The following is a 45,819-nucleotide window of genomic DNA, read 5'->3' on the forward strand; positions in this document are numbered from 1 at the left end:
CGTGTGAAAAATGCGGAGGAGAAATGTATCCCGAGTATTACAAAGGAGTACACGGTATAGAGTATAAAATTTCGGATATTCGCTAGACAAAAAGGGACCGGGCGGTTTTTGCCCGGTTTTTCTTATGAAAAATTTGCAAGCTAGCTATACGGAAAATGACGAAATTCAACTGTTTTTCACATTTAATGAGGAATTTTTAATCGAGAGTGACAAAGCAACTGTCATTGCTTTAATTGTTAATGAATTAGTACAAAATTGTTATGACCATGCTTTTAAAGGATTGGAGAAAGGTGAAATCATCGTTGATGTTCAAAAACAAAATGAGATTGTAACGATCAATGTTCAAGATAATGGAGTAGGCTTTATATATACAGAAGAAATAGAAAAAAGCCTTGGTTTTTCAATTGTTCAAAGCTATGTAAGAGATAAGCTGCGAGGCAAATTAGGGATAACAAAAAGAGAAAAAGGTACTGATGTCTTCTTTAGATTTACTGTATAAAGAACATTCCAAAAGTTAATATGTAGATATATGACGCAATGTTGCGGCAGAAGTCCGAAAGCAAAGAGGCTTAAGGTTATAAGTTCTATTTCCGATTTGGAAATAGCTATAACTTTAAGCCTTTTTTCTTTCTAAACGATAATGTTGCTCAAACAGCTTTTGCCTCATTTTTTGTGAAATTTTTCTTTAGTGAAAGGTACTCTTGTTCTCGCATGCCAACACAACTGTTTCTTATCTTCCAAGTCGTGCTGGATGCGCAAAAATGTAATTGGAAAATGGTGTTCTTAGCTGGAAATAAGGGAGGTGAGCAAATTGAGTGAGAACATGTTAAGTGTGGGGATTGATATTGGCACATCTACTACACAATTAGTCTTATCCATGCTCACAATTGAAAACATGGCATCCAATTTTACTGTACCAAGGATCGTTATTGTTGATAAGCGAGTCATTTACAAAAGTGCGATTATTTTCACTCCGATTTTAGAAGATAACAGAATAGACATGGAAAAAATAGAAAGCTTTGTAGAACAGCAATATGCGGCTGCAGGAATACAAAAGGAGGAAATTCAAACAGGGGCAGTGATTATTACTGGGGAAACTGCCAGAAGAGAGAATGCCAATGAGGTGTTACGAGCATTAAGTGGTTTTGCCGGAGATTTTGTCGTGGCTACGGCAGGACCAGATTTAGAAAGCATTATTGCAGCAAAGGGGGCGGGAGTTCATAACTATTCACAGGAACACTCAACCTCGGTGATCAACATTGATATTGGAGGTGGGACCAGTAATCTAGCTTTCGTTCATAACGGAGAAGTAGTAGATACAGGGTGTTTAGACCTTGGCGGGAGACTAGTGAAAGTTGAGCGACAGACAAAAGAAATTACATACATCTCTCCAAAAATTCAAGAGCTCATTGACATAAAAAAACTGTCTATCCGATTAGGAGATACTGCAACCGAGGATAAATTAGCTCCCTTAATTGAGGAAATGGTCCAATTAGTCAAGGAGAGTGTAGGGATGGAGGTTCATTCTCCTTTTTACGAAAGATGTATTACCCATAAAGGGTTAAAAAGAAATCAAAACGCAAAATGCATATCCTTTACTGGAGGTGTTGCGGACTCTATTTATAACGATTATGAAGGAGACCCGTTTCTGTATGGAGATATAGGGATTATGTTTGGTGCGGCTATTCGTCAATCAAGCATTTTGAAAAATTTCACATTAGTTAGACCGGATGAAACGATTAGAGCAACAGTTGTGGGAGCAGGCTCGCATACAACCGAGATCAGTGGAAGCACGATTACGTATACGGGAGATTTTTTCCCAATCAAAAATATTCCTGTTCTGAAATTGACAAGCGATGACGAAAGACTGGCACCTGAAGAGTTTGGTGAAAGAATGAGAGAGAAATTGGAATGGTTTAAGGTTGATGGAAGGCTAGAGCATGTTGCCATTGCTTTACGTGGAAAACAAAGCCCTACTTTTAAGGAAATTGAAAAATTGGGGACAGGCTTAGCTTTAGGCATGGCAGAGTTAATGTCGAAAGAATCTCCGATTATTATCATTACGGAAGAAGATATTGGGAAAGTTCTAGGGCAAACACTCTTTTCCCAAACAGGTAATGAAGAAAAAGTGATATGCCTAGACGGAATAAAAGTAGAGAATGGGGACTACATCGATATTGGGAAACCGATAGCAAACGGAAAAGTGCTGCCGGTCGTGATTAAAACATTAGTATTTCATTAAACGAGGACTTGAGAGGAGGATTTCTGTGATTTTAAAAACGAAGCTTTTCAATAGAACATACCAATTCAAAACAATTAATGAAGTAATGGCGAAAGCAAATGAGGAAAAATCAGGTGATAAACTAGCCCAGATTGCCGCTGAGTCAGCAGAGGAAAGAGTCGCTGCTAAAGTAGTCGTCTCAAACTTAACATTAGCTGATTTACGTAATAATCCAGCGGTTCCTTATGAACAGGATGAAGTAACGAGAATTATACAAGACTCGGTTAATGAAAAAATTTATAGCGAAATTAAAAACTGGACGGTTCAAGATCTTCGCGAATGGATTTTAGATGAAAACACAACAGAGTCCATGATAAAACGTGTTTCTAGAGGACTTACATCGGAGATGGTGGCAGCAGTAACCAAATTGATGTCTAATTTGGATTTAATTTACGGCGCAAAAAAAATAAGAGTTACTGCCACAGCTAACACTACGATAGGGCTTGATGGAACATTGTCAGCCCGTTTGCAGCCAAACCATCCGACAGATGATCCAGATGGGATTATCGCCTCTATTATGGAAGGGCTAACGTACGGAGTAGGGGATGCGGTGATAGGCCTGAATCCAGTAGATGATTCAGTCGAAAGTGTATCAAGAGTTTTGAAGAGATTCGATGAATTTAAGTTTAAATGGGAGATTCCTACGCAAATTTGCGTCCTCTCTCATGTTACGACTCAAATGGAGGCCGTACGAAAAGGAGCTCCAACTGATTTAATTTTCCAATCCATTGCTGGTTCTGAAAAAGGGAATACAGCTTTTGGCATTAACGCCGAATTATTGGAGGAAGCACGCCAATTAGCTTTAAAAGAAGGAACGGCATATGGACCGAATGTTATGTATTTTGAAACCGGACAAGGTTCTGAGCTCTCAGCAAATGCACACCTCGGAGTAGACCAATTAACAATGGAAGCTCGCTGCTACGGACTTGCTAAAAAATTCGATCCATTCCTTGTTAATACCGTTGTAGGGTTTATTGGACCAGAATTTTTATACGATTCAAAGCAGGTTGTTCGTGCTGGTCTAGAGGATCACTTTATGGGGAAATTAACAGGAATTCCTATGGGCTGTGATGCATGTTATACAAATCATATGAAAGCTGATCAAAATGATATTGAAAACTTAGCGGTGCTTTTATCTGCTGCCGGCAATAACTATTTCATGGGAATCCCACATGGAGATGACGTCATGCTGAACTATCAATGTACTGGCTATCATGATACGGCTGCATTAAGAGAGTTGCTAGGGCTAAAGCCGATAAAGGAATTTGAGCAGTGGATGATGAACATGGGCTTCATTGATCAGAATGGAAAACTAACTTATAAAGCAGGAGACGCATCAGCATTCTTAGTATAGGAGGGAGGAAAAAATCGTGGTAAATGAAAATGAAATTAAAGCTTATATTGAAAATATATTAAGGGATATGGTTGGCGGAAGTGAAGAAGATAAGAAACTAGCAAATGCGGCTGTTGCGTTAAAAGACGAACAAAGTGAGAACGAGTGCGACATGGGATGCATTGATGACATTACTGAATTTGATTTGAAGAAGCAGTTGCTAGTTCCAGAACCGATGAATCGTGAGGGCTATTTAAAAATGAAAGAGATGACTCCGGCTAGATTGGGAGTGTGGCGCTCAGGACCTCGCTATAAAACAATTACATCGTTGCGTTTTAGAGCGGATCATGCTGCTGCACAAGACGCTGTCTTTTCATACGTCCCAACAGATTTTGTGGAGAAGAACGGACTTGTGCAAATTGAAACTCTTTGTAAAAACAAAGATGAATATTTAACACGACCAGACTTAGGAAGAGAGTTTTCTAAAGAAATGGTTGAGAAAATGAAAAAAGCCTGTGGCAAACCGAAAGTTCAGCTTGTGATTGGAGATGGACTAAGCTCAGCGGCGATTGAAGCCAATATGGAAGATGTTGTTCCAGCGATTAAGCAAGGTTTAAAAATTTACGGTATTGAGATTGATGCCATTTTATTTGTGAAACATTGCCGGGTGCCAGCAATGGATGTGATTGGTGAGGAAACAAATGCAGATGTTGTTTGTTTACTAGTTGGGGAACGTCCAGGACTTGTAACTGCAGAATCGATGAGTGCTTACATTGCATATAAACCGACGGTAGATATGCCTGAGGCGAGAAGAACTGTAATCTCAAATATTCACAGAGGTGGAACCCCGCCTGTGGAGGCAGGAGCTCATATAGCGGAAGTGATTAAAACGATGCTTGATAAAAAAGCTTCGGGTATAGATTTGAAAAAGTAGAGGACGGAGGAGAGAGGATAGATGAAGAACGAAAGACTGCAAGCAAATATCTTAAGCGTGAAAATCATCTCCAATATCAGTCCTGATATGGCCAAAGAATTGGATTTAAAACCATATCATAAAAGTCTTGGTCTCATCACAGCTGATACGGATGATGTAACTTACACGGCATTAGATGAAGCTACGAAAGCGGCAGATGTTGAGGTTGTTTATGCGAAATCACTTTATGCAGGAAGCGCCAACGCTTCTACCAAACTAGCAGGAGAAATAATTGGAATTTTGGCTGGTCCAAGCCCGGCAGAAGTGCGAAGCGGTCTTAGCGCGGCGGTGGACTTTATTGAAAACGGCGCTCATTTCATCAGTGCAAATGATGACAATTCGATTCCCTATTTTGCCCATTGTGTATCAAGAACAGGCTCCTATTTATCTCAAGTAGCTGGCATTAAAGAGGGGGAGGCGCTTGCTTATTTAATAGCGCCACCACTTGAGGCAATGTATGGGCTAGATGCAGCCTTAAAAGCGGCCAATGTTACGATAGCAGCATTTTATGGACCTCCATCAGAAACTAATTTTGGAGGTGGCTTATTAACAGGAAGTCAATCTGCATGCAAAGCAGCGTGTGATGCATTTGCGGAAGCAGTCCAATTTGTTGCAGAAAATCCAACAAATTATTAGGAGCTAAGAAAAAATGAAAACAACTTCTCTTGGGCTCATTGAGGTTAAAGGGTATGTAGGTGCGATCGAGGCTGTAGACGCAGCCTTAAAAGCGGCCAATGTTACTTTGTTAAATATGGAGAAAATAAGCGGCGGTCTTGTTACGGTGAAGCTTATAGGTGATGTAGCGGCAGTACAAGCAGCGGTTGAAGCTGGAGGAGAAGCGGCAAAAAAGGTTACGTTATTAATTTCTTCCCATGTTATTCCAAGAGTACATGAAGAAACAATGAATGTGCTTAAGCGTTCAACCTTCAAGCGTGCTAATGAAATAGAGCAATCGGAGCGTAAAGAAGCCGAATTGGAAGTAAAAGACGTGGAGGTAGCTATACCTGCTAAGCAAGATGAAGCGGAGCAGAAAAAAAGCCCTCGAAGCAATCCAGTTTCCAATGATTTTATCGCTGAACAAGAACTTGAAAGCCTAACGGTGGGAGAATTGCGAAAGTTAGCTCGCTCATTTCATTTAAAAGATGTCAGTCCGAAAGATATTAAGTATGGTAGAAAAGATTTTTTAATAGAAAAAATATTGGACCATTATCGAGAGGAGGAAAGTGAATGAAACTCAAGGATAGAGATTTGCTATCTATTCAAGAAACGCGAGATTTAATTGTCAAAGCCAATGCAGCTCAGAAAAAGCTGGCGCAGTTAAGTCAAGAAAAACTTGACCTTATTGTCAAAGCGATCGCTGATGAAGCTTTTGAAAATCGAGAAAAATTAGCAAAGCTTGCTGTTGTGGAAACCGGGTTTGGCAATTGGAGAGATAAAGTAATAAAAAATGCTTTTGCATCTCAAGCTGTTTATCACTCTATTAAAAATCTAAAAACAGTGGGAATTATTAAAGAGGATCCAAGCCAGAAGATAATAGAAATCGGTGTTCCGGTTGGGGTGATTGCTGCCCTAATCCCTTCAACTAATCCAACATCAACCGCTATTTATAAGGCGATGATTTCCATTAAGGCGGGGAATGCGATTATTTTTTCACCACACCCAAGTGCCTTAAATTGCATATTGGAAACAACGAGAATTATTAAGGAAGCTGCTGAGAAGGCTGGTTGTCCAGAAGATGCGATCAATTGTATCTCAAATGTGACACTGCAAGGAACGGATACATTGATGAAGCATGAGCAAGTTTCTTTGATTTTAGCAACAGGTGGTTCGGCTATGGTGAAAGCTGCCTATTCTTCAGGAACTCCAGCGATAGGGGTCGGACCGGGGAATGGCCCCGCGTTCATTGAGAAAAGTGCTGATATTCCACTAGCTGTCAAAAGAATTATCGATTCCAAAACCTTTGATAATGGGGTCATTTGTGCATCTGAACAGTCTGTCATAGTTGAAGAATGCATTCGTGAAGAAGTAATGGCTGAATTTATGAAGCAGGATGCCTATTTCTTATCCTATCCTGAGGGAAGAAAACTTGAGAAATTCATCCTTAGAGAAAATGGTTCGATGAATCCGGCAATCGTGGGTAAAACAGCGGAACAAATAGCTGACTTAGCTCAGATTTCAATTCCAAAGGGCACAAAAGTGCTTATCGCAGAAGAGACAAAGGTCGGGAAGAATGTACCGTATTCGCGAGAGAAGTTGGCTCCCATTCTAGCCTTTTATACTGAAAAGGATTGGGAAGCAGCGTGCGAAAGGTGTATTGAAATTTTGCATAATGAAGGAGTCGGCCATACGATGGCTATTCACTCACAGAACGAAGATGTCATCAGGGAGTTCGCTTTGAAAAAACCAGTTTCTCGGTTATTGGTCAATACTTCGGCTACTCTCGGCGGTATTGGTGCTTCCACAAGTCTTGTTCCAGCACTTACTTTAGGATGTGGAGCGATCGGAGGCGGTTCAACCTCTGATAATATTGGTCCATTAAATTTAATTAATATTCGCCGTGTTGCGTGGGGTGTCAAGGAGCTTGAAGACATCCGCGGAGATAAGAAGCCTGAGAAAATCGATGATCATCCTCATAAGGAACTTATCGAAAGAATCTTGAAGCAAGTGCTAGAAGAAATGAAATAGAAAGAAGAGATGATGGCTAAAGGCGTCACTTAGCCATCGTATCTTTCTTCATAAATGATTTTATTTGAAAGAGGAGGAAATTAAAAATGGCAAATGCAAATGCATTAGGAATGGTAGAAACGAAAGGTCTTGTTGGAGCAATTGAGGCAGCGGATGCAATGGTCAAAGCTGCGAATGTAACACTAATTGGTAAGGAGCAAATTGGTGCAGGTTTAGTTACTGTTATGGTTCGTGGCGATGTTGGTGCTGTAAAGGCCGCAACAGATGCTGGGGCTGCAGCTGCAGAGCGTGTAGGAGAACTCATTTCAGTGCATGTGATTCCACGCCCTCATACGGAAGTGTCCGCTATTTTGCCAAATGTAGAAGAGTAAGAAGCAGGGGCTGATCCGCTAGAAAAATTTCAGGTGAAAAAGCTTACTGATTCGCTCAAAAGCTTTTCTATCAGGATTAGCCCCCTTTCAAAAGGAAGTGACAAATTTGGCTGGACTACTCACGGAGAGTGAACTACGAAAGCGACTAAAAGGACAAGATCTAAAAGCCTTTAAAACGATTGACGTTCCGAAAGGGACAATTGTCACCCCTTCAGCTAAAGGTTTTTTGAGTGAGCATCATATTCAACTTAACTACATTGAGGATACTTCTGAAATGAATATAGAAGTGGAAGAGGAAGTACAAAGAAGCTCTCACTATAAATATACAACCCTTTATGGAGGGGTTTTGCAAGAAAAGCCAGAGCATATGACGTCTTTATACGGCAATGTTTTAGTATTTAAGGATCATAAACGAATTATTTTTAGAGGGAAGCTTGATTCGCTAGAGTCAAAAATCTTGGAGACGCAAACTTCGTTCCATGCATTAAAGTGCAAAAGATTAGTGGCAGATTTGCAAGAAATATTGGAATTTGTACGACAAATCTTAAGGTGTGAAGTACTGGAAGAAGAGCTGCAAGAGCTTTCCTTGCAGAATATGAATGAAGCGGAAATGCGAGAAATCTCCCATAACCCACAGAAATATTATGGCATAGACCACTTGATTCCTGATTATAAGATGGGTGAAGTTTTGGTGAGATTAAATACACTGCGAAGTACTACGCGTGAAACAGAGCTAGCGGCTTATGAGGCCTTTAAAGAGGAGACTGGTGAGGCAAAACGAAAGGATATTATTCTAGCTTTAAATCGCTTGTCGTCTTTATTCTGGATTATGATGCTTAAATATCACGCAGGGCAGTATAACTCGTAAGGAGGATGCTGTGATTGATCGAGATGAATACGGAAAGATTAATTGATACTGTCATTGATAGAGTTATGGAAAGGTTTATTGAGGTTGAAGCTTCAGGCCGACATGTCCATTTGAATAGAGAAGCAGTTAATCGGTTATTTGGAGAGAATTATAAGCTAACGAAGATTAAAGATCTTTCACAGCCAGGTCAATTTGTTTGTCAAGAAAGGGTAACGGTCATTGGGCCGAAAGGGAATTTAGAAAATGTAGTTATTCTTGGACCTGAACGACAGCATTCTCAAGTTGAAATCTCTTTAACTGACGCAGTATCGATCGGGCTCGATGTGCCGGTTCGAGAAAGTGGAAAGATCGAAAACACTCCTGCCATTACAATAAGGGCAGAGCGAAATGAAATAAAACTGCCGCAGGGGCTTATCGTTGCGAAAAGGCATATCCATATGAGCCCAGAAGATGCTGTTCGGTTTGAAGTTGAAGATCAGGAAACGGTACAAGTCCATGTTTTTGGGAAACGTCCGCTTATTTTTGATGATGTGCTCGTTCGTGTAAGTGCTCGTTTCCATACAGTCCTTCATATTGATTATGATGAGGCGAATGCATGTGGATTTTATAAAGGTACTTTAGGTCGGATCATTAAGAAAGAACCTAAAGGGTGATGATGATGGAAATGAATGATTTAGTTGAGCGATTGTATGAAGAAATCGTTAAAAAGCTAAAAAAACAAGAAGAGGCAAAGACAACGGTTTGCGTTGTTTCTTCTCCAGAGGAATTGGAGCTAGATGGAGACTTTAAAGAACAATACAATCTCGTGTATTTTGGCGAAGACATGAAAGATAGCGAGTTTGAGAGGATTATCATCCCTCGCTTATCCATCAAAATGTTGGCAAATCTCGCTAATGGAGTGAGCAGCACTCGTGAAGAAGAGTTTATTCTTACTTCACTTTTAAAAGGAAAGAAAGTTGTTATTCTGCGTAAAGGTGTCGAGTATTATGCGTACAAGCAGTCATCACCAGCACCATTATACAAAATATACAACGAATATGAAAAGAAACTCGAAAAATTTGGCATCTCTTTTGAAGAAGAGGGCTTGAATGTACAAATGGAGATTGAAAGGGATGAAGGGCAGTCGTCCGCAAAAGAAATTTACTTTTTTAAGAAAAAGCTCGTTACAGAGGCGGCTTTGCAGAAGCTGTATTTGCAAAATATGAAAGAAATTATGATTGATAAAAATAGCATTATTACGCCATTGGCAAAGGATTTTATTCGAACCCACCATTTAAAAATTATTGAAAGTGGGAAATGAAATGAAGGTTGGAAAAGTAGTTGGTAGTTTATGGGCAACAAGGAAAGACGAGAAATTAAATGGTCTGAAGTTTCTTGTCGTCAAACCTATTTATGGTCATGATAATGAGCTGCTTATTGCTGCTGATAATGCGGGTGCTGGAGTAAATGATTTAGTGTTAGTGACGACAGGTGGAGGAGCGAGAGCATCCCTCGAAAATTCCCAAACTCCAGTTGATGCAGTCATTGTAGGAGTAGTTGATTCTATCGAAATTGAAAATGAGGAATGATAAGAAACGAGCTGCGATCGAAGAAAAATTTTGAGGTCTTTCTCCAAGAAGTTGAACCGGCGATCACTTCAGATGCGAATATGTACCATCTCGTTCATCATCTGGAAAATCTCGAACAAAAAATCGGGGGAATCCAATTATGGGAATAAATGAAATTATCGTTTATTTAATGGTTATTTTTATGGTTATAGGTGCTATTGATAAATGTTTAAATGGCAAGCTGCGATTAGGAGAAAAATTTGAAGAGGGTATCAATGCAATGGGCTCCTTAACATTAGGAATGGTCGGAATTATTGTTATCGCTCCGGTGCTAGCTAAAGTATTGAGTCCGATCATTGTCCCGATCTATGGGTTTTTAGGTGCAGATCCTGCCATGTTTGCAACTAGTTTGCTAGCGATTGATATGGGAGGATACCAATTAGCTCTTGAAATGGCAGGAACGGAAGAGGCTGGTCTTTTTTCAGGTGTTATCTTAGGCTCGATGATGGGAGCAACGATTGTTTTTTCAATCCCAGTGTCACTAGGAATTATCAGAAAAGAGGATCATAAGTTTTTAGCTACAGGGATAATGGCAGGAATGATTGCAATTCCAGTTGGCTGTTTTATCGGAGGAATGGTAGCAGGGTTTTCAATCGGAATGATTTTGAGTAATCTAGTTCCGATCATTTTAGTAGCTATTTTATTGGCTCTCGGTTTATGGAAGATTCCAGAAAAAATGATAAAAGGATTTACGATCTTCGGACATGGAGTTGTTATTGTTGCAATACTCGGATTGGCCATTGGAATTATTCATGCTCTAACACCGCTTACACTTATCCCGGGTACTGCTCCAATTGAAGAGGGGATTGCCATTGTTGGTAGTATTGCCATTGTATTAGCTGGTGCTTATGTCATGGTAGAAGTTATTGTAAAGCTCTTTAATAAGCCTCTTATGAAGTTGGGAAAATTCCTTGGTATGAATGAGGTTTCTGCAGCAGGTATGGTTGCGACATTGGCAAATAATATTCCGATGTTTGCGATGATGAAGGATATGGACAATCGAGGGAAAATCATCAATGTGGCCTTTTCGGTGTGTGCTGCCTTCGTAATCGGCGATCATTTAGGGTTTGCGGCAGGTGTTGCTCAGGATATGATCTTTTCAATGATTGTTGGTAAATTAGTGGGAGGCGTCACAGCCATCATTTTCGCCATTTTTATTACTAACAATATGTATGGAAAACCTGAAAAAAATTAAGCGGAGGTGATCGATTTGCAAGCGCTGGATAAAGCATCGTTAGAAAAATTAGTAAGAAAGCTGATTGCCGAGCAGTTGGGTGGCAATGAAATTAACTCATTAATCGATAAAACCTCTGATCCAAGTGGAATTATATCTGTTCGTGTGCCTGATATTAAGGTGACTGAAGAAGATCGTCTTGACACAGGCAATAATCAGGACATCGTATATACAAAAGATTTATTTTCCTTACATGAAAGTCCAAGACTAGGCTGTGGAATAATGGAGATGAAAGATACGACGTTTGATTGGACGTTAAATTAAGACGAAATTGACTACGTTATTGAAGGTCAATTGGATATTATGATTGATGGCAGAAAAATGAGTGCTTCACAGGGGGAAATAATTTTCATTCCTAAGGGGAGTAAAATACAATTTTCGGTTTCAGGCTTTGCCAGATTCTTATATGTAACATTTCCTGCTGATTGGGCTAATCAGACATAAAAAGTCCAGCTTTACAAACAGGCTTTAATAAAAATGATGGCTGATAATGCTGAAGATTTATCAACACTAGCAAATGAACTAAATGAAACGGTGCAGAAGTTTATCCTCTAGCAAAAATATTAGAGGATGATGCTCTATAAGAAAGTAAGTACTATGGAAAGAAGAAGGATGCTGAGACATTTATGATGATGCCTTGGCATCTTTTTTGGCATTTTATTAGAACAAAACTAACTTTTTATTGTTGTTATCAGGTTTTATCGTTCACGATCTGTTATGAAAAAACGTTTGCATTAAATGATGAATATATCTTGAATTGTTCAGACGATTGTAACATTTTTTTGCTTATTTTTATCCGTATCTCTTTAAAAATTACTAAAATATTCCGATACAAAGGAAAAATATGTTTATTAGGGAGGATGAAGTATGGAAGTCCAATTTAGACCTGGATCAAATCATTATCCAAATATACAGCTTCGAAATGGCCATCATCAAAAACCGCAAATGTATACAGTCAAAGATACGAGCTTTGTACGTTATGACTCGTTGGAGCTCAGTTCAGTGACACCAACGAGAGAACTTCCTGAAGAAGCGATTCATCACGCAACCCCGCACTTTTTCTTTAATAGTGAAATTAATGCTTCGCTTGATAAGGTATTAGAAAATAAAAGTGAAGAAATAAAGCGAACGGTATATCAAATAATTGAGTTTAATATTTTTCCAACGAATATGGATTATAGTGATGAGGAAAGAGCAGCACTATTAGAATTAGGTCTATCACAAGCTGATTACCTGGCGGAGCATTATATGTCTAAAGGGGAATCATCGGAGTTTATGAAAACAATGAATCTATTGGCGGCTCTTTCAAAAACAAGGGAAGTTGATCCGAAAACAGGTACTGCGAGATATGCTGAACTGCCTCAGAGACCTGTTGGTGCACCGAGTGATTATATTTCAACTAAGGATTTAATGAAAAGGTTTGATCCGGAGTTGTATGGGAAATTACAAGCGGAATTGGAAAGTGGAGGCACCAATTTTGCTAGTATTCTTATTCAGTTTACACAAAAAGCAAAGGCTCACCCTGAATGGAGAGAACATTTCCTTTCAGAGCAAAATAGTCGAATGACAACGTTGGAAAATACAACGATTACGAACCGTTTTAAGGGGACAAGCACGGCTGATATTAGTGACTTTGTTACAGAAATGAAAGAAATAATAGAAAAGAGTCAGTTTACGAACAGTGATTATTTGTTAAAAAATTTACTGAACTTCTCCAGCAATATCAAAAAAAATCATATTGGCTAGCTTGGCCAACTTAAAGGTGTGGCTTTGCTTTTTTCAACCTTTCATCCGTAGGAACGTCAGCAACACCGATTGTGGACACACAGTTTCCTACAGATTTAGAGCATGGCAGAAGTCGGAGAGCAAAATCAACAAGTATAGAAAGGAGCAGGAGGAATATTCCCCTGCTCCTTTCTGTTGGCCGACAAAAGGCATCGAGTGCTTGATGTCTTTTGAAATGCAACTTTTACGATTTATTTTTCGTTCCAGCTTGTGCACATGATGTCCGTTCGACAATCATAGGTGTTAATGTTCGGTTTGATGGGACTGTTTCTGGATGATGAATATAACTTAATAGAGCTTCTACCATGTTTTGCGCAATCTCCTCTACAGGTACTCCAACACTTGTTAAAGGCACCTCCATAGTGTCCATTTGCGGAATATTGTCATAACTGATGACAGACATATCCTTAGGGATAATATAATTTGCCTGTTTCAGTGCATGAATAACGCCGGAACTAATATCATAACTAGTTCCGATAATGGCAGTAGGTTTAATGGATGATTTTAAAAGACGATTTGTTGCCATATAGCCGTCATACCACTCTAGGCCACCTGTGTTGATCAAGTTGTGGCTGCTGACTTTTAATCCGAAGTGTTTCATTGCCTGCTGGAATCCATGGTATTTTTCAATTTGTCTTTCATCAAGCGGACTAAAATCGCCCAAAAAGGCAATGTTTTCATGACCTAAATTATATAGGTATTCAACAGCTAGATACATTGCGTGGCGATAATTCACATCAATAATAGGAAACGCCGTATCTTTGCTTACTCCATAAGACACACTAGGCATGGGGAAAGAGGCTGGCATTTCGATATTATGATCGTTAAAGACGATGGCGCCATCCACCTGAAAGCGCTTAAACATTTCGATTGAATTATGAATGGAATTGATGGAAAGAATCATTGAATAGTTATTTTTACTAATCACTTCATTGAGCTTGGTTACTAAGGCGGAAGGTGCAACGCGTTCTAGTGTAGGCCAAATTAAACCGATGACATTCGATTGTTTCGTTACAAGTCGACGAGCGGCGTAATTTGGCTCATATCCAAGTTCTTTTGCTTTATTAATAATTTTCTCTTTTGTTTCTTGTTTAACAAGCGGACTATCATTTAGGGCCTTAGATACAGTTGAATAGCTAACACCTATTTGATTTGCGAGATCTTTTATTGTTATCGTCATATTCGTCACCAAGTTTTTATAGTTTTTATGTTACTAATATTACAAATAATAACGTTGTTAAAGCGAGTAATTAAATATGTTAATAGTATTATTTTTACAATAAAACAGGAAAATGTCAACGTTATCATTTGCGAAAAATACAATTTTTATTTAAAAAAAAGGTTGAAAAATAGTTTTTTATTCGATAGAATTGATTTTGTAATAACAACGTTGTTAATTTCGAAAGAAAACGGTTAAAAAATTAAGGCTATATGGTACTTTATTTTTTTACCATCAATGAAAGCGGTTCCTAATTGTGGCGAAATAGTGAATTTTACATGATTAATAGCTGCTTCCATTTCTATTGTAGTAACTATAGTCAAAATCTTCTTAACTTAACTCTATTAGAGGGGGCAATTTTATGAAAATGAAAAAATTATTATCTATCGCAGCAACAGGAGTATTATCTTTAGGTTTATTGGCAGCTTGTTCTTCTTCATCTGATAATACAAGCAGTAATGGTGGGAATGAAGGTTCAGATACGGATAGTGAAAAAGCTGTTTCGCTCCGATTGGCACATAACCAGCCTGAGGATCACCCAATTCATACTTCATTAATGGAGTTTTCGAAGCTAAGTGAAGAAAATTCAGATGGAAATGTGAAAATTGAGGTTTACCCAAATGGACAGTTAGGTCAAGAGCGTGACGTAATTGAACTTGTTAAATCAGGTACGCTTGATATGGCGAAAGTTAGTGCTGGTGCATTAGAGGCATTTGATGAGAACTTTACGATTTTCTCACTGCCTTATGTTTTCCAAAGCCAAGAGCATTACTACAATGTAATGGACAATAGTGAAGTAGTGAAAGAGATTTTTGAAGGTACGAGAGATGATGGTTTTGTTGGTATCGGTTGGTATGATTCAGGTCAACGCAGCATTTATACAGTGGACAAAAAAGTGGAATCTCCTGCTGATATGAGTGGGTTGAAAATTCGTGTTCAAGAAAGTCCAACTTCTATTTCGATGATTGAAGCAATGGGTGGAGCACCAACGCCAATGTCGTTTGGTGAAGTTTATACATCTCTTCAACAGGGTGTTTTAGACGGAGCTGAGAATAATGAGACAGCTCTAACAAATAATAAGCATGGTGAAGTATCTAAAGCTTACACATATACGGAGCATCAATATGTTCCAGATGTTTTGATTATTAGTACAAAAGTATTAGACAGCCTTTCAGAAGACCAAATGAAAGCGATTCAAGATGCGGCAACAGCTTCTTCTGAAAGTCATAAAGATGTTTGGGCAAAAGCAGTTGAAGAGTCCATTACAGCTTCTGAAGAAATGGGTGTAACATTCTATACTATTGATAAGCAGGCGTTCATCGATGCTGCAGCACCACTTCATGAGCAGTATAAAGCCAAGAGCGAAGACAACCAGAAGTTTTTTGATGATTTCCAAAGTTATATTAAATAAGTAGTGAATTCAATGGGCCTTTATTTTCCACCCTTTTTATAGGTGAAAAAAGGCCCTTAAAAATATTTAGGCAGGTGTCGGTCCTATGAGAAAAATCGTGGATGGGATTACAGCATTTTTAACATGTTCATTAATGATCATGATGGTCCTAGTTGCTTGTTGGCAAGTGTTTACCCGATTTGTATTAGGGGCTCCTAGTACGGTATCGGAAGAGTTTTTACGATACGCTTTAATTTGGTTGACGATGATTGGATCTGCTTATGCGTATGGAAAGAAGAAGCACTTAGCAGTAGTAATTGTTGCTAGAAGGATTCCAGAGAAGTATCAAATCTTTGTCAACTTGATCATTGAGGCGATGGTTTTAGTATTCATCGTGGTTATTCTCCTTTTTGGAGGTTCAAAAGCTTATCAAAATGCAGTCGGCCAAGTGTCATCCGCATTAAGCATCCCGATGGAGTACTTATATTTAAGTCTAATCGTATCAGGCGTTTTATTTCTGTTCTATTCTATCCTCAATTTAGCAGAGTATTTTAAGAAGCATAAAAATATTTCACAAGTTAGTTAAATCATAAGAGCAAAAGATAGATTCTATATATTAGGGAGTTGACACTATGGCATTACAGGCGGGGCTTGTATTAGTTCTTGTATTTATCATTATGCTTGTTCTAAGTGTGCCAATTTCAGTGAGTATTGTCATTTCTTCAATGGCAGCTATTTTAACCGTTTTGCCAATGGATATGGCGATCTTTACGGCCTCACAAAAAGTGGTAACAGGGCTTGATAGCTTTACCTTATTAGCGGTTCCTTTCTTTATTCTTTCAGGTATTTTAATGAATAATGGAGGAATTGCTGAACGATTAATTAATTTTGGAAAAATTCTTGTTGGAAGAATGCCAGGATCTTTAGCACATACCAATGTGATTGGGAATATGCTTTTTGGCTCACTTTCAGGTTCATCTGTTGCAGCGGCAGCGGCGATTGGTGGAGTAATGGGACCGTTGCAAAAGAAAGAAGGCTATGATCCGAAGTTCTCAGCTGCTGTTAACATTGCTTCAGCACCGACGGGATTGATTATCCCGCCAAGTGGAGTATTAATTATTTATTCTTTAGTAAGCGGTGGAACATCCGTTGCAGCTCTTTTTATTGCAGGATACTTACCAGGAATTTTATGGGGATTGGCTTGTATCATTGTTGGTTTTATTATCGCAAAGCGGAGAAATTATCCTGTTTCTGAACGAGTTCCTTTTAAAGTGGCAGTGAAAACGTTTTTAGATGCGATCCCTAGTTTAATGCTGATTGTGATTGTCATCGGTGGGATCTTAGGAGGAATCTTCACGGCAACTGAAGCCGCAGCTGTTGCGGTTGCCTATACGTTCCTGCTGGCAATGGCCTATCGAGCGGTAAAGTTTTCAGATTTACCGAAAATTATTATGGAGGCAGTTCAGATCACTTCAGTTATCATGCTCCTAGTTGCCGCTTCTTCCGTAATGTCATGGGTTATGGCGTTTACAGGAATTCCAACAGCTATTAGTGAGTTTATTATGGGGATTTCTGACAACCCGATTATTATTCTTTTAATCATAAATCTCTTCTTGTTATTCATTGGAACATTCATGGATATTACGCCAGCGGTATTGATTTTCACACCAATCTTCTTACCGATTGTAACAGCGTTTGGAATGGATCCAATTCATTTCGGTATCATGCTTGTTCTAAACCTGAGTATCGGGAATATTACACCTCCTGTTGGAAGTGCGCTCTTTGTTGGGGCAAGTATTGCCAACCTAGATTTAGAGGATGTTATTAAGCCAATGCTGCCATTCTATGCAGCGATAATCGTTGTTTTATTGCTTGTAACCTATATACCGCAAATTAGCATGTTTTTACCAAAATTAGCTGGATATTAACATGATTGAAAACTTGAATAGTTTATAAATACTTATTACACCTGCAATGATAGTTGACAATAAATAGAGGTGAGCACATGTCTTTAAGAGAAATATATCAATTTCGATTTTTAAATAGAAATAATAATACTCTTTCATTCCAGTTGGAGGATTCTGACATAACTGCAAGGGTATTTGTGTTAGAGCAGGATTTAATTCGAGTAATGATGACGAAAGGTGAGCGGCCTGAGGTTAAAAATACTTGGTTGGTCGCCCCAGGAATGGATGATGTTCCATTAAAAGGTCGAGACCGCTTCGATTTATCACCATTTTCGTTACCGGAGTATAAGGTTCAAGAAGGTGAACAGCTATTTGTTGTTGAAACAGAAGTACTTAAATTGCAAATCCAATTAGATGGATTTCAAATAACTTGGTTTGCTAAAGATGGAAGTGGAAATGTTCAACAAATCGCAGCTGATCGCTCTACACAAGCATACAATTTCGACGGTTCATTGGGAGAGGGAATCTTTCACTATTTACAGCGAACGAACGAAGAACAGTATTTTGGTTTAGGTGAAAAAGCAGGAGAAATGGATCGTTATGGAAAACGCTATAGAATGTTAAGTGTTGATCCAATGGGCTATGATGCTCAGTATACAGACCCGTTGTACAAGCATATTCCTTTCTATATTACGAGAAATAAACAATCAAATATTTCCTTTGGTATTTTCTATGATAATATGGCCCAAAGTATTTTTGATATGGGGAATGAAATGGATAATTATCATGGTTGGTATCGTTACTACCAATCTTTTGCCGGGGACTTAGATTACTATATTATTCTTGGCCCAGAGGTAAAGGATGTAGTAAAGAAATATTCTTGGCTAACCGGTAAAACGATTTTTGCACCAAAATGGAGCTTCGGTTATTCAGGGTCTACCATGACTTACACAGATGCGCCCGATGCACAAAATCAGTTGAAAAAATTTATTGCAAAATGTGAAGAACATGATATTATTTGCGATTCATTTCAACTCTCTTCCGGATACACATCAATTGGCGATAAACGCTATGTATTCAACTGGAATACGGATAAGTTTCCGGATGCGAAAGGGTTTATTAAAGAATACCATGAAAAAGGAGTTAGGCTTTGTGCCAATATTAAGCCGGCTCTATTAAAGGACCATCCAGCATTTAATGAGCTGAAGGAGAAGAAAATGTTCATTATGGATGGTGCAGAGGAACCTGAAATCGTGCAGTTTTGGGATGAAGTTGGCTCTTACGTCGATTTTACTAATGAAGAAGCCGTTCAATGGTGGAAGCAAAAGGTGACAGAGCAGCTTCTAGAGTACGGCATTGATTCGACGTGGAATGATAACAATGAGTTTGAAATTTGGTCGAAGGATGCAACAGTGAACGGATTTGGCGAAGAGAAAAGCTTTGAAGTTGTCCGTTCGCTGCAGCCACTTCTTATGATGAAAGCATCATATGAAGCTCAAAAGGAATATGCTCCTGAGGTTAGACCGTATTTAATTTCAAGATCTGGAAGTCCTGGAATGCAGCGTTATGTACAAACATGGTCTGGCGATAACTATACAAGCTGGAAATCGTTAAAGTACAACATTAAGATGGGTCTCGGATTAAGCTTATCTGGTATTTACAATATCGGTCATGATATTGGAGGATTCTCTGGAATGGCACCTGAACCTGAACTGCTCGTCAGATGGGTGCAAAATGGAATTTTCCACCCGCGCTTTACGATTCATTCATGGAATGATGACAAGTCGGTTAATGTCCCGTGGATGTACGAGGAGACAACTGGCTATATTCGCGATTTAATTAAGTTCCGTCATCGAATTACGCCTTATTTATATACAGCATTATACAATGCGCATGAAAACTATGAACCAATTTTACGCCCTACTTTCTATGAATTTGAACATGATGTAAAAACTTTTGAAGAGAATGACGATTTCATGTTGGGTGAAGCGATGCTCGTTGCTTCAGTAGTGGAAAAGGGACAAACGGAAAGACCGGTATATTTACCGAAGTATGAAGGCGGTTGGTATGATTACCATACTTCTCAATGGTATGAAGGAGGCCAAACGGTTACAGTTCCAGCGCCGTTAGATTATAATCCGTTATTGATCAAAGGCGGAAGCATTATTCCGATCAATGATGCTGATTCTTCGTTTGCGAATAAAGAGAAGGATGAAAGAGGCTTCTTGTTATTCCCTCACAAGGGAGCGGGAACTGCGTCTTACAAACTTTATGAAGACGATGGAATATCAGCTAACTATCAAGAAAATCACACTGTTGTTTCACTACAAATGAATACGGATCAGGAATCAATTCAAATAAGTTATCAAATTGAAGGGAACTACAAGCTTCCTTATGAGAGCATTCGTTTTTATTTACCAAAGCTTGAACAAAGAACATTATATGTCAATGGCCAACAAATCAAAAAAGCGGATGATAGCTATTCTGTAGTTTTGTAAACGATCGAAGCCTCAAGAGATGCTCAATCTCTTGAGGCATTAACGTTTTTCGCTGAGTGGAAAAATAAAATTGTTTACTTCAAGCAGCCATTTTGCAATGTTATGGAGGTTTCAACATGAAGTTTTTAACGGATGATTTTCTATTAAATACAGATAGCGCGAGGACGTTGTATCACGATTATGCAAAGAAAATGCCGATTTACGATTATCATTGCCATCTAAGTCCAAAGGAAATTGCTGAAGATAAGCGCTTCAATAATATTACTGAAGTTTGGCTGGCGGGCGATCATTATAAATGGCGTGCTATGAGAGCTTTTGGAATTGAAGAGAAATATATTACCGGCTCTGCTAGCGATAAAGAAAAATTCCAAAAATGGATTCAAACGATCCCTTATACAATGGGGAATCCTTTATACCATTGGGCTCATTTGGAATTAAGTCGCTATTTTAACTACAACGATGCCATTAAAGAAGAAAATTGGGAAGAAATTTGGGAGCATTGTAACCGGATCGTGCAGTCAGATGATTTTTCCGTACGGAAATTAATTAAAAAAAGTAATGTGAAGGTTATTGGTACAACGGATGATCCGATTGACACTCTAGAGTATCACAAAAAAATTGCAGAAAATAAGGAAATTGAAGCAGAGGTTCTTCCATCCTTCCGTCCTGATAAAGGTCTTGATATTCGCAAGCCAACATTTAAAGAATATATCATTCAACTAGGTGAAGCAGCGAATATCGATATTAAAGGCTATGAAGATTTTTTAAAGGCGCTTGAGCATAGGGTTCATTACTTCCATAAACATGGTTGCCGTATATCTGACCATGGGTTTGAGTATTTGCCATATCTTGAAGCGACTTTAGAAGAACTGAAAGCAATTTTTATGAAGGCGTTAAATGGGGAAACGATTACGAAAGAAGAAGAAGATAAGCATAAAACATCCACAATGAAATTTCTAGGTGAACAGTATTATAAACATGGCTGGGCTATGCAATTGCATATCGGGCCGATTCGAAACAACAATACAAAAATGTTTCATCAATTGGGGCCTGATGCTGGTTTTGACTCCATCAATGATTTTGAGCTAGCTCGCCCGCTTAATCGGTTTTTAGATAGCTTGGAAATGAACCATTCATTACCGAAGACAATCGTCTATACGTTAAACCCTATGCATAATGAGTTAATTGCTAGCACTATTGGAAACTTCCAGTCTAGTGAAATGAAGGGGAAGATCCAATTTGGAACCGGCTGGTGGTACAATGACCAAAAAGAAGGCATGATTGAGCAGATGAAGGCCCTTGCTAATGCCGGTCTCTTAAGCTTGTTTGTTGGTATGTTAACTGATTCAAGAAGCTTTCTATCTTATACGAGACATGAATATTTCCGCAGAATTCTTTGCCAGTTGTTTGGAAACTGGATTGAAGAGGGAGAACTGCCTCGTGATTATGAATTTATCGGTAAAATTGTGCAGGATATTTCATTTAATAATGCAAATAGTTATTTTTCAACAGAGCGTGAAAAGTAAGTAGAAGACTTTTATATGAAATGCTCCCCGATATGAGCGATGCGAATTGTTCAGAAATACTACAATTAATTCGTGAGGTAGATATTTATGAAGAAAAAAATTATTACAATTGGAGAGGCGATGGGTTTATTTGTCGCAGATGAAATAGGACAGCTTGAAGATGTAAAAAAATTCACAAGGTCGATTGCCGGCGCTGAACTAAATGTAAGTGTGGGGTTAGCTAGGTTAGAACATGATGTCTATTATGCGACACAAGTGGGAGATGACCCGCTTGGACGATCAATTAAAAAGTATATTGAACAAGAAAAGATTCATAGTGACTTTGTTTTTAAGAATGCTCAATACTTAACAGGGCTACAAATCAAAGAAAAAGTAGCGACAGGCGATCCGCATGTGGCAAACTTTCGAAAAAATAGTGCGGCGACAAAGTTGAAGCTTGAAATGTTTGAAAGTGTAAATTTCTCAACCTTTGATTTTATCCATCTTAGTGGAGTGTTTTTAGCATTATCACCTGAAACAAAGGCTGTCTCCCATTTTTTTGCGGAGGAAGGCAGAAAGAATGGTGCATGCATTACCTTTGATCCAAATCTTCGCCCTCATTTATGGAAGAGTGAAGAAGATATGGTACACAACATAAATGAACTAGCGGCTAAATGTGATGTTGTTCTCCCTGGTATTTCCGAAGGGAAAATTCTTACCGGCTACACCGAACCAGAAGAGATTGCTGATTTCTACCTAACAGGTAATACGAAGCTTGTTGTCATTAAATTAGGTGAAAAGGGTGCCTTTGTTAAGGGCAATGACATGCCTGGCACATACATTAAAGGCTTTAAGGTCGATAGAATTGTTGATACGGTAGGAGCAGGGGATGGATTTGCAGTTGGGATCGTAAGTGGTTTAGCAGAGGGTTTATCAATTGAAAATACGGTCATTCGTGGCAATGCAATCGGGGCTATTCAGCTTCAATCGCCAAGTGATAATGAAGGTTTGCCAACGCGGGAGGTGTTAGAAAAGTTTATTCAAGCCTCTGGAAAATAAGAGAGTAGTTAAAAAGACTTTTTAGGCAACCAAGTATCATTGCTCAATTTATCACATGGAAATATTTGATTATTTTTAGAAAGGTAGGACGAACCAATGAAAAAACTGAACACATTGCAACAAATCGCTGATAAAGGAGTAGTAGCAGTAATCCGCGCTGATTCTTCTGAGGAGGCCATTCTTATTTCAAGGGCTTGTATAGAAGGTGGAGTTACTTGTGTCGAGATCACGTATACGACACCAGACGCTGATGCTGTTATCAAAACTCTAGTAGCTGAATACAAAAATGATCCGACAGTAGTAGTAGGTGCAGGTACTGTATTAGATGAAACAACAGCAAGACTAGCGATTATGGCAGGTTCTGAGTTTGTTGTCAGTCCAGCTTTTAATAAGGAAGTCGCCCTTTTATGCAATCTCTATGCGATCCCATATATGCCAGGCTGTATAACTATCAAGGAAATGCAGGAAGCGCTCACCTTTGGTGCTGATGTAATTAAGCTTTTCCCAGGAAGCGCAGTGGGACCTGACTTTGTAAAGGCAGTTAAAGCGCCGTTACCTCAAGTGAATATTATGCCAACAGGCGGAGTCAGTTTAAATAATATTCAGGAATGGATCCATAATGGCTGTGTTGCCGTTGGGATTGGCGGGAATTTAGTCAATGCGGCAAAGGCGGATGGAGATTATACGAAAGTAACAGCATTAGCTCGTCAGTACGTTGATAAGGTAAGATTGGCGAGACAGTCATAAAAAGATTTGCATGTTCATGTTGGTGTGAAACGGAGGCTCAGGGGGAAGTTGGAAAATATGGCTGTGTTTGTACAAGAACACGATTCTTCCTGTTGGGCTTTCCTGCTCCATCAACATCACCGCAGCATGTGTAAATATATTTCCTTGCCTCTTTTTGAGATTCCTCCTATGAGCATCATTTTCAGCCAATCAGTCATGAAACCCACTTAAAACAACCAAATATGGATGCGGTTTCAGACCGTTTGTTTTGCAACAAAAATCTAGTATACATGATTAAGTCATATATACAATTTAGTCATCTAAAGCAAACATCTATGAATAACTTTGAAAACAATTATTTAAGAGTTGACAAGTGATTCAGGATGACTTAAGATTTAATTGTATCTTGTATACAAGAATGTGAGGATTTATTTTTGATAAAGTGATTACCTAGGAAAAACTTGTATGCATTTCTATAGGAAATCGTGATAATACATTTAAGGAGTGGAATTGGATGAACATGTCATGGAGATGGTATGGTGAAGGCAATGACTCAATTACGCTTGATCATATTCGCCAAATACCAGGAGTAAAGGGAATTGTATGGTCTTTACATGATAAGGTCGCTGGTGAAGAATGGGAAATGGAAAGAATCCAAGAAGTTGCGGATCAAATTCGTAGCAAGGGTTTTAGTCCAGAAGTGGTTGAAAGCGTAAACGTTCACGATGATATAAAAATTGGTTTGCCAAGCAGAGATAAGTATATTGATATTTATATTGATACGATTAAAAAACTATCAAAAGTCGGCGTAAAGGTTATTTGCTACAACTTCATGCCGGTATTTGATTGGACAAGAACGGATTTATATAAAGAGCTTCCTGATGGTTCAAATGCATTATTTTATGAAAAAGCGGCTATTACTGATGATCCAAAGGAAATGGTTGCCCGAATTCTTGAAGGTGCCGGTGAGTTTACAATGCCAGGCTGGGAACCAGAGCGTTTAGAAAAGCTTGATGATTTGTTCAAAGCATATGAAGGAGTAACGGAAGATATCCTTTTTGATAACTTAAAATATTTCCTTGAACGAATTATTCCAGTTTGCGAAGAGTACGATGTGAAAATGGCCATCCATCCTGACGATCCAGCTTGGCCGATTTTTGGACTGCCACGTATTATCCGCAACAGAGATTATATTCGCAGATTCCTTGATTTAGTAGATAGTCCTTACAATGGTTTAACTTTCTGCACAGGCTCATTAGGCTCTAATCCAGCCAATGATTTACCGGCGATGATTCGCGAATTCCATGATCGCATTCATTTCGCGCATATCCGCAATGTAAAAGTTTTTGAAAACGGCGATTTCATTGAAGTATCTCACCGTGGACAAGACGGTAGTGTTGATGTTTATGAATGTCTTAAAGCATATCACGATAATGGCTTTACTGGATTCATTCGCCCTGACCATGGTCGTCATCTATGGGGAGAGGAAAAGCACTGCCGCCCTGGATATGGCTTGTACGACAGAGCATTAGGCATTATGTACATGCTGGGAGTATGGGACAGTCTTGAAAAGAGAAAGGCAGGAAATTAAGGATGCTGCGTTTAACAAGAGATAGTATCTCAACGGAAGCTGCTGCTTGGAAAGAAGCAGATGTTAAATTACCTGAATTTGATTTCGAGCAAGTTCTCCGAAATACAAAGGAAAAACCACAATGGGTTCACTTTGGTGCTGGTAATATATTTCGCGGCTTTATTGCTAACGCCCATCAAAAGCTGCTTAATGAAAGGCTAGAAACTACAGGAATCATTGCAGCTGAAACATTTGATTTTGAAATGATCGACAAAGCTTATAAGCCTTATGATAATTTAACCCTGCTTGTGACGATGAAATCGAATGGCGAGTTTGAGAAAACGGTTATCAATAGTATTGTCGAGGGAATTACGGCAGACAATAGTCGACCCGATGATATTAGTCGTCTTGTCGAGATTTTCGAAAACCCAAGCTTGCAGATGGCGAGTTTTACGATTACGGAAAAGGGCTATGCTCTTACAAGTCCAGCCGGTCAATACTTAGGTGTCGTTGAGAAAGATATTGAAAACGGATTGGAACAACCGCTTCATGCGATGAGCATCGTTACGGCACTTGCATATCGCCGTTATTTAAAAGGACAATATCCAATGACATTTGTCAGCATGGACAATTGTTCCCATAATGGCGATAAATTAAAACATAGCATGGTAACGATGGCGAAAGAATGGCAAAAGAGAGGCTTTGTTACTGAAGGCTTTGTGGCATATTTATTGGATGAGTCAAAGATTACTTTCCCAGTATCAATGATTGATAAAATTACGCCGCGACCATCTGAAGTCGTGAAAGAGGCTCTGTTGGCTCAAGGAATTGCCGATATGGATGTCATTGTAACAAGCAAAAATACGTATACAGCGCCATTTGTTAATGCGGAAGTTAGTGAATATCTTGTGATTGAGGATAAATTCACTAATGGTCGCCCTTCTTTAGAAAAGGCTGGTATCATTTTCACAGATCGTGAAACGGTTAATAATATTGAAACAATGAAGGTTACTACTTGTCTAAATCCATTGCATACGGCTCTTGCTGTTTCTGGTTGCTTACTTGGTTACACATTGATTGCAGATGAGATGAAAGATCCTACGCTGAGAAAATTTGTTGAACAAATTGGTTATGCAGAGGGGCTAAAAGTGGTCGTTGACCCAGGTATTATAAGTCCGAAGGCATTTTTAGATGAGGTTCTAACCGAACGTTTTGTGAACCCATACATTCCAGATACACCGCAAAGAATTGCGACGGATACGTCGCAAAAAGTAGGAATACGTTTCGGGGAAACGTTAAAAGCCTATGCAAAGCGAGAGGAGTTAAATCCTGCAGATTTAACAGCGATTCCATTGGCAATTGCTACTTGGTGTCGTTATCTGCTAGGAATTGATGATGCTGGAAAAGAGTTTACATTAAGTCCAGATCCTTTGTTGGAGACTCTCCAGGAAACCTTAGCTGGTGTTTCTCTTGGAGCTCAAACGTCCAATGTCAAAGCAATATTGTCAAATGAATCGATTTTTGGAATTAATTTATATGAAATTGGCGTCGGTGAAAAAATTGAAGGCATGTTCCATGAAATGCTTGCAGGACCAGGTGCTGTTCGTAAGACTTTAGAGAAATATATTGGTTAATTAAAAAGCTTTAGCTCTTTGTTTGAGAGCTAAAGCTTTTTAGTCGTTTACTTACTGCTTTCGGTCGATATATATTCTTGAAAGGGTAGACAAAGCGGAGAGTACCGAAATGATCATTACAGGACAAATTAGGAGGGACTTTTTCATTGATGGCTCTCTTTTTTTATCTTTCACATGCCCAATTATCCTTGTCCCGATCCATTTTTGGTTGATAGGCGGGGTGATCGGATGCAACGCCGTTAGGGTAGACCTTTCTTAATTCTGTACAGTTTGCGAAATATTCTGTTGTATTTGCTGTGGTTGCAGTTTTTTGGTTTGAATTTCCATTGGAAGATGAGTTATTCGTCGTACTTTTTGATTGTGAAGTGGTCTTAGATGCGGTAGTAGTTGTAGATGTTGTTTTACTTGCTAATTGTCCGTTTAAAGAAGTGATCTCGTCCTCTAATGATTTGTTTTTTTCCTCGAGCTCGGCTATTTTTTGAGTTAGACTCTCTTTTTCTAGTTCCGCCTTCTCGGCAGCCTCAGCCTTTGAGGAGAGTTCCTGAAAGTCATTGTTTAATTTTTCATTTGTTTCAGCTAATTCTTTAATATTTTCCTCATATTCTTTTATCGTTCCTTTAAGTTCTTGATTCTCCGTAAGAAGTGCCTTGTTTTCTTCCTGAGCTTCTGCAAGCTGTTCTTCGAGCCCGCTGTCTACGCTCGATGTTCCGATCATAAAGAGAACTAAGCCGCCGATGAACGTGGGATAGAATATCTTTTTGGAAAGCTGTTTATTACGATTTTTAAACTTACGGAGAAAATGAATGAATAAATAAAACAATGAAAAGAAAAATAGTAGAAAACCGATCGTCGCGATTGCTGCCATTTTGTACCTCCTCCAAACTAGATAATAAAAGATTTGTAACCGTTCACTAATTAAGATAAAGAGAGTAGGGAACATGAGGTAGAGTGAATAGTATAAATTCACTATGTTTATAGTAAAATTATACAATATAGTATAAACGTGTCAATCGAAATTAAATACAAGCTTTAGCTTTATAATGTTGCTCAAACGATTCTTAGTTCATATTGTGACCAAAGCCTATCCATGAAAAAGGGTGTGGATAGGCTTTTTTATAAATGTTTTGTTTATGCTTAATATAGAAATAACACAACAACATATCAAAAGAATTAAATTGATAACATCTATAATTTTATTAAGGGGTGAGGCAAATGAATGAATATATACAGTTAATGATTGATTGGATTGAGGAAAATTTAAAAGATGAATTTTCATTAGAGGATTTAGCTAGTTATATGGGGTACTCCCCTTATTATTGTTCTTTTAAATTCCATCAGGTAACAGGTATAAGCATTAGACGCTATATCCTTCAAAGAAGGTTGTATTTATCTACGGGAGATTTAGCAAATAACCGGAAAATCATCGATATTGCCTTTGATTATCATTATTCATCCCAAGAAGCCTATAGCAGGACATTTAAAACAGTTTTTGGTGTTTAGTCCAAGAGAATTTCAAATCAAGCAAATGCCTGTTCAATCATTTGCCAAGCTCACTATTAATCAGGATGAGGATGGTTGCAGAACGAGCATATCTAGAGAAACTGAGGTTGAGCTATTAAAAAGAAGGAAAAGTGAATTATTTGATCAAGATGTACTGAACATATTAAACGGTCAATTTATGTATGAAGAATTTAAAAATAAAAGGCTTATGGGAGATTCTGATTATGTTTCATTTAATGAAGCAATGTGCGTAAATGGACGACGACATCTATTTTCGACCATGCGTTTATTCAAACAAGAGCAGCAGGACATGGTGAGTCTAAAGAAAATTACCGAAATAAGGTAATAAAGCCCTTAAAGAATCTGTTCGTGAAAAACTATAACTATATTGTTTTATGGCTTGGAGAAGATATGTCAGATGAATCTTCTAACGCTACTTGCCTATCTTGAACAGTCTCAGTATAAAGGTAAGGTTTTTTTTAATAGCTTCAGAGAGGATAAATTTAAAGTAAGTCAAACGGAGCTTACTTTAGGCAGCTATTATTCTGTATACATGGAAGTATTGATCAATCATATGAAACCAACAAAGGAAGTACCTCCAGTGATGTATCAGGCTTTAGAATATTTTTAGAAATGCAGACAGAAAATAATAGGGTCATAAGATACATTATAAAAAATAGGCATTTATCCTCATCTGAATTGCTTATGCGATTATTCGAGGTATTCCCAACAGTAGGATATGGAGATTCACAATATATAGAGTTGATAGATAAAGTGAATCAATAAAACAAAAGCATAAAATTTCATTTAAAAACCCTCATTTAAATACACCAAGGTGAACGGTATTATAAGTAGCTGCGGTTAAAATTAATCAAGATGAATCCTGCCACAAATAGAGGATAGGGTGGAATTTTATCTTTTAAATTAGGATTTGGGGGGGGCTTGTTTACACATTCTTGACAAGCCCTAAAAGGATAAGGGTACTGTTCATTTAGTCAAAAACAATGATTTTTGCCTAATTATTTTCGTATCGTTGCGCTATTTCTCGCAAATATCTTTTGAACTTTTCTCTAATCGTAACGGGTTCAATGATTTCGCATTTGTTTCCAAATCTAAGTAATATATTGTATCCTTCTTCATTATCTACAATTAGATATTTCGCTATATATTCACTATCTTTTTTTTCAACTATATACTCTTCTCCGAAACGCTCAATGACTCTATCCTTAATAGATTTATCAATTTTTATCATTACAGCTACTTTTTCTTCCATCCAGTCTGAGCCATCCATGCGTATCGGTACAAATTTTCTTGGGCTAAATGTTTCATCCGAAATCGTTACTTTTTCCATCCTAGCCACTTTGAATATTCTATAATCATTTCTTTCCATACTAAAAGCTTGTAAATACCAGCTGCCTTCTTTGAATACTATATGGTAGGGCTCTACTTTTCGTAGAGAACTTTGACCATATTTGTCCATGTAATTAAATACTAGATATTGAAAATTAGACATTGCGGATTCAATTTTACTAAGTATATTTCGTAATGAATGATTCCCTTCATTTAGCGTTAAATCAACTGAAATTCGTTCGTAATGAACATTGTGTGATAGGCTTTCATTGTTCTCACTCATGCTATGCAGTTTAGTCAACATAGTAGAAATTTCTTTATTCTGCAGTAACTGTTGATAACTTTGTAAGCTGGTTATTAATTTATGGACATCTTTAGGAGTAAATAACTTTCTATCAACTTTATAGGAATTCATCAAGCTTACACCACCGTTAGAACCCCTAGTTACCACAATTGGCAATCCTGCCAAATTTAAAGTATCAACGTCTCTAAATATGGTTCTTCTACTTACCTCCAGTTTTTCAGCAAGCTCGCTTGTAGGGACATTGTCTCTTTCTAAAAGAATCATAATAATCGCGATAAGACGTTCTATTTTCATAAAAAAAATCACCTCATTATTAATTATGACAAACAGGTGTCATAAATGGAATGCTATATTAAAACGGTCATTAAATACATTAGAGGGAGGAATTGTTCATGGACAATTTCAAAGTCGAAAAAAAAGACTCATTTCGTTTCGTAGGATTTAAGACAAAACTTGAGGGAGCATCATTCATTCACTCGGACGGATTTTCTGATCAAAAAACAGAATTCTTCAAGAGTGTGGTTCAAAGTGGAAAAATGGCATCTCTTCAACCTATTTCTGAGAGTAAAAATGGCTATGCTGTAGTAAAATCGGATGGAAAAAATACTTTTTACTATGCTGGCGTATTAACATCACAACCAGTAAAAGATGATACAGAGGAGGTTTTGTTTAGAGAAGGAGACTATCTTGTTCTTTCAGGAAAAGGAGGACTATCTCGATTGGCTTTTGATAGACTTGAAGATCAAGCATTTAACGAAATTTTTAACGAAGAATTTCCATATGAACTTCATGGAGAAGCCATTGCTGAAGTTTTACTGAATGGAAATCCACTTGATTCCGAAGTAGAATTATGGATTCCAGTTAAAACTAAATAACGGGGTTAAAATTAAAAAGCATAATTTGTTTAGCAAAAGAGACGCTATTCCAAGTAGGATGGTGTCTCTTTTTATACAAAATAAGAAGAGGACACAATGGATTGTTTCCTGGCAATATATTTTATGGAAAAATAACAAAGAAGCACTCGCGATCAAAAGTGCTTCTTAATTCAATCATTCTGAGTTTGAATCTCCAATTAATAATTGGAAGCCATACAAAATGAGGGAGATGGTCATGGACACGAGCAGATGGTGAAAACGCGTAAATCTAACATATTTGATAAAGTTTATTTTTTCGAAAAAGGTAATAATGGGAAAGGCATAAATTAAATTTTGAATTAAATTTGTTAGTATGTATAGCCAAAATTTTCCGAAAGTAAATCTAAAGATCCAAAATGCTCCAACTGGGAATGCCCCAAGAACAATCGATAATAAAGTGATAATTTTTGTTTTTGAACCACCTTTAAATTTCCAAAAGTCGTAGTGGGTACCAACAAAAACAATAATCAGTGTTAATAAAGAGGCAAGAATTGAAACGGGTAAAAAGCGTTTAAGGGATTTTCTTGGAATAAAGAATAAGCTGGCCCAAGAAGAAAATAGAAAAATTCGCATAAATGATAGCAACATTCATTCCCACTCCTTCCTACATCTACATCATAGCTTTCGCAAAGGAGAGAAAATTATGTGATCATCATTTAAAATTGCTGTATGATCTTAATGTAATGATTGTGCGCTTTTTTTCATAAAAACATATACCTCGGGATTAGAAAAGTCTTCTTCATGATAATCAAGACTTCACAAGCAAAAAAGAGATGTTCTAGCCAATCAAGATCATTTTGTTCTATTGCCTCTGAACATGCCTTTTCAATATATGGCAACGTAATGGCTTTTCCTAGAGAACGAAATAATTCAATTGCTTCAAGGGCACCGGGCCAATTTCTGTCTTGTAGAAGTGCTGCCAAGCGGGGAAGTGCTTTTTTATTAGATGGATACCCCATGATTTCCAACACTCGTACTCCGTTCTGCCAGCACTCCTTTCCGTATTTAGGGAGGATCATGTCAGCTTTGTTAGGATCTATTTTCGATAAAATTTCAATCGCTTCTTCCTGAATTTCCTTTGGTAATAACCAGTTTAAATTATAAACATAATACAAAATGGCTTCATCTTCTAGTTCAATGAACTTTGTCATTATAATGTCCTCTCTTCTTACTAGTATATTATTTATAATGCAATAAAATAGAGAAAAGAGCGAGTATATTAAAGGATAAATCAAGCTATTGAAAAATTTGATGAAAGCGTTTATAATTATAATATACAAAATATAGTATATTGTTTATGGAGTCGATGTAAATGTGGGAGAAGTTGTATTCGAAAAATGGATTAGCTGCAAAAATTATTGCTCAAGAATTAATAGAGCTTGAAACTGGTGAAAAAATCCCTCGAGTTGCTGATTACAGTGAGAAATTGAACTTTGGCAGAGGAACCGTACAGAGTGCCCTGAGTTTGTTGGAAGAGATGAAGGCTATTAAGTTAGAACCAAGAGGACATTTAGGTACTTTTTTAATGAGGAAAGATAATGATTTGCTGCGTGAAATCGCTGGGATATCACCTTTAATTGGTTCGATGCCATTGCCATACTCAAGAAAATATGAAGGATTGGCTACTGGCATTATTGAAGCATTTGAGTCAGTAGGAAAAAAATTATATTTAACTTATATGCGTGGTGGGCTTAATCGTATTGAGACCGTTCGCACAAAAAGAAGTGATTTTGCGATTGTCTCTAAAGTGACGGCTGAAAAAGTATTGGTTGATTATCCTAATTTAAAAATTATGAAGAAACTAGGGAAAAACAGCTATGTTTCTGTTCATAAAGTTTTTTTATCAGATCCGGCAATCAAGAATGTAAAGGATGGGATGAGAATTGGGGTCGATTTAGATTCTCTCGATCAAAAGAGTCTGACCTTTGCTGAGTTTGAAGGACGAAATGTTGAGTTCGTAAATATTAATTATATGCAAATATTTGATATGCTCCATTCCAAAAGTATTGATGCGGCAGTCTGGAATGTGGATGATCGTAGAATGAGCACTTCTTTCAACTCCATAGATTTTGAATCCCCTGTTGCCAAGGAAATTTCAGAAGGGACATCAGAGGCAGTCATTGTCATCGATGGGGAGCGTGAAGCAGAAATATTAACCAAATGGAATGCGGTAGAAATCCAAAAGATTTTAGAGATCCAAGGAAGCGTTGAGTCTGGAGAAAGATTGCCAAGCTATTAATTTTTAGCTCATTTCATGAGAAACCTCTAAAGCTATCTGCAAATTAATTTTCATTGTATCAGAGCGAAAATGAGTTAAAAATCAGTTATTTTGCTGTTAATAAAAATAGAGTTTTGCCTTTTCATCCAATAAAGTAAAGGGATGTGATTTGATGTTGAAGCATGGGATTACTTATATGCATGAGCACACAACGATTGACTTATCCGAATTAAAATGTAATGAAGATTGTCAATTAGACGTCTTTTCTGAAACAGTGAAGGAATATAAGAAGCTATATGATAAAGGTGTACGTAATATTGTTGATGTCACGAACTTTGGTATGGGAAGAAATATCCCATTTGTTCAAAAAGTAGCAGAAGAATCAGGGATCAATATCATTTATGCAACAGGCTTCTATCAGGATAAATTTTATCCTATCCAAGTCTTTCGTGAATCAAAAGAACAGCTGGCAGAAAGAATGTTGAGGGAAATTCGTGAAGGTATAAAAGGAACGGAAGAAAAAGCAGAAATTATCGGGGAGATTGGTACAAGCTATAATAATTGGACTGAAGCTGAGAAAAAGGTATTTGAGGCAGTCGTTATGGTCCATAAGGAAACCAATAAACCAATTACTACGCATACTTCATTAGGAACGCTCGGACATGAGCAGGTTGAATTTTTTAAGAAACATGGTGTTGATTTAAATCGAGTAATTATCGGACATGTTGATTTAACAGGAGATTTTGATTATATCTTGAAGATTATTAAAGAAGGTGCATACGTTGAATTTGACACGATCGGGAAAGAAAATTACATGCCGGATCAGGTACGTGCAGACATTCTTAAAAAACTACAAGATTTAGGATATATCGATAGAGTACTATTATCGATGGATATTACTCGAAAATCCCATTTAGAATATCAAGGTGGATTAGGTTACTCCTTTTTATTAGATCATTTTATTCCACGTTTGCAACAAACAGGGCTTACAGATCATTCAATCGAGAAAATGCTAATCAAGAATCCAATAGCATTCATGGAAGGTTAAGGTGAAATAAATGGACACATATCCATTAGATAGTATTTCTCTAGAAGAGGCAATGAGAAGACAGTTTAAGCTAGTTGATATCATGACAAGACATTTTCGTGGGGAAGAGCTGTTAACATTAGGCGATCTAGGTGTAGTGAAAGGAATTAATAAGCCGCGTTTTACAAAAAGAGTAGAAGAAGTATTGGCTGAGTATTTTGGTGCTGAGAAAGCAATGCTCGTGCGCGGGGCTGGTACCGGGGCACTACGTTTTGGATTTATGAGTTTTCTAAGGCCAGGGGACAAGCTTCTGGTCCATGATGCACCAATCTATCCAACAAGTAAGACGACGCTGGAATTTATGGGTGTTCAAGCGGTGCAAACCGATTTTCATCACCATGAGCAAATAAAAAATATGGTGGAGCGTCATCCTGATTTAAAAGGAGTATTGATCCAGCACACACGTCAAAAGATGGATGATCATTATGACTTAACTGAAACGATCGAGGTAATACGTTCAATCAGTCCAAATTTAACCATTATTACAGATGATAATTATGCAGCGATGAAGGTAGAGAAGATTGGTACGCAAGCAGGTGCGGACTTGGCAACCTTTTCACTATTTAAACTGCTTGGACCAGAAGGAATCGGGTTAATTCTTGGTAAAGAATGCTTCATTAATCAAATCGAAAAACTAAACTATTCAGGTGGTAGTCAAGTTCAAGGCTATGAAGCATTGGAGGCATTGCGTGGACTCGTGTATGCACCTGTTATGTTAGCCATTCAAGCGAATGTTAATGAAGAGTTGGTAACACTTCTAAATAATGGCGAGGTCGCAGGAGTGAAGAAAGCTTATCTTGCCAATGCGCAATCAAAAGTATTATTGGTAGAACTTGATGAGCCGATCGCTGAGGAAGTTTTGAAGCAAGCAAATGAATTAGGGGCAGCTCCTAACCCTGTTGGAGCGGAATCTAAATATGAAATCGCGCCCATGTTTTATCGAGTATCAGGAACTTTTCTTTCTGCAGAGCCTTCACTTGCAAAAAGGATGATTCGCATTAATCCATTAAGAAGTGGGGTGGAAACGATTATTAGAATATTGCGGACATCCATTCAACATGTCAAAGAGAGTCACTAACTTTTCACCTTGGAGGAAGGTCAAATGAACCGAAGAGTCATCATTTTAATATTAGACAGCTTAGGTGTAGGATTTATGGAGGATGCCAAGGACTATCATCCACAGGATGTAGGGGCGAATACTTTTGCGCATGTTCTCGATGCGGTGCCATCCATAACGATCCCTACATTTGAACAGTTAGGCATTAATAAAATTTTGAACCATCCTAATTTGAAAAATTATGAGCATATGGCAAGCTATGGTGTGTGTAACTTAATGCACCATGGTGCGGATAGTTTTGAGGGCCATAATGAGATTATGGGGACGAAGCCGAAAAAGGCGTACTTAGCTCCATTTATCGAGAATATGGAGAAAGTAAAACAAGGATTGGAGAAGGAAGGCTACAGAGTTTCCATTCCAAAGCCGGATCTTCCGTATTTATTGGTAAATGATCTGGTAATTATCGCAGATAATATTGAGACAGATTACGGCCAAATTTATAATGTAAGTGCTCCACTAGATTACATCACATTTAATGAAGTACTGAAGATTGGCCAATGTGTAAGAGAGCATGTAAAAGTCAATCGAGTCATTGCTCTAGGTGGGGAAAATGTTACTCCACAGCATTTGCAGAATTCTGTCGAAAAGCGAGCAGATGGTTTGATTGGAGTGAACTCTCCTAAATCAAACGTCTATCAGAAAGGTTATCAAGTGCGTCATTTAGGTTTTGGGATTAATCCAGAGCATCAATTGCCTACTTTAGCCATCAAAGCCGGACTACAAGTGGCCCTTGTCGGGAAAATGCAGGATGTTATCTATTGCGAGGGGGCAAAAAAATCTCCTGGAGTGGACACAGAGCAGGTAATGCAGGATGTTTTGACTGAAATGGATGAAATTGAAAAAGGCGTAATTGCCGCGACCGTTCAGGAGACTGATCTCGCTGGACATGCGCAAAATCCAGAGCGCTACGCAAATCGAATCGAGGTAGTTGATAGTTATTTACCTAAAGTGCTTACAAAGATGCGAGCAGATGATTTGCTTATCATGAGCGCTGATCATGGAAATGATCCAACCATTGGCCATAATCAGCATACACGGGAAAAAACATATTTGCTAGCATACCATAAACAATGGAAGCCAGTACATTTGGGAGAGCGAGAAACATTATCGGATATTGCTGCGACAGCAGCCGATTATTTGAAGTTAGCAAATATTGAAAATGGAACATCATTTCTCCCATTAATAGAACAGCAAAGAAAGGAGTGAGAGGCTTGTTTTTAGAAGTGGTCCAAAGAAGAAATCAGAAATTAATAGAAATTGCTGTGGAGCTTCATCAAAAAGGCTTAATCTCTCCGAACACATATGTTGTCGATCTCGATATGATAATAAATAATAGCAAAGCGATTGCTCAAAAGGCCAAAAAACTGGATATTGAACTTTATTTTATGACGAAGCAAATTGGCCGCAATCCAGTCATTTCAAAAGCAATTGTAGAGGCAGGTATTAAAAAGGCTGTTGCAGTCGATCCATGGGAAGCAATCTCATTAAGTCGACATGGAATTGAAATTGGACATGTAGGACATCTTGTTCAGATCCCGAAAAATATGATTGCCCAGATACTAATGCTTCAACCAGATTTTGTTACTGTTTTTAGTTATGAAAATGCGAAAAACATTAGTGATGCCGCAGAAAGTATGGGGAGACGGCAAAAAATATTCTTGCGTATAGCCAATAAAGAGGATTATCTTTACAACAGTCAGGAGGGCGGCTTTACGTACGAGCAATTAACAGGGCAAATAAGCAAGCTAGAACAATTAAAGGGGATCGAAATTGCAGGATTGACGAGTTTTCCGTGTTTACTTATAAATGGGGGGACTCCTGAAACTACATCAAATGTAGAATCAATGTCTAAAGCGAAAGAATTTTTAAAAGGGAGAGGGTTTGAAAAGCTTGAGATGAATATGCCAAGTGCTACCTCAACAGCGACATTAGAATTATTGAAAAGCAGGGGGGCGACACAAGGAGAACCAGGGCACGCATTAACCGGAACGACCCCGTTGCATGCGGTTAAAGATCTTGCTGAAAAACCGGCTATGATTTATGTCTCTGAAGTGTCTCATTTCTATAATGATAAGGCATACGTATTTGGAGGGGGATTTTACCCTAGATCCAGAATGCAAGGTGCATTGATAGGATCAACTAAAGATAACTTAAAATATGTATCTACTATTGAGAATGATCCGGCCAATATCGACTATTATGGGGTTTTAGACATTAATAAGGCCGCTATTGGTGATACTGTGCTCTATGCTTTTCGAACTCAGATTTTTGTGACAAACGCGCAGGTTGCTGTGCTAAAAAATCTTTCAACAAATCCTGAATTGATAGGGATTTATGATTCAAAGGGCAACGAAATAAACGATACCTTTGCCGGTGGTGATCACTTATGAAAGGAGAATCATGGTGAAGATTATTTATGTAAATGACTATGATGAAATGAGCGAAAGAGCAGCGACGATAATCGCCAAACAAATAAATCAAGCTCCTAATTCAACCTTGGGTCTTGCCACAGGCGCAACACCGGAAGGTCTTTATCAAAAGTTAATTCAACTAAACAAGCAGGGGAAAGTATCCTTTAAAGATGTAACAACCTTTAATTTGGATGAATATGTAGGACTTCCTCATACGGATAAAAATAGCTATCGTTATTTCATGAATAATCATTTGTTTGACCATATCGATATTAACCGTAATAACGTGCATATTCCCAATGGATTAGCAGATGATTTGGAAGAGGAATGTAAACGCTATGAAGCGAAAATAAAGGAAATTGATGTTCAAGTTTTGGGCTTAGGGTTGAACGGTCACATCGGTTTTAATGAACCTGGTACATCCTTTTCCAGTAGAACGCATCTCGTGTCTTTAACCGACTCGACGAGAAAAGCAAACTCACGTTATTTCCAGAAGCTAGATGATGTTCCCCGTATGGCGATCACGATGGGGATCGAAACGATTTTGGAAAGTAAAAGACTCATTCTATTAGTTTCGGGTGAGGAGAAATCAGAAGCGGTGGAACGATTAGTAAATGGGAATATATCAGAGGATTTTCCGGCTTCGATTTTGAAAAGTCATCCCGAGGTTGTGCTAATTGCCGACAAAGCAGCGTTGAAAAGATTAAATGTGCAGAATGAACTCGTTTGTTAAGGAATTAGAGAAATTTGAAAATATTTTGAACTCTCATTGAACTTAAGAAATGAGAACGCTATAATTACAATATACAATATATTGTATAAGAAAACATTTAGATATAGATAGTGGGTGAAGTTTGGTGTCGGAATTACGAAATAAATTAGCTCTCGCTAAAAGGGAAATCGGAAGATCGGTTGTCTATATCAATCCCAAACTCCAAGAAGAAAGCGAGACGAAAGATCAAAATCCATTATTTTTTGGATTAAAAGATACAAATCAAATACCAGAGCCCATAATTAACAGACTTAGAAATAGCCCAAATTATTTGTGGTTGACGGTGGACAAGGCTTCCAACCGTGGCAGAGCGATTGACACGGATTTACTAAATCCTCTCACCTATCGTGCGATGACAGGTTCGACAAGTGGAGGTCCTATTAATATCGTCAAAGGAATTACTGATTTTGCTGTCGGTACAGACGGAGGCGGTTCTGTGTTGGCACCAGCCCTCAGCTGTCAATTATCCTCAATCATTGGTGCAGGATTTGGCCTATTGGTGAAAAATGAAAAAAAATCGACAGATGGACTTACGTTTACTGGCAGTATTGGAGTGATTGGAAAAAATATAGATACATTAAAAGAAGTGATGGAATGCATTGTTGGAGCAAGACTTGAACAAAAAATGAATCATGCTGTTAAAGTGGTGGTTCCAAAGAAAGGTACAATCATTTGTCCAGACGGTCAAGACATGTACGAAAAAGTGATGCGCTATCTTTCAAAAGTACAACATAATCCATATATTGTTGAAGAGCTTGCAATGGATGCTATAGATAATCGTGAACAAGGAATTAAAGCGATTCGTGAAGCCTTTGAGCAAAAGGGTGCAGACTTAATTGTTACTTGTGAAGGGCCAGTTGATCTATACGGTTATGGAGAGACCATTCCGCATTTTTTCGCAGAGCCGGGTCAAGGACTTACAAGAGGACATGGTAAATATTTGCTAAGAGCTGCGAATATGTGTGAAGCAACAGCAGTTACCGTCCCTATTGAGACACTGGCCACAGGCTTAGTCATAATTGCAAAGAAAGGGTTGGATGCTGGGGCAGAAGCGCTTGAGTTGGCAGCAAAGCTGGAAAAAGTTATTGCCATGCCTGAAATTTGGAAACGTTATATTATTGAAGGTACTCAGTTTACGGGCTTAGATTTACAGTAATTTTTTTGAAGGGAGAAAGAGGAAAATGAATTTGGAAGAATATAATGTGAGATTGAAGATTCTATTGGAGCAAAATGTAATTTCAGCTAAAGCGCATGATCTTGCTTTTCTTGCCTTTAAAGAATTACTTGGAGAGTTAAATAGAGAGGATATTGAACAGGCTGAAATGTTATTTACCCATTTACCAATGGCACTCGAACGCAGCACGGAGGGAAAGGTGGTTGAAGGTCCTAGTCCTGAAATTATGAAAGAGATCTTTCAATCTGAACAGTTCCCGATTGCTAAAGCTCAAGTTGAATTTATAGAAACAAACTGGGGAAAGCCTATACCTGAAGAAGAGAAAAACTATCTTTATATGCACTATACAACTGTATTGAATTTAAATCATTGAGGAGGAAATTGAAATGAAAATTGTGATTGGTGGGCAAGTAGAAAAGAAACAAATTGAAACGCTTATTCAAGAATTAGATCCGACGATTGAAACGGTTGTTAAATCGGACTTAGAAGCGGCAATGGTTATGAAAACTAATCAGGCTGATTACTATTTTGGAGCATGCCATACTGGCGGAGGTGGTGCTTTAGCGATGGCGATTGCCTTAATTGGAAGAGACAAATGTGAAACCGTTTCGATGCCAGGTAAAAAGCCAAGTGAAGAAAAAGTCGTCGAAGCCGTAAAAAGTGGAAAGAAAGCGTTTGGATTTACTGGTGATCACGTTGAAGTGGCAGTACCGATGATTATTAAGGCATTAAAATCACATTCATGATAGATAAAGATTGGGGGAAAATGAGAGATGGAAACATTATTTGTCGTTTTGATTGGTGCGGTTGCTGCTGTTTTATCTAATCGCAATATCGCTGTTTTTAATGATGGTTTAAGGCCGATTGTATCTGAGCATATTGAAGGAAGACTTAAACGAAGAGAATTAGGCTTAACCGCATTTGCGATGAGCTTTGGACTAGTAATCGGTTTCGGTATTCCATTTACGTTATCAGCAAGTATTATTTTAATTCATAGTATTTTACTTGGTACTGATATTATTGGAATGCTCACACCAAAGAATAAGTGGGGTACGCCCGTTGCAGCTTTAATTGGTGCATTATATGGCTGGGGACTTATCGCTGGTTTAGAAGGCTTTGTGAAACTGTTTGATCATTTGCCGGTGAACTTTTTAACTCCGCTTGGTGAAGTAGGAACACCGGTCGTTGTTACGTTTATGGCCTTCCCGGCTTTAGCAGTTGCCATGCAATTTGGTATTAAAAAAGGGGTTTTAACTTTTATTGTATCCGCTTTAGTTAGACAGTTAGCGGTATGGATGAATACGAGTGAGTTTTTAAAAATTGGAGACAATGTAGTCACATTAAACCAAGAGGGTATGGCTTTAATTATTGGAATGATTTTCTTATTTACTTATGCAATGAAAGAAAAAGCGGCAGACGGTGCGAGTATTGATTTAGCTTCCGTGTTTAGTGACAAAGTAAAGTCTATTAAGAAAAACGTTGCATTCTTTATGATAATTGGCGGCCTAATTGCCGGAGCGACAAATCTTTTACTAATGGCTGGTGACCCGATTTCTCTAAATCTACTGGCAGAAGGAAAACAAACAGATGCGGGTATTGCTGCGGCTGCAAGAGCTATTGGCTTTATCCCATTAGTAGCCAGTACTGCTATTGCGACTGGAGTATACAGTCCCGTTGGCTTTACGTTAGTATTTGTCGTCGGTTTATTCTCTCCTAATGTGTGGTTAGCGGTTATAATCGGAGCTATCATCATTTTTGGCGAAGTTATGCTATTAAGCTATATTGCTAGATTTTTAGACAAGTATCCAGGCGTTAGAAACTCAGGAGAGAGTATTCGTAACGCGATGACGAAACTGTTAGAAGTGGCATTGCTCATAGGTGGTGCGAACGCTTCAAACATGATTGCTCCAGGGTTCGGTTTCTTCTTTATTGCAGGCTTCTATCTATTGAATGAAGTAGCAGGAAGACCGATTGTTCGTATGGCAGTAGGTCCTTTAGGTGCCATCGCTGTAGGGATTATTGCCAATATTTTAGTGGCGCTAGGCATCATGGTAATTCCTCAATAATAATCTTAGATATATATTTAACTAGAAAAAAGGTTGTCCCAAAAGCATGTCTTTTGAGACAACCTTTTTACATGGCTGACTGTGAGCTGGGGGGCATATTACGTTTCCACAAGTCTCGCCTAGCACTGTTTTCAGCAGGAGTTACCCGCCTTTTGTTCCGATTAAAAATTAGCATGTCTTAAATAAGGGGATTGCGCTACATTAAATGAGATATGAATATGGATGCTATTCCAAAATAGATTAATAAGGATAGTACGTCATTTAAGGTTGTAATGAGCGGTCCAGATGCTACAGCAGGATCAATTTTAAATTGGTGTAGAATTAGTGGAATAATGGTTCCTGCTAAAGTTCCGATAATAAGAGTGATGACGAGCGTACTACCTATAACAAGCCCCAATATGGAACTTCCTTGCCAAATATAAGCGATGATCGATATAAATATCCCGCATGTAAGTCCAATCATAATTCCAACAAGAAGTTCTCTGAAAATAAGCTTCATTACAACTTTTTTATTTATATCTCTTGAAGTAAGCCCTCTAACGACGACAGCTAAAGATTGTGTTCCTGTATTTCCTGTCATTCCCGCAATCATTGGCATGAAGAATGCTAACGCGACAACTTTTTGAAGTGTTTCCTCAAAAGTACTGACAATGGTCCCGGAGATTAACCCGATAAACAATAGCAAGATCAGCCAAGGCAGTCTACGGTATGCAGCTACTGGAGCTTTTGTATCAAAGTCAATATCTTTTCCTGATGCAGACAACTTCTCAATGTCTTCCGATGCCTCTTGGATTAAGACATCGATCATGTCATCTACGGTCAGAATCCCAACTAAAACATTATCATGATTCACAACAGGCAGAGCTAAAAAATCGTATCTTTGAATAATCTGAGCAGCTCTCTCTTGGTCTGTATCGACTGTCACTGAGATGACCCGCTCATACATAATCGTTTCAACTTGTTCTTTAGGCTCGGATAAAATAAGGTCACGATAGGAAATAACACCAATTAGTTGTTTCTTATTATTAATGACATATAAATAGTTGATGCTTTCGGCAATTTCTGCATATTCCCTTAGTTTATCCATCACGTCTTTAACAGTATAGTGTTGGGGGATCCAGACATATCGATTCGTCATAAGTCTCCCTGCGGTTTCGGGAGAATAGTTCATTAAATCTTGAACGACTTGTGACTCCTCCTTATTCATATTCGCCAAAAATTTATCTTTATTTTCTGGCAATAGCTCTTCAAGGAGGTTCACTAAGTCATCGTTATCCATTTTATCCATTACTTTTACTGCTTTTTCGATGCCTAAATGATTTAAGACATTTTGTTGTTGAACATTGTCCAATTCTTGAAGCATGCTTGCCAATTGAGCGATATTTAGAAAGGATAAAAATCGATTTCGATGTTTAATAGGTAACAATTCATAGATTCGTGCAATATCATACGGATGTAATTCGTCTAATAAACGATTAAATTCACTTCTCTTTGCATCTTTGAGATATTTAATCACTTGGATTGTCATTTCATTTAGAGTATAGTCTTTTACCATTTTTCTCACCTTCTCCTACTTGACTAGGATGTTTTAGTCCATTTTAATAGAAGGCAACACTAGAGAGCGCTTAAAATGGACATGCATCCTTTTGACTCTTATAAACTTGTTCATGAACCTATGCGAATAAGGACTACTATCCATTTTTAACCACCCCCTAAAAATAAAAAAACACCATCACAGAATGAAGGTGTAATAGCAAATAAAATACAACTTTTATAGAAATTTCCTTCATTCGTAGAGTTTTAGCACTGTGCGGCATAGGAATAAATTCCAGCTACATTAAAAACCACCTTAATTCGATAGTTTCTGTTGACCCATTGGCATCTTTGGATATTTCTGGGCAGCAGCATATCTCCAGCACAGGAGCCTCACCTAACGAAGGTATTCAATTGACAATATATTATCCTATATGTGAAAAGATAATTTGTCAACGAATACGATCTAATTTCGTTTAAATGTTCTTCTGATAGTATTATGAATAAGTGATTGTGTCTTATGAAATTGTTTTGATTAGCTAGAGAGTAGTGATTTTATCAAAAAATAATGTCGATTTGTGACAAAGGTTGCATTGACTTATGGGTATATTGATATATATGATAGGTTTAAGGTATTCTACCAAAAAAATAATAGTTCTATAGTTTCATAAAATAAACATCGATACATAGTATTAAAGGACTATACGCTAGCTCGTGGGTGAACATGATCACTCAATAATATAAAAAACTAGACTAGAGAAAGAAGGCGCTTACAGATATGAAGAGTATTCGCATGAGACTAACATTAAGTTTTTTGGCAATTATCGTACTTTGCTCAGGCTTAGCCATTTTTAATTATTTCTCGCTTTCTATGATGAATCAAAAAACGAAAGATATGCTTTCGAATGATTGGCCTACGCTAATAGCAGGCAAGGAACTATCGTATAATATTGCCCATCGGGTTTCCCTTTTGAACAGTTTAATGCTGTATAGGGACAACAATTATAGAAGGGATTATACGGATTACTATTTACAAAGTGAAGATATTAAAGAACAGCTTCTCAAAAGTGATCAATCAGCTGAAGTGTTAGAATTACTAGAAATGACAGAAGAATGGCACAAAGTAATTCAAGAGGAAGTGTTTGTCGCTTATGATAAAGGATTAAGAGATGAAGCAGCGAGAATTTTAGAAACAAAATCGCAGCCGGTTGCGGTTAATCTTATAGGGCGATATCAAGATCTTGCCAAGAAACAAGAAGACAATGCTATCAAAAATGGTAATAGCGTTGTTACGTTCGGTGAGAATATTCAATTGAATGGCATTATTGTTTCTATTGCCATCGTTCTCATCGGCTTAGCAATTGCTACGTATACGTCTGGGGTCATTACAAAACCGATCAGACAAATTGTAAATAGGATGAATATTATTGCTAAGGGAGAGCTTCCAGCAGAACCGCTGAAGACAAAGTTAAAAGATGAAATTGGTCAGTTAATTACTGCTGTTAATACGATGAACGAAAACGTCAGAAATATGATCGTTGATATCGGACACGTTTCAGAGGATGTAACGAGTCAAGGTGAAGAACTTACTCAATATGCTGATGAAGTAAAGACTGGTAGTCAACAAATTGCCGCGACGATGGAGGAACTATCTAAAGGGGCAGAAGAACAAGCTAATTCATCAGCCTCCTTAAATGAGAAAATGAATAGTTTTGCTCAAGAAATCATGCAAGTGGTTGTTGAAGGAGAAGGGGTAAAAGAAAAGGCAGGCTCAATGGTTCATTTAACGAATGAAGGAAGCCATGCAATGGATGAGTCGATTCAAAAAATGGCAGTAATTAATGAGAGCATGAGGAAGTCTAATTCCATGGTTAAGGGATTAGATAGCAAAACAAACGAAATTACGCAACTGGTGAATGTCATTCGCGAAATTGCTGACCAAACGAATTTATTAGCATTGAACGCAGCTATCGAAGCTGCACGTGCTGGTGAGCAAAGGAAAGGGTTCGCTGTTGTGGCAGATGAAGTGCGGAAGCTTGCTGAGCAAGTTAGTAACTCAGTTTCAGATATCACTTCAATCGTTACAGATATTCAAAATGAATCAAAACAAGTAGTTGAATCATTAGATAATGGTTATGAGTTAGTTCAAGAAGGAACATCTCAAATTTCTTCAACCGGAAGCACATTTATGAAGATTCAAGGAAGCATTAGCGAAGTGGAAAATAATATCGAATCAATGGCAGCATCGCTGTACGGTATACTTGATCAAACCCAATCGATTAATAGTTCAATTGAAAATATTGCTTCTGTTTCAGAAGAAAGTGCTGCTGGCTTGGAACAAGTGTCGGCAACTTCACAGCAGTCTAGCAGTGCGATGGAAGAAGTATCGAATAGTGCAAGATTGTTGGAAGAGAATGCAACTAGATTAAATGAGTTGGTTCAGCAATTTAAAGTAAGAGATTAATCTGGATAAGAATCAGAAAAAGCTCCGTGGTTTAACAACCTGGAGCTTACCCCTAAAAGTTAGAGTTTTTATTATGCAGCTGATTGACTGGATTGAATTCGGTATTCAACCGGACTTAGTCCAGTCAATTTTTCTTTGGGAGTGTAATATTAACTGTGTAAGTGAGGAATGCGTACGATTCCTTACTCACACAGTTTTTTATTTGATAGAATCATAAGTATAAAGCTAAAGGAGTGATTTCGGTGGGGAAATTGAAAAGAGATC

The 45,819-nt window shown here is 38.0% G+C and carries 42 protein-coding genes, 2 pseudogenes and 1 riboswitch; of the genes and pseudogenes, 38 read left to right on the top strand and 6 right to left on the bottom strand.

The window, feature by feature from the left end; all coding sequences use genetic code 11:
* Positions 1 to 124: 124 nt before the first annotated feature.
* From PZE06_RS17840 to PZE06_RS17915, 16 genes and pseudogenes are all read left to right on the top strand, one after another.
* The gene (locus PZE06_RS17840) at positions 125 to 499 is read left to right on the top strand and encodes an ATP-binding protein (RefSeq protein WP_275791705.1); all 375 of its coding nucleotides are present in this window, start codon (positions 125 to 127) and stop codon (positions 497 to 499) included.
* A gap of 312 nt (positions 500 to 811) precedes the next feature.
* Positions 812 to 2,242: an ethanolamine ammonia-lyase reactivating factor EutA gene (gene eutA, locus PZE06_RS17845; protein WP_275791707.1), complete on the top strand. Its 1,431-nt coding sequence runs from the start codon at positions 812 to 814 to the stop codon at positions 2,240 to 2,242.
* Positions 2,243 to 2,267: 25 nt separating this feature from the next.
* Positions 2,268 to 3,635: an ethanolamine ammonia-lyase subunit EutB gene (locus tag PZE06_RS17850; RefSeq protein WP_275791708.1), complete on the top strand. Its 1,368-nt coding sequence runs from the start codon at positions 2,268 to 2,270 to the stop codon at positions 3,633 to 3,635.
* A 151-nt stretch (positions 3,636 to 3,786) separates the two neighbouring features.
* Complete coding sequence (eutC, locus tag PZE06_RS17855; protein WP_483314073.1) at positions 3,787 to 4,548, top strand: ethanolamine ammonia-lyase subunit EutC; 762 nt, start codon at positions 3,787 to 3,789, stop codon at positions 4,546 to 4,548.
* A gap of 21 nt (positions 4,549 to 4,569) precedes the next feature.
* Positions 4,570 to 5,223, top strand: a complete 654-nt coding sequence (gene eutL / locus PZE06_RS17860) for an ethanolamine utilization microcompartment protein EutL (RefSeq protein ID WP_275791709.1) — start codon at positions 4,570 to 4,572, stop codon at positions 5,221 to 5,223.
* A gap of 13 nt (positions 5,224 to 5,236) precedes the next feature.
* Entirely contained in the window at positions 5,237 to 5,818 is a 582-nt protein-coding gene (locus PZE06_RS17865) for a BMC domain-containing protein (protein WP_275791710.1), read from the top strand.
* Positions 5,815 to 7,272, top strand: coding sequence for an acetaldehyde dehydrogenase (acetylating) (locus PZE06_RS17870; protein ID WP_275791711.1), 1,458 nt, complete (start codon positions 5,815 to 5,817; stop codon positions 7,270 to 7,272). The genes PZE06_RS17865 and PZE06_RS17870 overlap by 4 nt, the downstream gene beginning before the upstream one ends.
* A gap of 86 nt (positions 7,273 to 7,358) precedes the next feature.
* A complete protein-coding gene (gene pduA, locus PZE06_RS17875; RefSeq protein ID WP_095312896.1) occupies positions 7,359 to 7,643 on the top strand; it encodes a propanediol utilization microcompartment protein PduA in 285 nt (94 codons plus the stop codon).
* A gap of 106 nt (positions 7,644 to 7,749) precedes the next feature.
* Positions 7,750 to 8,511, top strand: coding sequence for a cobalamin adenosyltransferase (locus PZE06_RS17880; protein ID WP_275791712.1), 762 nt, complete (start codon positions 7,750 to 7,752; stop codon positions 8,509 to 8,511).
* A gap of 23 nt (positions 8,512 to 8,534) precedes the next feature.
* Positions 8,535 to 9,164: an ethanolamine utilization phosphate acetyltransferase EutD gene (gene eutD, locus PZE06_RS17885; protein WP_275791744.1), complete on the top strand. Its 630-nt coding sequence runs from the start codon at positions 8,535 to 8,537 to the stop codon at positions 9,162 to 9,164.
* Between the two features lie 5 nt (positions 9,165 to 9,169).
* Positions 9,170 to 9,811 (top strand): hypothetical protein, encoded by a 642-nt coding sequence (locus PZE06_RS17890; protein ID WP_275791713.1) that lies wholly within the window; start codon positions 9,170 to 9,172, stop codon positions 9,809 to 9,811.
* A 1-nt stretch (position 9,812) separates the two neighbouring features.
* Entirely contained in the window at positions 9,813 to 10,079 is a 267-nt protein-coding gene (locus PZE06_RS17895) for a EutN/CcmL family microcompartment protein (protein ID WP_275791714.1), read from the top strand.
* Complete coding sequence (locus PZE06_RS17900; RefSeq protein ID WP_275791715.1) at positions 10,076 to 10,228, top strand: hypothetical protein; 153 nt, start codon at positions 10,076 to 10,078, stop codon at positions 10,226 to 10,228. The genes PZE06_RS17895 and PZE06_RS17900 overlap by 4 nt, the downstream gene beginning before the upstream one ends.
* Entirely contained in the window at positions 10,219 to 11,313 is a 1,095-nt protein-coding gene (gene eutH / locus PZE06_RS17905) for an ethanolamine utilization protein EutH (protein WP_275791716.1), read from the top strand. Before PZE06_RS17900 ends, eutH begins: the two co-directional genes overlap by 10 nt.
* 15 nt (positions 11,314 to 11,328) lie before the next feature.
* A pseudogene (locus tag PZE06_RS17910) lies at positions 11,329 to 11,796 on the top strand (cupin domain-containing protein).
* Positions 11,797 to 12,219: 423 nt separating this feature from the next.
* The gene (locus PZE06_RS17915) at positions 12,220 to 13,098 is read left to right on the top strand and encodes a hypothetical protein (RefSeq protein WP_275791717.1); all 879 of its coding nucleotides are present in this window, start codon (positions 12,220 to 12,222) and stop codon (positions 13,096 to 13,098) included.
* Positions 13,099 to 13,321: 223 nt separating this feature from the next.
* On the opposite strand, the gene PZE06_RS17920 is transcribed toward PZE06_RS17915, so the two are convergent.
* On the bottom strand, positions 13,322 to 14,317 hold the full coding sequence (locus tag PZE06_RS17920) for a LacI family DNA-binding transcriptional regulator (RefSeq protein ID WP_275791718.1): 996 nt from the start codon (positions 14,315 to 14,317) through the stop codon (positions 13,322 to 13,324).
* 400 nt (positions 14,318 to 14,717) lie between these two features.
* Here PZE06_RS17920 and PZE06_RS17925 point away from each other — a divergent pair, with 400 nt between their 5' ends.
* The 9 genes from PZE06_RS17925 to PZE06_RS17965 all read left to right on the top strand — a co-directional run bounded on the left by PZE06_RS17925 (position 14,718) and on the right by PZE06_RS17965 (position 26,645).
* Positions 14,718 to 15,767 carry a TRAP transporter substrate-binding protein gene (locus PZE06_RS17925; RefSeq protein ID WP_275791719.1) on the top strand — a complete coding sequence of 350 codons (1,050 nt, stop codon included), beginning with the start codon at positions 14,718 to 14,720 and terminating at the stop codon, positions 15,765 to 15,767.
* A gap of 85 nt (positions 15,768 to 15,852) precedes the next feature.
* Positions 15,853 to 16,332 (top strand): TRAP transporter small permease, encoded by a 480-nt coding sequence (locus tag PZE06_RS17930; protein ID WP_275791720.1) that lies wholly within the window; start codon positions 15,853 to 15,855, stop codon positions 16,330 to 16,332.
* A gap of 46 nt (positions 16,333 to 16,378) precedes the next feature.
* Positions 16,379 to 17,674 (top strand): TRAP transporter large permease, encoded by a 1,296-nt coding sequence (locus tag PZE06_RS17935; protein ID WP_275791721.1) that lies wholly within the window; start codon positions 16,379 to 16,381, stop codon positions 17,672 to 17,674.
* Positions 17,675 to 17,751: 77 nt separating this feature from the next.
* Entirely contained in the window at positions 17,752 to 20,151 is a 2,400-nt protein-coding gene (locus tag PZE06_RS17940) for a glycoside hydrolase family 31 protein (protein WP_275791722.1), read from the top strand.
* A gap of 116 nt (positions 20,152 to 20,267) precedes the next feature.
* Positions 20,268 to 21,677, top strand: coding sequence for a glucuronate isomerase (gene uxaC / locus PZE06_RS17945; RefSeq protein ID WP_275791723.1), 1,410 nt, complete (start codon positions 20,268 to 20,270; stop codon positions 21,675 to 21,677).
* A gap of 87 nt (positions 21,678 to 21,764) precedes the next feature.
* The gene (locus PZE06_RS17950; RefSeq protein ID WP_275791724.1) at positions 21,765 to 22,715 is read left to right on the top strand and encodes a sugar kinase; all 951 of its coding nucleotides are present in this window, start codon (positions 21,765 to 21,767) and stop codon (positions 22,713 to 22,715) included.
* 96 nt (positions 22,716 to 22,811) lie between these two features.
* Positions 22,812 to 23,462, top strand: a complete 651-nt coding sequence (locus tag PZE06_RS17955) for a bifunctional 2-keto-4-hydroxyglutarate aldolase/2-keto-3-deoxy-6-phosphogluconate aldolase (RefSeq protein ID WP_275791725.1) — start codon at positions 22,812 to 22,814, stop codon at positions 23,460 to 23,462.
* Positions 23,463 to 23,955: 493 nt separating this feature from the next.
* Positions 23,956 to 25,032, top strand: coding sequence for a mannonate dehydratase (uxuA, locus tag PZE06_RS17960; RefSeq protein ID WP_275791726.1), 1,077 nt, complete (start codon positions 23,956 to 23,958; stop codon positions 25,030 to 25,032).
* 2 nt (positions 25,033 to 25,034) lie between these two features.
* On the top strand, positions 25,035 to 26,645 hold the full coding sequence (locus PZE06_RS17965; RefSeq protein WP_275791727.1) for a mannitol dehydrogenase family protein: 1,611 nt from the start codon (positions 25,035 to 25,037) through the stop codon (positions 26,643 to 26,645).
* A 163-nt stretch (positions 26,646 to 26,808) separates the two neighbouring features.
* On the opposite strand, the gene PZE06_RS32120 is transcribed toward PZE06_RS17965, so the two are convergent.
* Positions 26,809 to 27,510 (bottom strand): excalibur calcium-binding domain-containing protein, encoded by a 702-nt coding sequence (locus tag PZE06_RS32120; protein ID WP_483314072.1) that lies wholly within the window; start codon positions 27,508 to 27,510, stop codon positions 26,809 to 26,811.
* A 347-nt stretch (positions 27,511 to 27,857) separates the two neighbouring features.
* On the opposite strand from PZE06_RS32120, the pseudogene PZE06_RS17975 reads away from it, so the two are divergent.
* A pseudogene (locus PZE06_RS17975) lies at positions 27,858 to 28,931 on the top strand (helix-turn-helix transcriptional regulator).
* A gap of 229 nt (positions 28,932 to 29,160) precedes the next feature.
* On the opposite strand, the gene PZE06_RS17980 reads toward PZE06_RS17975, so the two are convergent.
* A complete protein-coding gene (locus PZE06_RS17980; protein WP_275791728.1) occupies positions 29,161 to 30,093 on the bottom strand; it encodes a helix-turn-helix transcriptional regulator in 933 nt (310 codons plus the stop codon).
* 98 nt (positions 30,094 to 30,191) lie between these two features.
* On the opposite strand from PZE06_RS17980, the gene PZE06_RS17985 reads away from it, so the two are divergent.
* Positions 30,192 to 30,674 (top strand): GyrI-like domain-containing protein, encoded by a 483-nt coding sequence (locus tag PZE06_RS17985; RefSeq protein ID WP_275791729.1) that lies wholly within the window; start codon positions 30,192 to 30,194, stop codon positions 30,672 to 30,674.
* 174 nt (positions 30,675 to 30,848) lie between these two features.
* On the opposite strand, the gene PZE06_RS17990 is transcribed toward PZE06_RS17985, so the two are convergent.
* Together PZE06_RS17990 and PZE06_RS17995 are read right to left on the bottom strand one after the other, a co-directional pair.
* Positions 30,849 to 31,301 (bottom strand): hypothetical protein, encoded by a 453-nt coding sequence (locus PZE06_RS17990; RefSeq protein ID WP_275791730.1) that lies wholly within the window; start codon positions 31,299 to 31,301, stop codon positions 30,849 to 30,851.
* Between the two features lie 113 nt (positions 31,302 to 31,414).
* Positions 31,415 to 31,864, bottom strand: coding sequence for a hypothetical protein (locus PZE06_RS17995; protein WP_275791731.1), 450 nt, complete (start codon positions 31,862 to 31,864; stop codon positions 31,415 to 31,417).
* Between the two features lie 161 nt (positions 31,865 to 32,025).
* Here PZE06_RS17995 and yhfZ point away from each other — a divergent pair, with 161 nt between their 5' ends.
* From yhfZ to PZE06_RS18045, 10 genes are all read left to right on the top strand, one after another.
* A complete protein-coding gene (gene yhfZ, locus PZE06_RS18000; RefSeq protein WP_275791732.1) occupies positions 32,026 to 32,952 on the top strand; it encodes a GntR family transcriptional regulator YhfZ in 927 nt (308 codons plus the stop codon).
* 151 nt (positions 32,953 to 33,103) lie between these two features.
* On the top strand, positions 33,104 to 33,979 hold the full coding sequence (locus tag PZE06_RS18005; RefSeq protein WP_275791733.1) for a phosphotriesterase family protein: 876 nt from the start codon (positions 33,104 to 33,106) through the stop codon (positions 33,977 to 33,979).
* A 10-nt stretch (positions 33,980 to 33,989) separates the two neighbouring features.
* Positions 33,990 to 35,096 carry an aminotransferase class V-fold PLP-dependent enzyme gene (locus tag PZE06_RS18010; RefSeq protein WP_275791734.1) on the top strand — a complete coding sequence of 369 codons (1,107 nt, stop codon included), beginning with the start codon at positions 33,990 to 33,992 and terminating at the stop codon, positions 35,094 to 35,096.
* Between the two features lie 24 nt (positions 35,097 to 35,120).
* Positions 35,121 to 36,341, top strand: a complete 1,221-nt coding sequence (locus PZE06_RS18015; RefSeq protein WP_275791735.1) for a phosphopentomutase — start codon at positions 35,121 to 35,123, stop codon at positions 36,339 to 36,341.
* Positions 36,342 to 36,346: 5 nt separating this feature from the next.
* On the top strand, positions 36,347 to 37,525 hold the full coding sequence (locus tag PZE06_RS18020) for a YhfX family PLP-dependent enzyme (protein ID WP_275791736.1): 1,179 nt from the start codon (positions 36,347 to 36,349) through the stop codon (positions 37,523 to 37,525).
* Positions 37,526 to 37,538: 13 nt separating this feature from the next.
* A complete protein-coding gene (nagB, locus tag PZE06_RS18025) occupies positions 37,539 to 38,279 on the top strand; it encodes a glucosamine-6-phosphate deaminase (protein ID WP_275791737.1) in 741 nt (246 codons plus the stop codon).
* Positions 38,280 to 38,403: 124 nt separating this feature from the next.
* The gene (locus PZE06_RS18030) at positions 38,404 to 39,474 is read left to right on the top strand and encodes a hypothetical protein (RefSeq protein ID WP_275791738.1); all 1,071 of its coding nucleotides are present in this window, start codon (positions 38,404 to 38,406) and stop codon (positions 39,472 to 39,474) included.
* Positions 39,475 to 39,499: 25 nt separating this feature from the next.
* Positions 39,500 to 39,865, top strand: coding sequence for a PRD domain-containing protein (locus PZE06_RS18035; RefSeq protein ID WP_275791739.1), 366 nt, complete (start codon positions 39,500 to 39,502; stop codon positions 39,863 to 39,865).
* Positions 39,866 to 39,878: 13 nt separating this feature from the next.
* Positions 39,879 to 40,238, top strand: coding sequence for a DUF2620 domain-containing protein (locus PZE06_RS18040; RefSeq protein WP_275791740.1), 360 nt, complete (start codon positions 39,879 to 39,881; stop codon positions 40,236 to 40,238).
* A 27-nt stretch (positions 40,239 to 40,265) separates the two neighbouring features.
* Entirely contained in the window at positions 40,266 to 41,558 is a 1,293-nt protein-coding gene (locus tag PZE06_RS18045; RefSeq protein ID WP_275791741.1) for a YhfT family protein, read from the top strand.
* 196 nt (positions 41,559 to 41,754) lie between these two features.
* Here the strand turns inward: PZE06_RS18045 and mgtE are convergent, their stop codons facing one another.
* Positions 41,755 to 43,113 (bottom strand): magnesium transporter, encoded by a 1,359-nt coding sequence (gene mgtE / locus PZE06_RS18050; RefSeq protein ID WP_275791742.1) that lies wholly within the window; start codon positions 43,111 to 43,113, stop codon positions 41,755 to 41,757.
* Between the two features lie 223 nt (positions 43,114 to 43,336).
* Positions 43,337 to 43,503: riboswitch (M-box (ykoK) riboswitch) on the bottom strand.
* A gap of 381 nt (positions 43,504 to 43,884) precedes the next feature.
* Here mgtE and PZE06_RS18055 point away from each other — a divergent pair.
* Entirely contained in the window at positions 43,885 to 45,555 is a 1,671-nt protein-coding gene (locus PZE06_RS18055; protein WP_275791743.1) for a methyl-accepting chemotaxis protein, read from the top strand.
* Positions 45,556 to 45,819: the final 264 nt, after the last annotated feature.

Origin of the sequence: Robertmurraya sp. DFI.2.37 (assembly GCF_029211245.1) — a bacterium.
Taxonomy (GTDB): Bacteria; Bacillota; Bacilli; order Bacillales; family Cytobacillaceae; genus Robertmurraya; species Robertmurraya methanolica_A.

What these genes read in the sequence shown, in the direction of transcription:
- PZE06_RS17965 (WP_275791727.1), top strand. Translation starts at nt 25,035, where the DNA reads ATGCTGCGTTTAACAAGAGATAGTATCTCAACGGAAGCTGCTGCTTGG.
- PZE06_RS17950 (WP_275791724.1), top strand. Translation starts at nt 21,765, where the DNA reads ATGAAGAAAAAAATTATTACAATTGGAGAGGCGATGGGTTTATTTGTC.
- PZE06_RS17935 (WP_275791721.1), top strand. Translation starts at nt 16,379, where the DNA reads ATGGCATTACAGGCGGGGCTTGTATTAGTTCTTGTATTTATCATTATG.
- PZE06_RS32120 (WP_483314072.1), bottom strand. Translation starts at nt 27,510, where the DNA reads ATGGCAGCAATCGCGACGATCGGTTTTCTACTATTTTTCTTTTCATTG.
- PZE06_RS18015 (WP_275791735.1), top strand. Translation starts at nt 35,121, where the DNA reads ATGAACCGAAGAGTCATCATTTTAATATTAGACAGCTTAGGTGTAGGA.
- pduA (WP_095312896.1), top strand. Translation starts at nt 7,359, where the DNA reads ATGGCAAATGCAAATGCATTAGGAATGGTAGAAACGAAAGGTCTTGTT.
- PZE06_RS17915 (WP_275791717.1), top strand. Translation starts at nt 12,220, where the DNA reads ATGGAAGTCCAATTTAGACCTGGATCAAATCATTATCCAAATATACAG.
- PZE06_RS18045 (WP_275791741.1), top strand. Translation starts at nt 40,266, where the DNA reads ATGGAAACATTATTTGTCGTTTTGATTGGTGCGGTTGCTGCTGTTTTA.
- PZE06_RS17930 (WP_275791720.1), top strand. Translation starts at nt 15,853, where the DNA reads ATGAGAAAAATCGTGGATGGGATTACAGCATTTTTAACATGTTCATTA.
- PZE06_RS17940 (WP_275791722.1), top strand. Translation starts at nt 17,752, where the DNA reads ATGTCTTTAAGAGAAATATATCAATTTCGATTTTTAAATAGAAATAAT.
- PZE06_RS17920 (WP_275791718.1), bottom strand. Translation starts at nt 14,317, where the DNA reads ATGACGATAACAATAAAAGATCTCGCAAATCAAATAGGTGTTAGCTAT.
- PZE06_RS17900 (WP_275791715.1), top strand. Translation starts at nt 10,076, where the DNA reads ATGATAAGAAACGAGCTGCGATCGAAGAAAAATTTTGAGGTCTTTCTC.
- yhfZ (WP_275791732.1), top strand. Translation starts at nt 32,026, where the DNA reads ATGTGGGAGAAGTTGTATTCGAAAAATGGATTAGCTGCAAAAATTATT.
- PZE06_RS17895 (WP_275791714.1), top strand. Translation starts at nt 9,813, where the DNA reads ATGAAGGTTGGAAAAGTAGTTGGTAGTTTATGGGCAACAAGGAAAGAC.
- PZE06_RS17980 (WP_275791728.1), bottom strand. Translation starts at nt 30,093, where the DNA reads ATGAAAATAGAACGTCTTATCGCGATTATTATGATTCTTTTAGAAAGA.
- PZE06_RS17925 (WP_275791719.1), top strand. Translation starts at nt 14,718, where the DNA reads ATGAAAATGAAAAAATTATTATCTATCGCAGCAACAGGAGTATTATCT.
- PZE06_RS17990 (WP_275791730.1), bottom strand. Translation starts at nt 31,301, where the DNA reads ATGTTGCTATCATTTATGCGAATTTTTCTATTTTCTTCTTGGGCCAGC.
- eutD (WP_275791744.1), top strand. Translation starts at nt 8,535, where the DNA reads ATGAATACGGAAAGATTAATTGATACTGTCATTGATAGAGTTATGGAA.
- PZE06_RS17995 (WP_275791731.1), bottom strand. Translation starts at nt 31,864, where the DNA reads ATGACAAAGTTCATTGAACTAGAAGATGAAGCCATTTTGTATTATGTT.
- PZE06_RS17865 (WP_275791710.1), top strand. Translation starts at nt 5,237, where the DNA reads ATGAAAACAACTTCTCTTGGGCTCATTGAGGTTAAAGGGTATGTAGGT.
- PZE06_RS17985 (WP_275791729.1), top strand. Translation starts at nt 30,192, where the DNA reads ATGGACAATTTCAAAGTCGAAAAAAAAGACTCATTTCGTTTCGTAGGA.
- PZE06_RS18040 (WP_275791740.1), top strand. Translation starts at nt 39,879, where the DNA reads ATGAAAATTGTGATTGGTGGGCAAGTAGAAAAGAAACAAATTGAAACG.
- mgtE (WP_275791742.1), bottom strand. Translation starts at nt 43,113, where the DNA reads ATGGTAAAAGACTATACTCTAAATGAAATGACAATCCAAGTGATTAAA.
- eutH (WP_275791716.1), top strand. Translation starts at nt 10,219, where the DNA reads ATGGGAATAAATGAAATTATCGTTTATTTAATGGTTATTTTTATGGTT.
- uxuA (WP_275791726.1), top strand. Translation starts at nt 23,956, where the DNA reads ATGAACATGTCATGGAGATGGTATGGTGAAGGCAATGACTCAATTACG.
- PZE06_RS17870 (WP_275791711.1), top strand. Translation starts at nt 5,815, where the DNA reads ATGAAACTCAAGGATAGAGATTTGCTATCTATTCAAGAAACGCGAGAT.
- PZE06_RS17840 (WP_275791705.1), top strand. Translation starts at nt 125, where the DNA reads ATGAAAAATTTGCAAGCTAGCTATACGGAAAATGACGAAATTCAACTG.
- eutC (WP_483314073.1), top strand. Translation starts at nt 3,787, where the DNA reads ATGGGATGCATTGATGACATTACTGAATTTGATTTGAAGAAGCAGTTG.
- PZE06_RS17955 (WP_275791725.1), top strand. Translation starts at nt 22,812, where the DNA reads ATGAAAAAACTGAACACATTGCAACAAATCGCTGATAAAGGAGTAGTA.
- uxaC (WP_275791723.1), top strand. Translation starts at nt 20,268, where the DNA reads ATGAAGTTTTTAACGGATGATTTTCTATTAAATACAGATAGCGCGAGG.
- PZE06_RS18005 (WP_275791733.1), top strand. Translation starts at nt 33,104, where the DNA reads ATGTTGAAGCATGGGATTACTTATATGCATGAGCACACAACGATTGAC.
- eutL (WP_275791709.1), top strand. Translation starts at nt 4,570, where the DNA reads ATGAAGAACGAAAGACTGCAAGCAAATATCTTAAGCGTGAAAATCATC.
- PZE06_RS18055 (WP_275791743.1), top strand. Translation starts at nt 43,885, where the DNA reads ATGAGACTAACATTAAGTTTTTTGGCAATTATCGTACTTTGCTCAGGC.
- PZE06_RS17890 (WP_275791713.1), top strand. Translation starts at nt 9,170, where the DNA reads ATGGAAATGAATGATTTAGTTGAGCGATTGTATGAAGAAATCGTTAAA.
- PZE06_RS18035 (WP_275791739.1), top strand. Translation starts at nt 39,500, where the DNA reads ATGAATTTGGAAGAATATAATGTGAGATTGAAGATTCTATTGGAGCAA.
- PZE06_RS18010 (WP_275791734.1), top strand. Translation starts at nt 33,990, where the DNA reads ATGGACACATATCCATTAGATAGTATTTCTCTAGAAGAGGCAATGAGA.